Raw genomic sequence first — 57,215 nt, 5'->3', positions numbered from 1 at the left:
CTGGGAACAAACTCTTCCACCGGCTGGCCTTTATGCTGCAGGGGATGATCGTCAATCTCCAGGCCGTTCTGTGGCTGGAAAAAGGCAGCGATGCCGCCCTGATCCTGTCCACCTGTGCCCAGCTATGGGTGATGATCTATGCATTGATGTCATTTTTCTCACTGCTTGACGTGATCGCTGGCCTGTCACACAGGTTTGCGTTTGCGGCCCAGTTCCCGCTAAAGGGGATTTTCCAGGGCGTGAAGCTGGTGAGCGCAATCGTCATTGGCATCATGATGATCTCGCTGCTGATCGGCAAATCGCCTGCGATCCTGATCAGTGGGTTAGGCGCAATGGCCGCCGTACTGATGTTAGTGTTTAAAGATCCGATCTTAGGCCTGGTGGCGGGCATCCAGCTTTCTGCCAACACCATGCTGAAACTGGGCGACTGGCTGGAGATGCCGAAATACGGCGCGGACGGCGCGGTAATCGACATCGGGCTGACCACGGTGAAAGTGCAGAACTGGGATAACACCATTACCACTATCCCGACCTATGCCCTGGTATCCGATGCCTTTAAAAACTGGAGCGGCATGTCAGCCTCCGGTGGGCGACGGATTAAACGCTGTATCAATATCGATACCACCAGTATCCGTTTCCTCTCAGACGCGGAGCATGAAAAACTGATGCAGGCCCGCCTGCTTAAGCCGTATATGGCGGCGCGCCAGGAGGAGATTAACAGCTGGAACGGGCAGGGCGACGTTGCCGCCTCTTCCGTACTGAATCAACGCAGGATGACTAACGTGGGGACGTTCCGTGCCTATCTGACCGAATATCTGCGCCAGCATCCGTCGATTCGTAAAGACATGACGCAGATGGTGCGCCAGCTGGCACCGGGCGCCGAGGGTTTACCCATTGAGATCTATGCGTTTACCAATACCGTTGCCTGGCTGGAGTATGAAAGCATCCAGGCCGATATTTTCGATCATGTCTTTGCGGTAGTGGGCGAGTTCGGCCTGCGGGTGCATCAGGCACCGACCGGCAGTGATGTGCGGGCGATTGCGGGGGTTATTTCTTCTTAAACACGGTGCTGGTGGGTTTTGGGGCTAAATAGGTTAGCCCCTTACTTCAATGATAAAGCTACCCAGCAGTCAGGTATCTTTGAGCTTCCTGCACCGATGCTGCTGGTAAAACCCGCCTGCCAGCGCGCCGAACACCGTTAAAAGCGCAGCAGTAATCAGAAACAATCCAACGTTTTGATTCATCTCATCATCACTGAGCACCGGGCCGATGATCAGATCGGATAGTAGTGGAAATACAGCAAAGGTTACGCCAAATCCCACCACCGCGCCTAAAAACGAAAACAGAAACCGTTTCATCGTACCTTGCAAAACCCCACCTTCAGCGTTCAGTCACAAAGCCCATTTATTAACACATTTCCGTTTAGCAAAAAGTCCAATGTGGATGGGGTGTGATAATGAATAGGGATATTTATATTGATGATGGCATCTTAATGCCTGCTTTTGTTTGCCTGTCGACCAGCGACATGAACTGGCTGGTTCATGGTTTTTACGATGCGTATAAATAGCCCCGTAAGCCAATGGACGTGAGTGCTTATCCTCTCGCAAATGGCTCAATCGACAGGATGTCATACGCACATTTATCTCAAAATAACATCATGCAAACAGGGGCTTTTATGACATATCCAACAAGTAAACTGAATGGTCTGGTCGGTTTTGCCAAAGCAGCCAATGTTACGGGCGGCTGGAATGGATCGGTGGTGGAAATTAATACACTGGCACAGCTTAATCAGTATGTGGGCGACAGTACGGCGCGGGTACTGGTGATTAACAGTAATATCACCGCCTCAAGTCTGACGAAAGTGAATCTTGGGTCGAATAAAACCATTGTGGGTTCATTCCAGAACCGTACCTTAAACAATATCCATTTCCGTGCGACGACCACCTCACAGAACATTATTTTCCAGAACCTGATTTTCCAGCATTCGGTGAATATTAAAGCCAATGATGATATCCAGCTTTACCTGAACTACGGCAGTAAATACTGGATCGATCACTGCTCATTCGTCGGCCACACCTGGTCAGATGGTGACGGCAGCCTGGATAAATTGCTGTATATCGGTGAGAAAGCTGACTACGCGACCATCAGTAACTGCTATTTCGGCAACCATAAATACGGGCTGATTCTGGGGCACCCGGCAGATGATAATGATGCAACGTATAACGGTTACCCGCATCTGACCATTTGCCACAGCTACTTCGATAATATGGAGGTCCGGGCACCGGGACTGATGCGTTATGGCTACTTCCATGTTTACAGTAACTATATCAACAAGTTCCAGCTTGGCTTTACGCTGGCTCAGAACGCAAAAATTATTTCTGAAAATAACTACTTCGGTGAGGGCAGTGCGAATAAAGGCATGCTGGATGATAAAGGCAACGGCACCTTTACTGATACGGGCAGCGTGCCTGCCATTACCAACCAGAAGTCGCCGAAGAGTCAGTGGACAGCGGCATCAAACTACGCTTACAGCGCAAAATCAGCGGCGGACGCGAAAATGTTTGCGGCTGCTAATGCCGGGGCGAAGTCTACGACGCTGGTATTTGGTGGTTAACGGGAGGTAACGGAAGCCCGCACACGCGGGCTTTATCCTGTGTGAGATGCACTGCCCCAGGCAAAGGATTTGTTCGAATAGCCACGTATCAGTGAGGGCGACAGGACAGGAAAATGGTGTCCCCTGCAGGAATCGAACCTGCAACTAGCCCTTAGGAGGGGCTCGTTATATCCATTTAACTAAGGGGACAGCGGCGCGCAGTATAGCCTGTTTCGCGCCACAGATTAACCACTTACCCGCCTGACTGCGCGTTTTAGCATCAATCCGGCTGATTTTCTGCCTCTTTCTTCTCTTTGCGCTTCGCCTCCGCTGCGGCTTTCGCTTTGGCTTTGTTGCTCATGTCGTTACGGATCTGCGCATGGCTGATCAGGGCAAAGATAAAGGTGCCGCCAATGATGTTGCCGGCAAGGGTTGGCAGCGCAAACGGCCAGATAAACTGCTGCCACGGCAGGTCGCCGCTGAACACCAGATAGAAGATCTCCACCGATCCCACCACGATATGCGCCAGGTCACCCAATGCCACCAGCCACGTCATCAGGATGATCACCCAAATCTTAGCGGCGCCCGCAGACGGGAACATCCATACCATGGTGGCAATGATCCAGCCGGAAACCACCGCGTTGGCAAACATCTCCATCGGGCTGTTCTCCATCACTTTCTGGCTGATGCTGACAAACGCCTCGCGTACAGCGTCGTCGAAAATGGGCAGGTGGTTAAAGGCCAGCGCGGCCAGTGCAGTACCAATCAGGTTACCGCCCAGCACCAACCCCCACAGACGCATCAGCAACAGAAAATTCCCGCCGTTCGGTTTATGCATTACGGGCAGCACTGCAGTGACGGTGTTCTCGGTAAACAGCTGCTGCCGCGCCATAATCACGATAATAAAGCCGAAGGTGTAGCCGAGGTTCTCCAGCAGAAACCCGCCGGGAACATCCTGCAGATTGACGTGGAAGATGCCTTTTGCCATCAGTGAGGCACCCATCGACAGCCCGGCCGCTATAGCAGAAAACAGCAGGGCGAGGGCATCACGTTCCAGCTCTTTCTCCCCCTCCTGGCGGATCTGCTCGTGTACGGCGGCAGCCTGCGAGGGCAGGGCTTCTTCATCCACCTCAATCTCTTTGCCCTGTTCACTTTCTTCACTCTCAACCTGATTATCATTATCGTTTTGTGTGTTTTTCATCTTTCCCCCAGTGAATTGCGTTCCCTCTTAAGCGTAGCGGGTATTATCCGACGCGAAGAAATGTAACCTGCATTAATAAGAAGAGTAACAAAGCTTTAACCCAGGCGTGAAACCGTGCAAAAAAGCGCCATAGTCCGGTTTTTCAGGGGGGGAAGACGTGCCTTATGGCGCCTGGTCAGCGTAGGCAGACACACAGTTTGTGGTACTATCCTGCATCAAATTTAACAATGTGCGATTCTCCTCCCATGCTGGCAGCCCAAAATCTGACATGTGTTCGCGATGAGCGGACGCTGTTTAGCGATCTCAGTTTTACCGTGAAGGCCGGCGATATTGTGCAGGTGGAAGGGGAAAATGGTGCAGGAAAAACCTCGTTGCTGCGTATTCTGGCCGGGCTCAGCCGGGCAGAGCAGGGCGACGTGCTCTGGCAGCAGCGCAGCATTCAGCAGGCGCGTGAAAACTATCACGCCAGCCTGCTTTACCTCGGCCATCTGCCGGGGATCAAAGCGGTCTTAACCCCATTTGAAAATCTCAGCTTCTGGCACGCGGAGCGTTCGCCGGAGGAACTCTGGCAGGCGCTGGAGCAGGTCGACCTTACCGGCTATGAAGATGTTGCGGTGGCCCAGCTCTCCGCCGGGCAGCAGCGGCGCGTGGCGCTGGCACGTCTGTGGCTGTCAGCGGCACCGCTGTGGATACTGGATGAACCCCTGACCGCCATTGATAAATCGGGTGTGGACCAGCTGATAGCCAGGCTGGTGCTTCATGCCGATCGGGGCGGGGCGGTGATCCTCACCACGCACCAGGAGCTGCCTGCGACCGTGCGTCATCTCAGCCGCATTCGGCTGACGGATGGGATGGTCTGATGTTCTGGCGCGTATTGCAGCGTGAACTGCGCATCGCTTTTCGTAGCGGGTCAGAAATTATCAACCCGCTGTGGTTCTTTCTGATTGTTGTCACGCTGTTTCCCTTAGGCATCGGGCCGGAGCCGCAGCTGCTGGCGCGCATTGCATCTGGCATTGTCTGGGTCGCGGCGCTGCTCTCCTCGCTGCTGGCACTGGAGCGGCTGTTCCGTGATGATTTTCTTGATGGTTCGCTGGAGCAGCTTCTGCTATTGCCCACGCCGCTGCCGTTGACGGTGCTGGGCAAAGTGGCCGCACACTGGATCGTTACCGGGCTGCCGCTGTTGCTGCTGTCACCGCTGGTCGCCTTGTTGCTGTCGCTGGATTTTGCCAGCTGGCGGGCGGTGGCTCTGACTCTGCTGCTGGGCACGCCGACGCTCAGTTTCCTCGGTGCGATTGGCGTCGGGCTGACGGTGGGGCTGCGTCGTGGGGGCGTATTACTGAGTTTACTGGTGTTGCCGCTGGCGGTGCCGGTACTGATTTTTGCCAGTGCGGCCATCGATGCTGCGGGCCAGGGGCTGCCGATTGACGGCTATCTGGCCATTCTGGGTGCCCTGCTGGCAGGGAGTGCCACGCTGGCACCTTTTGCCACGGCGGCTGCATTACGGGTGAGCGTTCACTAACCGGCGAAAAGACCGGGAATACGCCGTTTTAGCGCGAACTTACGCCAGACGAATGATCTTTAATTGTGAGCAAAAACATCATGTGGAAATGGATACATCAACTGGGCAAGCCCGATCGGTTGTACCGATTATGCGGACGCCTGGTGCCGTGGTTTGCGATCCCGGGCGTGGCTGCGCTGCTGCTGGGCTGGGCATGGGGGTTCGGTTATGCTCCGCCCGCGTCTGAGCAGGGTGACGGTTTCCGCATCATCTATATCCACGTACCGATGGCCATGTGGTCGATGGGCATCTATGCCGCGATGGCGTGCGCCGCCTTTATCGGGCTGGTGTGGCAGTGGAAAACGGCTGACCTTGCCATGATGGCCATGGCCCCAATCGGTGCGGTGTTTACCTTTATTACGCTGGTTACCGGCTCCGCCTGGGGCCGGCCGATGTGGGGCACCTGGTGGATGTGGGATGCCCGTCTGACGTCCGAACTGGTGCTTTTGTTCCTTTATATGGGCGCTATTGCGCTGTATCACGCCTATGATGACCGCCGCATGGCCGGGCGCGCCGCGGGGATTGTGATCCTCGTTGGTGTGATCAACCTGCCGATTATTCATTACTCCGTAAAGTGGTGGAATACCCTGCATCAGGGCTCGTCCGGGGTGCTGTTACAGGCCGTTGACCCGACTATGCGGGCACCGCTGTACTGGTCAATCCTGGGCGTGTGGCTGGTGTTTATTACCCTGACGCTGATGCGCCTGCGTAACCTGCTGCTGCATACCGAGCGCCACCGCCCGTGGGTCGCGGAGCTGGCCGTCAAGGGAGGGCATCACCGATGACACCTGCTTTCTCTTCCTGGCATGATTTCTTTGCCATGGGCCGTTACGGCTTCTATGTCTGGCTGGCCGTGAGCTGCACCCTGATCCCGCTGGTTACGCTGTTGATACACACGCTGTGGCAACGCCGCCGTCTGCTGGCTGACATCCGTCAGCGCCATGCCCGTGAGCAGCGCATTCGCGCAGCAAAAATGAAAAAAGCCGCCACCGCGGCAGGAGAACGATCGTGAATCCCCGTCGTAAAAGTCGCCTGATTCTGGTGATGTTGATATTAATCGGGCTGGGGCTGGCAACGGCGCTGGTGATGTACGCGCTGCGTTCCAATATTGACCTGTTTTACACGCCTGGCGAAGTGATCAACGGCAAAGGCGCTCAGCAGATTAAGCCGGAGCCGGGCCAGCGTCTGCGCGTGGGCGGCATGGTGATGCCGGGCAGCGTTAAACGCGATCCGAACACCTTGCAGGTCTCGTTTAAACTCTACGATGCGGTGGGCGTGATTAGCGTCAGCTATGAGGGCATTCTGCCGGATCTGTTCCGCGAAGGGCAGGGCGTGGTGGCGCAGGGCGTGTTGCAGGATGGCACCCACGTGCAGGCCAAAGAAGTGCTGGCCAAACATGATGAAAAATATACGCCACCCGAAATTGAAGATGCGATGAAGAAAAATCACCGCTCCCCGGCGGCAGTCAGCGCGAGCGGAGGCCAGTCATGATGCCTGAAATCGGCAGTTTCCTGCTGTGCCTGGCGCTGGCGTTTTCGCTGCTGCTGAGTGTTTATCCGTTATGGGGGGCCGCGCGTCAGGATGCTCGTCTGATGGGGCTGGCGCGTCCGCTGACTTACGGGCTGTTTACCTGTATTGCCGGGGCCTTCTTGATCCTCGTTCATGCCTTTGTGGTGAACGATTTCAGCGTGGCCTACGTGGCGACCAACTCCAATACCTTATTGCCGGTTTACTACCGCATTGCCGCCACCTGGGGGGCGCACGAAGGCTCGCTGCTGCTGTGGGTGCTGTTGCTCAGCGGCTGGACGCTGGCGGTGGCGCTGCTCAGTCGCGCCATGCCGGCGGATGCCATTGCCCGGGTGCTGGCGGTGATGGGGATGATCAACCTTGGGTTCCTGCTGTTTATCACCCTGACGTCGAACCCGTTCACCCGCACATTGCCGGACTTCCCGATAGAGGGCAGCGATCTCAACCCGATGTTGCAGGATATCGGGCTGATCTTCCATCCGCCGCTGCTGTATATGGGCTATGTCGGTTTCTCCGTTGCCTTCGCGTTTGCCATTGCTTCGCTGATGGCCGGGCGGCTGGATACCGCCTGGGCGCGCTGGTCGCGCCCCTGGACTACGGCGGCCTGGGTGTTTCTCACCATCGGGATTGTGCTTGGCTCGGCCTGGGCTTATTACGAACTGGGCTGGGGCGGCTGGTGGTTCTGGGACCCGGTCGAGAATGCCTCTTTTATGCCGTGGCTGGCCGGGACCGCGCTGATCCACTCACTGGCCGTGACGGAAAAACGTGGCACCTTTAAAGCCTGGACGGTACTGCTGGCGATCACCGCCTTCTCCCTCAGTCTGCTGGGCACCTTCCTGGTGCGCTCCGGGGTGCTGGTATCGGTCCACTCGTTTGCCTCCGATCCGGCGCGCGGCATGTTTATCCTCGCGTTCCTGATTATCGTCATTGGCGGTTCGCTGCTGCTGTATGCCATCAAAGGCGGTAAGGTGCGCAGTCGGGTGCAGAATGAGGCCTGGTCGCGCGAGTCCTTCCTGCTGGGGAACAATGTGCTGCTGATCGCCGCGATGCTGGTGGTGCTGCTGGGTACGCTGCTGCCCTTGGTACATAAACAGCTCGGGCTGGGCACCATTTCCATCGGTGAACCCTTCTTTAATACGCTGTTTACCTGGCTGATGGCCCCACTGGCGTTGCTGATGGGCATCGGCCCGCTGGTGCGCTGGCGTCGTGATGAGCCACAAAAACTGTGGAAACGTCTGGGGCTGGCGCTGGTCGTCACGCTGCTGCTGTCGATCGTTCTGCCGTGGCTGATGCAGGATCGCATTGAGGCGATGACGGTGGTCGGCCTGCTGATGGCGGTGTGGGTGATTATCCTGACGTTGATGGAACTGCACGAGCGCGCCACGCATCGCCATGATTTCTTCGCTGGCCTGCGTCATCTGTCGCGCAGTCACTGGGGCATGGTGCTCGGCCATCTGGGTGTTGCCGTGACGGTGATCGGCATCGCCTTCAGCCAGAACTACAGCGTGGAGCGTGATGTGCGGATGAAAGAGGGCGATAGCGTGAGCGTTGCCGGGTATCAGTTCACGCTGCGTGGTGTGGTGCGTCTGGTCGGGCCGAACTATTCCGGTAGCACAGGTGTGATTGACGTCACCCGCAACGGGAAACATGAAGCGACCTTGCAGGCGGAAAAACGTTTCTACAGTGCGGCACGGACCATGATGACCGAAGCGGCCATCGACGGCGGCTTCACGCGCGATCTCTATGCGGCGCTGGGCGAAGAGCTGGAGGGCAAATCCTGGGCTGTGCGCCTCTATTACAAACCTTTTGTCCGCTGGATCTGGTTTGGTGGTGTCTTTATGGCGCTCGGTGGGGTGCTGTGCCTGCTGGATCCGCGCTACCGTTCGCGCCGTAAAGCGCAAAAGGAGCTGGCATGAACAAGAAAATTCTTTATCTCCCGCTGGTGCTGTTTTTGCTGCTGGCGGCGGCGCTGTTGTGGCAGCTAAGTCGTAATGCCAACGGCGATGATCCGACGCGGCTGGAGTCGGCGCTGGTCGGTAAGCCGGTCCCCGTCTTTAAACTGGAGTCGCTGGACCAGCCGGGTAAAACCTTCGACCAGTCGGTGCTGAATGACGGCAAGCCGATCCTGCTGAATGTCTGGGCCACCTGGTGCCCGACCTGCCGGGCGGAACATCAGTATCTGAATACGCTGGCTGCGAAAGGCGTTCGCGTCGTGGGGATGAACTATAAAGACGATCGTCAGAAAGCGATCACCTGGCTCAATACGCTCGGCAACCCTTATGCCCTGAGCCTGTACGACGGTGACGGAATGCTCGGGCTGGATCTGGGTGTGTACGGTGCGCCGGAAACGTTTCTGATCGACGGCCACGGCATTATCCGCTATCGCCACGCCGGTGATATGAACGACCGCGTATGGAACGAGGAAGTGAAACCCCTGTGGCAGAAATACAGCCAGGAGGCCGGATCGTGAAAGCTTATCTGATGCTGCTGTCGCTGGTGCTGTTCAGCGCGGGTGTGCAGGCTGACAATATCGACACCTACTCTTTTGCCACCGTGGATCAGGAGCAGCAGTATCGCCAGCTTACGGGCTCGCTGCGCTGCCCGAAGTGCCAGAATAATAGTATTGCTGACTCCAATGCCATGATTGCTGGTGATATGCGGCTGAAGGTTTACCAGCTGTTGCAGGCAGGGCAAACGCCGGAGCAGGTGAAAGCGTATATGGTGGCGCGCTATGGCAATTTTGTTTCCTACCAGCCGCCGGTGACGCCGTCGACGCTGATCCTCTGGGCCGGCCCGGCGCTGTTTGTGATTATCGGCACGCTGGTGATTATTCTGCGCAGCCGCAGGCGTGCTGAGCACGTAGAGTTGGATGCGGAACAGCAGCGGCGGCTTGATACCCTGTTAAACCATGACGAGAAACAACCATGAGCGCACTGTTCTTAACGATCCTGCTGCTGCTGGTCGCCGCTTGCGCGCTATTTTTACTGGCGGGTTTACGCAACACGGGCGATAGCACCGCCGATCGCGACCAGCTTAATCAGGCTTTCTATCATCAGCGCCTGCGTGAGCTGGAAGAGGATGAAGGGCAGGGTGTGGTGGCCGAACGTCCCGAGATGGTGCGCGAGTTGCAGGAAACACTGCTACTGGATATCCCCCAGGCCCCCTCTCAATCATCCCGTCAGGTCAGCCGTTGGGTACTGCTGCCTGGCGTGGCGATCCTGCTGCTGGTGAGTCTCGGCTTCTACGTTAAAACCGGAGGGCTGCAACAGGTCCTGGCCTGGCAGCAGGTGAAGAATGAACTGCCTGCACTGCGTGCACAGGTGATGGACCCGCAGGCGCGGCCGCTGAGTATGGAACAGCTGGCACGTCTGGCGCTGGGTGTTCGCAGCGAGTTGCAACGCACGCCGGGTGATGTTGAAAACTGGAAGATGCTCGGCCGGCTTGGCATGGTGCTTAACAACGCCAGTATGGCCAGCCAGGCCTTTCGTCATGCCTTGCAGCTGGCACCGACCGACATTGATGTTCGCCTGAGCTATGCTGAAGTACAGACCCGCTCGAACGATCCGCAGGATAATCGTGAGGCGCTCATGATGCTGGAAGCCATGGCCGTGCAGTATCCCACCAATATGCGCGTGTTGGGGCTGCTAGCCTTTAATGCGTATAACCAGCAAAACTATGTGCAGGCAGCGGCGACCTGGCAGAAAATGCTGTCACTGTTACCCGAAAATGACCCGCGTCGGGTGATGATCCAGCGTAGCATCCAGCAGGCAGACAGCGCTTCCGGCAAAGAAAAAAGCCACCTGGCGTTAACCATCAGTCTGTCGCCTGAGGCAGAAAAAATGTTACCGGCGAACGGAGTGTTGTATATTTCTGTGTCTGACGGTGTTTCTCAGGTTCCCGTAGCCGTGAAAAAGAGCCCGTTGAGCCATTTTCCTTTATCGCTCACGCTGGATGACAGCAATGCCATGATGCCGGATCGATTATTATCCTCGCAGCATCAGGTGCAGGTTCGCGTGCGAATATCGCGCGATGGCAGCGCTTATCGTTCACCCGGTGACTGGTTCGGGCTGACTGACGTACTGCCCTTTGCCGGTCAGCAGCAGATCGCCGTGGAAATTAACCGGCAGTAGCGGGCGATATTTTATAAACAGTACAGGGAGAAAACGATGAACTATCGCCTGACGGGCTTAGTGCTGGCTAGCGTACTGATGGTGGGATGCGCCACTTCTGAGACGGCGAATGAGCCGCAGGGCCATGCCGATCCTCTGGAAAGCTTCAACCGTTCTATGTTCGACTTTAACTACAATGTGCTGGATCCGTATGTTCTGCGTCCGGTTGCGGTGGTCTGGCGTGATTATCTGCCGCAGCCTGCACGTAACGGGCTGGGTAACTTTTTCAGTAACCTGAACGAACCCTCTTCAATGGTGAACTATTTCATTGAGGGCAACCCGTATAAGGCGATGGTGCACTTCAACCGTTTCTTCCTGAATACGCTGTTGGGTATGGGCGGTCTGATTGATGTGGCCTCAATGGCTAACCCGAAACTGGCGAAAGAAGAGACCCGCGCTTTCGGTAGCACGCTGGGGCATTACGGCGTGGGATATGGCACTTATGTGGAAGTCCCAGGCTACGGTGGTTTTACGCCGCGTGAAGATATTGGCGGGCTGGTCGATGATGTTTATCCGCCGCTGCTCTGGCTGACCTGGTGGATGTCTGCGGGTAAATGGGCACTGGAAGGGATTGAAACCCGTGCACAGCTGCTCGACTCCGATGCTATTTTGAGAAATTCTAACGATCCTTACGCATTTATGCGTGCGGCTTATTTCCAGCATCATGATTTCCTCGCCAGCGATGGAAAATTAATACCGCAGGAAAATCCAAACGCCGCAGCAATTAACGGCGATTTGGGGGATATTGATTCCCAGTAAATATTAAAAAACCCCACGGAAGTGGGGTTTTTTATTATTCGCGTTGATAAAACGCAGTGATCAGAACTTATAGTTAAAGCTCGCACCGTACAGCCAGGCTTTACCGCTGGAGGTAAAGGTATAAGGGGTCGCCTGGCCACCATTTTGGGCGGTTGCGATAGGATCATTCCCTTCTTTGACCGTGACTTTCTGTCCGTGCATATAAGAAATACCGACATCCACTGACGCATCTTTATTAAAGGCGTAAGAGGTACCCGCGCTCAGCCATAAACGGTCCTGGTCAGGAATAGAGATGGAACGTTTATCCGAAGGAACCGGGCTGTCATCGAAGGCAATACCGGTGCGGAAGGTCCAGTTATCATCGTAGAAGTAACTGGTACCCAGCGCGATGCGGTAGGCATCGTGGAAGCTTTCGTCTTTAACGAACAGGTCCTGACCATTGCTGCCGGTCGCTCTCAGCTCCTGGAACTGGCTCCAGCTGGTATACGCCAGGCTGTAGTGAACGGCCCACTGTGGTGCAACTTTGTGGTATCCGGACAATTCCCACATTTCAGGCAGATGCAATGACAGTGAGCCTGAAACAGTGTTACCGCCCGTACCGGATGGCAGACCAAACTGACCACCGATCGGGTTGTAGGCTACCGGGATATCACTGCTGTAGTCACCGTCAAAGTCGATTTTCACTTCTGAACGGTAGCTGAGGCCAAAGCGGTTTTTATCATCCACTTCGTAAAGAACACCGGCGTTCCAGCCGTAGCCCCATTCATCACCTTTCAGGTGAGCAATCTGGGTGTCAGCCGGTGCAGCGGGTAAACCCGCGGCGGGCAGGAAAGCGCCCAGCTCACCGATGTTACGTTCAATCTTCGCCCGGGCGTATACGGCATTCACACCGACACCGAAGCTGAAATTCTGGTTGAGACGATAAGCGGTGCTGAGGTTCAGGTTCATGGTCATCAGATCGGTTTTTCCGGCAAAAGGACCGCCGGCATACCCATCGTTAAACTCGGTGGCCAGACCATAGTTGCTGGTTGCCGAGGCGCCAATCCACCACTGATCGTTCAGCGGCTGCACGTAGTGAATATTCGGTACCCACTGCGTCGGTGCAATATTATCGGCATTCAGGCTATTGCCTGCGCCGGACTGTCCCTGAATATTCACATCGGGATCGATAAATACCGCGCCGATAGAAAACTCAGGGCGATCCATTAATGCCATGGTAGCCGGGTTACGACTGGCCGATGCAGCGGTATCACCCATTGCGCCTTCGCCGGAATAAGCACGGCCAAGACCAATGGTTGAAAATTCGTTCAGTTGAAAGCCAGCCGATAAAGCATTTGAAGAAACAAGCGCCACTGCTGCTGCGAGTGCAGACTTAGCAAACAGGTTTTTATGGTTCATAACCACAACCTCATTATCTGATTTTTATTTAAGCTCTGTTACGTAATGTAACAAGGGATCGCGGATTCTAGGGACTGACAGACAACCAACAAATCAGACCAGTGGGCCAAGTATAGGTCCGACCTGTGTCTATGTTGCAATATTGTTTTTCAAATATTTCTAAAATGATGCTGAAAAAGCGATCTGGCTTGCAAAAAACTTACAATCAATTTTTTGATGATTTAGTGTGACTTGTTTCGGATCAAATAATAGTGTGATTTTCATCACTTAACGCGCTCTTTTCCCCGGATGGCTGGAGCGATAACAGGCGCAGGCGTAGACTTATACTTATCTAAATTAACCTGCCGCCAGATACCGGGTGGTATGCCGGAGGATGTATGACTGAAGCTATTAACCGCTGTAACGCCAGTGAAACCGCTGCGTGTTGCTGTGTCGATGTCGGGACAGTAATGGATAACACGGACTGTACCGCCAGCTACAGCCAGGAGTTTGAACGCCGTGAACAGGCTGAAGCGATGCTGCGTACGCTGACGGATAAAGCGCGTGCCGTTGAGTCAGAACCTTGCCTGATCGAAAGCCGCTTCAGCGAAACCCCGGCTGGTGTCACGCTGGACTGTGAGTTTACTTTTAGCTGCCAGGCGGAAACGATGATTTTCCAGCTGGGTCTGCGCTAATCTCGCGGTGGAGGGTGCCCACCCTCCACCAGAATCGTGTGTGTTCTCGCATTTTTTCCCTTCTGCCGTAGCGCCCGTCATTAATCTGGTTAACACTGATCAGGTCAGACCTCTTGGCAATGATGCCGTCTATCTAAGATATGCTCCCGATCCCGCGTCTTGCCGCCCATGCACCGGCAACACGACGCAACAGGGAGCAGAAAGGTGAGAATAATGAGTAAAGCTATACCTTTGCTGACACGTCAGGGTGACCGCATCGCGATCACCCACGGATTGCGTACGCCATTTGTTCGTCAGGCCACCGCGTTTCACGGCATTCCGGCGCTGGAACTGGGGCGTATGGTGATCAGTGAACTGCTGGCGCGCAGCGAGATCCCCGCTGACGCCATTGAACAGCTGGTGTTCGGCCAGGTGGTGCAGATGCCGGAAGCCCCCAATATTGCCCGTGAAATTGTGCTGGCCAGCGGCCTGAGTGTGCATACCGATGCCTACAGCGTCAGCCGCGCCTGCGCCACCAGCTTTCAGGCGGTGGCGAATGTGACCGAGAGCCTGTTGGCAGGGACGATTCAGGCCGGTATTGCCGGTGGTGCGGACTCCTCCTCAGTGCTGCCAATCGGCGTCAGTAAAACGCTGGCGCGGGTGCTGGTCGACCTCAGCAAAGCGCGTACGTTACCGCAAAAACTCACACTCCTCAGCCAGCTGCGTCCACGTGATTTGCTGCCGGTGCCTCCGGCGGTGGCGGAATATTCCACCGGGCTACGCATGGGCGACACGGCCGAGCAGATGGCGAAAGATCATGGCATTACCCGCGAGCAGCAGGATGCACTGGCGCACCGCTCTCATCTTCATGCGGCGCGTGCCTGGCAACAGGGGCTGTTAAATGACGAGGTGATGACGGCTTATGCCCCCCCGTGGAAGCAGCCCGTTCAGCAGGATAACAATGTTCGCAGCGAATCCCGCCCGGAAGACTATGCCCGCCTGCGTCCGGCGTTTGACCGAAAACACGGTACGGTCACGGCAGCAAACAGCACGCCACTCACTGACGGGGCTGCTGCGGTGGTCCTGATGACCGAGTCCCGTGCACGCGAGCTGGGCATGGTGCCACTCGGCTACCTGCGCAGCTATGCGTTTACCGCCATTGATGTGCGTCGGGATATGCTGCTGGGGCCTTCCTATGCTTCGCCGCTGGCGCTGGACCGTGCGGGGATCACGCTGGCCGACCTTTCTCTGATTGATATGCATGAAGCGTTTGCGGCGCAGACGCTGGCGAACCTGAAGATGTTTGCGGATGAACGCTTTGCCCGCGAGGTGCTGAACCGTCCCCATGCATTGGGCGAGGTGAATCAGGAGCAGTTCAACGTGCTGGGGGGATCTATCGCTTATGGTCATCCGTTCGCCGCAACCGGGGCGCGGATGATCACGCAAACGCTAAATGAGCTGCGTCGGCGCGGTGGCGGGCTGGGACTGGTCACCGCCTGCGCCGCCGGGGGTTTGGGTGCCGCAATGGTTCTGGAGGCGGAATAATGGAACAGAAAACGGCTTTTACGCTCAGCATGCGCCTGGATAACGTCGGCGTGATCACTATCGATGTGCCTGATGAGAAGATGAACACGCTGAAGGAGGCCTTTGCCGGGGAAATTCGCGCTGTCCTCAAACAGGCACGGTCTAATCCGCACCTTGCCGGGCTGGTGCTGATTTCTGGCAAACCGGACTCTTTTATCGCCGGGGCCGATATCAGCATGATCGCGGCCTGCGACACGGCAGAGCAGGCCAGCGCGCTGGCACACGCCGGGCAGACCGTGATGGCGGAGATCGCCGCGCTGCCGGTGCCGGTCGTGGCCGCCATACACGGTGCCTGCCTCGGGGGCGGCCTGGAGCTGGCACTGGCCTGCCATCATCGCGTTTGTACGCTGGATGACAAAACCCGGCTCGGGCTGCCGGAAGTCCAGCTGGGGCTGTTGCCGGGATCCGGGGGAACGCAGCGGCTGCCGCGTCTGATTGGCGCATCGACCGCGCTGGATATGATCCTGACAGGTAAAACCCTGCGTGCGCGTGCGGCCCTGAAATGCGGGCTGGTGGATGACGCGGTGGCTCCGAGTATTTTACTGGAAACGGCGGTGAAACTGGCACTGAAAGCGCGCAGTGCCAGAAAGCCGTTACCGCTGCGCGAACGGCTGTTAACCGGCCCGGCGGGCAGGGCGATACTGTTCGCACTGGCAAAACGCCAGACCCAGGCGAAAACGCACGGGAATTACCCGGCGACAGACAAAATACTCAGCGTGGTGCGCCGTGGGCTTGAGCAGGGCAGCGGTAGCGGTTATGCCGCTGAGGCGCAGGCATTTGGTGAACTGGCGATGACCCCGCAGTCCGCCGCTTTACGCAGCCTGTTTTTCGCCACCACCGCCCTGAAAAAAGATCCGGGTGCCCAGGCTGCACCGCGTGAGTTGAAGCGTATTGGTGTGCTGGGCGGTGGCCTGATGGGCGGCGGTATTGCCTGCATCACCGCTACCCGCGCCGGGCTACCCGTGCGCATTAAAGATGTGAACCCGGACGGCATCAACCGTGCGCTGAAAACCAGCTGGCAGGTGCTGAGTCAGCAGGTCAAACGCCGCCGCCTGAGTGTGGCAGAGCGTCAGCAACAGATGGCATTGATCAGCGGTGGCACTGACTATCAGGGCTTCCGCCAGCGCGATATGGTCATTGAGGCTGTCTTTGAAGATCTGGCGCTGAAGCAAAAAATGGTGGCTGAGGTTGAGGCATCCTGTTCGCCGGACACGCTGTTTGCTTCTAATACGTCATCGCTGCCGATTGCGGATATTGCCTCAGGTGCGCAGCGGCCAGAGAATGTCATCGGTCTTCATTACTTCAGCCCGCCGGAAAAAATGCCGCTGGTAGAGGTGACCCCTCACGCCGGTACGGCGGCGGCCACCGTGGCCACGGCGGTGGCGCTGGCGAAGAAACAGGGTAAAACACCGATTGTGGTGGCCGATCGCGCCGGGTTCTACGTTAACCGTATTCTTGCCCCCTATATGATTGAAGCGATGCACTGTCTGCTGGAAGGGGAGCCGATTGAGTCTATTGACCACGCGCTGGTGCAATTCGGTTTCCCGGTGGGGCCGGTGCAGTTACTGGACGAAGTAGGGATTGATGTCGGCACGCATATTATGCCGATCCTGCAACAGGCATGGGGCGAGCGTTTTGCATTGCCGGCCGCGCTGGACGCGGTGCTGAAGGACGATCGTAAGGGACGGAAAAACGGTCGTGGTTTCTACCTTTATCCGCAGAAAGGGCGGAAAAAGCAGCCGGACAGCGCGATTTATCGCTTACTGAATATCAGTGCAAAACACCATCTCAGCGCACAGAATATCGCTCAGCGCTGTGTGATGATGCTGCTGAATGAGGCGGCACGTACGCTGGATGAAGAGGTGGTTTCCTGTGCGCGTGACGGCGATATCGGTGCTGTTTTTGGCATCGGCTTCCCGCCGTTTCTCGGGGGTCCCTTCCACTATATGGACCAGTTAGGCATCGGTGAAGTGGTGAACAGTTTAGAGCAGCTTATGCAGCGTCACGGGCCGCGTTTTGCCCCTTGTGAACGTTTGAAAAAAATGGCTGACGCCGAGGAAACCTTCTATAAACCGGAAGTTAAGCTGAATAGTTGCACTGATTCAGTGGGATAGTCTGGTGGGGTTAGCGAATGATGTTTGCGGGTTAATCTGCACGTCGCTCACTAAGTAAACAATCGGTTGACTATACTCAAGGCATTGGGGTACAACACAGCGTTCATTCTCTGGATGAAGAGTCGGACGGCGTTGTCCCCCGGCGTTTTTGTTTAACAACAGCGGTGCTATATGCAAGTTTTCATTATGCGTCACGGCGATGCAGCATTAGATGCAGCAAGTGATTCAGTCAGACCTTTGACCCATTGCGGCTGTGATGAGACTCGCCAGATGGCGACCTGGCTTAACGGCCAGTCAGTGGATATTGAGCGCGTACTGGTCAGTCCTTATCTGCGTGCGCAGCAAACACTGAATCAGGTACGTGAAGTGTTGCCCTTGCCGGAAGGCGAAGATGTGCTGCCGGAGCTGACTCCGGGCGGCGATCCTGGCTTAGTGGCCTGCTACCTGCAGGTTCTGGCAAACGAAGGCGTCAAATCAGCGTTGGTGATCTCTCACCTGCCGCTGGTGGGCTATCTGGTGGCTGAGTTGTGCCCGCAGGAAGCGCCACCGATGTTTGCTACCTCGGCGATTGCCTGCGTTGACTTCGATGCGGAGAATGCGGCTGGCAAGCTGGAATGGCAGGTCTCCCCTGCCAAGTTAGCGAAAGCGATGTGATGCAAGGCCCTGGGGTCGACCTTGTTCCGGTCGGCCCGAATCCTGATATGCATCGTGGCACCTCCGGAGCGAAACACAGGCTCCGTTCTACGGCAACATCAGTTCCGGCGGCATCCACTCTTCAATCTCAATCAATACCAGCAGGGCGGCATCTCCGCCAAACAACTTCGGCGCCTGATGAAAGGCCATCACCAGCGGGTGTTGGGCCAGCCACAGCGGTGTCTGCTGTTTAAGCACATGTTTGCCGTGGCCATGCATCACGCTGGCACAGAAGATATGTTCGCGGCGACAGGCGGCAATCAGCGCACCCAGTTCCCCCTTCGCCTGCTTCTGGGTTAATCCGTGCAGGTCGAGAAAAATCTCCGGGCTGTAATCCCCGCGTCGTAGCTTTTTCAACTCATAGTGGTCTACGTCGCTACGAACATATCGTACCGCGCCTTCCGTCGCCAGCAGCGGCTGGAACTCATCGGAAAAATAGTGGCTGTTATCCATCTGCTCGGAGAGCAGGCGTTTCTGCGGGACTTCGCTTATCTTTTTGCGCGGTGGCTTGTGGACAATCGTGTCCTGGGCCAGCTTGCGTGTGCCGGTCATCAGCCCGCGAAACAGCGCCAGATCGTCCGCATTCAGATTCTCTTTTTTACTCATCTCAGGGGATCGCTATGCTGTCAGTTAGGGTTGATTGCCCCTTTAAAGGGTCATTTCATCCACAATTTGGGGTCAGTCTACCTTTTCCTCGCCCGTGGCTGAAACAAATCTCAGCTTTTTCACCCCCTCGCGCTGAATTATCTCAAGCTTCGTGGCAAACTAGCGCCCGGGTTTAACAGAACGGCCTGCGGAGGGCACTTTGGACAAAATTTTCGTCGATGAAGCAGTCAATGAACTGCACACTATTCAGGATATGTTGCGCTGGTCGGTCAGCCGCTTTTCTGCTGCTGATATCTGGTATGGCCACGGCACCGACAATCCCTGGGACGAAGCTGTTCAGCTGGTGCTCCCGACGCTCTATTTGCCGCTGGATATCCCCGAAGATATGCGCACTGCGCGTCTGACCTCGAGTGAGCGTCACCGCATTGTTGAGCGTGTGATCCGCCGCATTAACGAACGCATTCCGGTGGCTTACCTCACCAATAAAGCCTGGTTCTGCGGCCATGAATTTTATGTTGATGAGCGTGTGCTGGTCCCGCGTTCACCGATCGGTGAGCTGATTAACAGCCACTTTGACGGCATCATCAGCCATGAACCCCAGCATATTCTGGATATGTGCACCGGCAGCGGCTGTATCGCCATCGCCTGTGCTTATGCCTTCCCGGATGCCGAAGTGGATGCCGTGGATATTTCCACCGATGCGCTGGCGGTCACCGAGCAGAACATTGGCGCACACGGTCTGGATCACCACGTGACGCCAATCCGTGCCGATTTGTTCCGCGAACTGCCTAAGACGCAGTACGACCTGATTGTCACCAATCCGCCGTATGTTGATGCCGATGATATGGACGACCTGCCAAACGAATACCGCCATGAGCCGGAACTCGGTCTGGCGGCAGGCAGCGATGGACTGAAACTGGTCCGCCGCATTCTCGCCTGCGCACCGGACTACCTCAGTGAGCAGGGCGTGCTGATTTGTGAAGTGGGCAACAGCATGGTGCATATGATTGACCAGTACCCGGATGTGCCTTTCACCTGGCTGGAATTCGATAACGGTGGCGACGGCGTGTTTATGCTGACGAAACAACAGATTATTGATGCACAACATCATTTTAAAATCTATAAAGACTGATTCACCATTTTAGCGAGGAGCCAGCATGGCGGGTAATACCATTGGACAAGTATTTCGGGTCACGACGTTTGGCGAATCACACGGCATCGCCCTCGGTTGTATCGTGGATGGCGTGCCTCCGGGCATCCCACTGACCGAAGCCGATTTGCAGCACGATCTCGATCGCCGCCGCCCTGGCACTTCGCGCTATACCACCCAACGCCGTGAACCGGACCAGGTGAAAATTCTGTCCGGCGTGTTTGAAGGCAAAACCACCGGAACCAGTATTGGTCTGCTGATTGAAAACACCGATCAGCGCTCGCAGGACTACGGCGCGATCAAAGATCTCTACCGTCCCGGTCATGCGGATTACACCTACGACCAGAAATACGGTTTTCGCGACTATCGCGGCGGTGGCCGCTCATCGGCGCGTGAAACGGCGATGCGCGTTGCGGCCGGAGCCATTGCGAAAAAATACCTTGAGATGAAACACGGTATTATCGTACGCGGTTATCTGGCGCAGATTGGTGACGTGGCCTGCGAGCTGAAAGACTGGGACCAGGTGGAACAGAATCCCTTCTTCTGCCCGGACCCTGATAAAATTGACGCGCTGGACGAACTGATGCGTGCTCTGAAGAAAGAGGGCGATTCCATTGGTGCCAAAGTGACCGTGATGGCGGAAAACGTCCCGGCAGGTTTGGGTGAGCCGGTCTTTGACCGTCTGGATGCTGACCTGGCACATGCGCTGATGAGCATCAATGCGGTAAAAGGCATTGAGATTGGCGACGGCTTTGCCGTGGTCAGCCAGCGCGGTAGCGAACACCGTGATGAGATCCGTGCTAACGGCTTCCAGAGCAACCATGCTGGCGGCATTCTGGGCGGCATCAGCAGCGGTCAAAGCCTTATCGCTCATCTGGCGATGAAGCCGACCTCAAGCATTACCGTACCCGGCAAAACGCTGACCCGCAGCGGTGAAGAAGTCGAGATGATCACCAAAGGTCGCCACGACCCGTGTGTGGGGATCCGTGCAGTGCCGATTGCTGAAGCGATGATGGCGATTGTGCTGATGGACCATCTGCTGCGTCACCGGGCGCAGAATGCTGACGTTGAAACCACTTACCCACGCTGGTAACCCATGAAAAAGACGCTGATGGCGCTGTGTGCGCTGTTGATATCGACGGCGACCGCACAGGCCGCCACGCCGTGGCAGACAATCCACCAGCCGATTAGCGGTGCACCGCAGTCAATTGGTGCCTTCTCTAACGGCTGTATTGTTGGCGCACAGCCGCTGCCGCTGGAGGCATCCGGCTATCAGGTGATGCGTACCGATCAGCGTCGCTATTTTGGTCACCCGGACCTGATTGCTTTTATTCAGCGTCTCAGCACCCAGACAAATCAACTGGGGCTGGGGGAAGTGCTGGTCGGTGATATGGGCATGGCGGCAGGCGGTCGTTTCAGCAGCGGCCACGCCAGTCATCAGTCCGGGCTGGATGTGGATATCTGGTTACAGCTCCCCAAACAGCGCTGGACACAGCAAATGCTGCTGAAACCTCAGCCGCTTGATCTGGTCGCCGCCGATGGCAAAAATGTGGTGGCACGCCACTGGCAACCAGAAATCGACAGCCTGATTAAGCTGGCGGCGAAAGATCACGAGGTGACGCGTATTTTCGTTAATCCGGCGATTAAAAAGCAGCTTTGTGCGGATGCCGGTAGCGATCGTGAATGGTTACGCAAGGTGCGTCCGTGGTTCCAGCATCGTGCCCATATGCATGTGCGCCTGCGCTGTCCGGCGGGAAGCCTTGAGTGTCAGGATCAGCCGATCCCACCGCCGGGTGACGGCTGTGGTGCCGAACTGCAAAGCTGGTTTGCGCCAGCCAAACCGGGGAGTACACCGCCGGTGAAGCGCGAGCCCCCTCCGTTACCGCCATCCTGCCAGGCTCTGCTGGATAAACATTTACTGTAAGGCACAACGATAAATGGAATGGGTCAGTGTTGCTCCGTGGCTGTTGGGCGTGCTGTTTTTGGTGGCCTTACTGGCGGGGTTTATCGATGCGATTGCGGGCGGCGGCGGCTTACTGACGGTGCCTGCGCTGCTGGCGGCCGGGTTGTCGCCAGCCCAGGCGCTGGCGACTAATAAGCTGCAGTCGGTAGGCGGATCGTTTTCTGCCAGTCTCTATTTTATCCGCCGCAAAGCCGTGGATTTACGCGAGCAAAAGCTGAATATTGCGCTGACCTTTTTAGGGTCCATCAGCGGCGCGCTGCTGGTACAGCATGTACAGGGCGATATTCTGCGCCAGCTGCTGCCGCTGCTGGTGATTACCATTGGTCTCTATTTCCTCCTGATGCCGAAGATCGGAGAGGAAGATCGTCAGCGTCGTCTCCACGGTCTGCCGTTTGCACTGGTGGCTGGAGGATGCGTTGGGTTTTATGACGGGTTCTTCGGCCCTGGCGCGGGTTCGTTTTATGCGCTGGCGTTCGTGACGCTGTGCGGTTACAACCTGGCGAAATCGACCGCTCATGCCAAAGTGCTGAACTTTACCTCCAACCTCGGCGGCCTGCTGCTGTTTATGATTGGCGGAAAAGTGGTGTGGCTGGTGGGACTGGTGATGCTCGCGGGCCAGGTGTGCGGCGCACGTCTGGGTGCCAGAATGGTGCTGACCAAAGGGCAGAAGCTGATCCGCCCGATGATTGTGATTGTGTCGGCGGTGATGAGTGCGAAATTGCTGTATGACAGCCACGGCGCGGAAATCATGGTGTGGTTCCATTCGTTATAATGTGCTTTCGGGCGCGGCATGCCACGCCCCTACGAATGCCGCGCCTCTCCGTATGCCACGCCAGTAGGGGTCAGGCATGCCTGACCCGCTGCACAACACCTAACCTCTTCTCACCGTGATCCAGCGGCGCTGATCCATCGAATCCTCAATCGCCTGTAAGATGCGCTGATTCTCCCAGCCGAACGTAAAGTTCGGGTAGCAGTCGTCATCGCGACAAATTCCCTGCACCAGATCATGCACTTCCAGCACTTTGACATCGAAGTAACCCAGCCCGCCGCCGCCGAAATCGAAGCCAAAAAAGGCTGAATAAGCGGGGATCTGGCTGCCGGCATACAGGGTTTTGAACCCACGATCGCGCTTATCATCGTTAAAACGGAATACCTGGAGTTCGTTAAAGCGCTCACCGTCCATATACAGCGTGCCTTCGGTGCCGGACACTTCCCAGTAGACGCCGAAAATGCGCCCGGCGGCAATACGTGAAGACTCAATCACGCCGGCAGCGCCGCTGTCAAAACTCACCAGGCACTGCATCTGGTCATCATTTTCCACTTCGCGACGTTGCGCATTGGCCTCGACCTTACTGGCGTAACCGCTGTCGACGCCGGGCACCGGACGGGTTTTAAGATGCGTCTGCCCGCTGGCGCACACTTCCTTTACGCCGCCCATCAGATACTGCGCGACTGACAGAGTATGTGCGCCCAGGTCGCCCAGAGAACCTGAACCGGCCAGTTCTTTCGAGCAACGCCAGGACCAGGGCAGTTCAGGGTCGTTATAAAAACCCTGGTCGAAAGTGCCGCGGAAACGCACCGGGGTGCCGATCTCGCCGCGCTCAATCAGCTGCTTCGCCAGCTGCGCCGCCGGGGTCTTGATGTTATTAAATGCCACCATGGTTTTCACCCCGGCCCGGCGTGCGGCGTCTGCCATCTCTCGTGCCTCGGGTTCTGTGACAGCCAGCGGTTTCTCACAGTAAACATGCTTCCCGGCGTTGATCGCGGCCAGTGCCATCTGATGATGCAGATGGTTGGGCGAGGTGATATCAATGACATCGATATTCGGGTCCTGCACCATCTCCCGCCAGTCGCCAAAGGCGTACAGCGCGCCGAAGCGCTGTGCCGCCTGCTGCGCCATCGCCTGATTCTGGTCGGCAATGGCGTACAGCACCGGGGTTTTCGGCAAATCAGGGTAGAGCAGGGCGGCACGGCGGATGGCATCAGCGTGCGCCTGCCCCATAAAACCGGAGCCGATCAGGCCAATATTCAGAGTGTCAGGCATCGTATTTCCTTAGCGCGAAAAGAGGGCGTTAACGTGATGGAAGGCACGCGTCACGGTGGGCACCGGAGGCGCTGTGGTTGGGTCTTGTTCTGCTTCAACGATCAGCCAGCCGCGATAGCCGCTGTGATTGACGAAATCCACTACCGGCTGATAATCGATAGCGCCATCACCGGGCACGGTGAACATACCGCCGCGTACGCCCTGGTTAAAACTTTCATCCTGCTGATACACCTGATCCAGGCGTGCGCGACGAATATCTTTCAGGTGAATATGGCAGATACGGCTGCCGAACTGGCGGATCAGTGCGTTGAGATCGGCGCCTGCCGCTACGGCATGCCCGGTATCCAGCAGCATTCCGACATCCTCATGGGTGGCAGAGAAAAAACGCTCGATCTCATCCTGACGCTCTACCAGCATCATCAGATGGTGGTGGTAAGCCAGCTTCAGGCCATATTCCTGATACAGCGCCGAGGAGAACTGGCTCAACCGCCGTACGTAAGCATCGAAGTCAATGGCGCTGAGTTTGGGTGAGTGGGAAATACCGATATCCAGCGGTGTCTCGCCGGGCATTCCCCCGCATTCGCCATACACCATGACGGAACAGCCCAGTGCGCTCAGCAGGCGAGCATGATCGGCCACATTGTGCAGCTCCTGCTGCACGCTAATGTCGGCCAGGGTGCCGGAGAACCAGCCGGAAGCCAGTGACAGACCGGTTTCCTGCAACAGTGGCTGCAAGGCCGCCAGCTCGCGGGGAAATTTACGCCCCAGTTCAATCCCCTGATAGCCGATGGCGGCAGCCTGCTGCATACATTGCAGGGCAGTGACGTCATCCCCCAGATCTTCCAGCACATCGTTGGTCCAGGCCAGCGGACTGACGCCAAGACGCACGTTGGCATTCGCCATAATTTTCTCCTGTCTGAAATCAAAGTTTGATCTGCGTCGCACAATCAGGCCCTGCGCACAGTTTCGGGTTGTGTTCGCCGCTATACGGCTGAAGAGTGGAGAAAAGATAGCCTGCCTGGGGGCGAAGGGTACATGACCAAAGTGGTGAAAAAAATGTCTGAAATCACACTGACGGTTCCCGTCATGGAGGGATATTTCGGTCTGTCGCGGTACGGGGCTGGGGATGTGTACGGGCCGCGTATTCAGCGCGGCATTCAGTTTATTGCGCTGCTGAGTGGCAGCGTGACGATTGAGACGGCGCAGCGTTCACTGCTGTTATTGCCCGGTACGCTGGCGTTGCTGCTGCCGGGAGAGCGTGAGTTGTTCCGGTTTGACTCGCTGCTGCCCAGCGAGCATATCTGGTGCCAGCTGGATTTCGCGGCCCTCCCGGCGAACTTTAATCTCGAGCTGGCACATTTGCCTGCCACCATTGCTTTTGACCATCAGGTAGAGCAACTGATGGAGCTGGGGATCAGCTTAACCTCTCAGCCAGAACCCGCACCGCGTGCCCTGATCTCGCTGGCAGAAACCCTGCTCTATTACTATGCCTCACGTGCTATCCAGCCGCGTGGAGAGGAGCGGCAAACCATGCCGAAGGGGGTACGTGAAGCCTGCCGCTTTATTGCTATGCGCTACCAGCATCCGCTGGCGCTGGAGGATATCGCAGCCCGCGCCCACTGTTCGGTAAATCATCTGATTGCGCTGTTTCGCCGTCATCTGCGCCAGACTCCGGCACGCTACCTGCGCGATGTGCGCCTGCGCCATGCGGAACGCCTGCTGATGCGCAGCCACCTGCCCGTGGCATTGATCGCCGAGCAGTGTGGTTTTGTTTCACCTTTTCACTTTTCACGCATCTTCAAAGAACATTACGGCCTGGCTCCGCTGGCTTTTCGCCAGCAGGCGCAGGCATTAAGTGCGGGTGCGGCAGGTCGGTAGTGCTATCAGATGTTCAAGAGCCATCGGTTTACCGATGTAATACCCCTGCAGGCTGTCACACTGCAACAGCGTTAACTGCTCCATCTGAGATTGTGTTTCAACGCCTTCGGCGGTGACATAGAGAGAATAGGCCTTGCCGAGGCCAATCATATTTTCGACGACTTGCCTTGCGCGTACCGAATCATCCATAGGGAAAATAAAGGATTTATCCAGCTTTATACCGTCAAACGGGAAGTTGCGCAGATAGCTTAACGAGGCAAAACCCGTGCCGAAATCATCGATAAGAAACTTCACGCCCAGTTCCTTAATCTGCAACATGGTTTTCTGTGTCTTGACCGGATCATGCAATGTGACATTTTCGGTGACTTCGATCTCCAGCAATGAACTCTCCAGTCCTGTTTTTTCTAACACCCCTTTTATTCTGTCGTACAGGCTGCTGTCCTGGAATTCACTTGCCGAGATATTCACCGACACCGTTAACCCCGGCATAGCGTTAAGCGCATCACTGCAGGCGGTGAACAATACCCAGTCGCTGAGTGCGTTAATCAAGCCGGTTTCTTCCGCCAGCGGGATAAACTGGTCAGGCATCAGCAGTCCGTGGTGTGGGTGTTGCCATCTGACCAGCGCTTCAACCGCCGTGATACACGAACAGTGGGTATCGTAACGCGGCTGATAAGCCAGACGCAGCTGGCCTGCGCGAATTCCCTCACGCAGTTCCTGTTCCATTTCACGACGCTGGACAATCTTTTCCCCCATATCGCGCTGGAAGAACGCCCACTGGTTACGCCCCTCATTTTTGGCTTTGTAGAGTGCGATGTCGGCATAACGCAGCAGGTCACTGGCGGTACTGGCGTCCTGAGGGGCGAGGGCAATGCCCAGGCTGACCCCGATAAAAATTTCGCCGTTGGCAATCAGGAATGGCCGGTTAATCTCATCAATAATCTGCTGGCACAGGGTAGCGATATCGCCCTGATCCTGAACCTCCGGCAGAATAATAATAAATTCATCACCGCCATGGCGGGTCACCATACCGGATGTTTTCAGGCAGGCGCGTAGCCTGGCAGAGACTTCATGCAGCACGCTGTCACCGGCCGCATGCCCGTAGACATCGTTAACCGGTTTAAACTTATCCAGGTCAACCATCACAATAGCCAGCTGTTGTTCAGTGCTGGGGGCTGAATTCAATTTTCCTTCGAGGAACTCTTTCATCTGCACACGATTAGGCAGGCCGGTTAACTCATCGAAGTGTGATAAATAACGCACGCGCTCCTGTGCTTTTACTTCCTGGGTGACATCGGTTGCTGTGCCACGAAACCCGGTTTTTCCGCCAGACAGGTACACGCGTTTAACGATCATATTGCAGTAACGCTGATGTTGTTGGGCTGAGAGGTAGTGGCAATGAGGAAGCGTGATACGGCCACCGGAATGGCACAGGTAAGTCAGTTGCGCCAGGGCATTACTGTCGTTCAGTAAAAACTCCGTTGCCGGACGGCCAATCCAGTCAGAGATGTGGTAGCCAGTGATCACCGGGAAACGTTCGGATATCCAGGTAAACCTTAAGTTCTCATCCGCTTCCCAAATCCAGTCCGTGGTGGTTTCAGCAACATCCCTGAATCGGCACTCGCTGTTGTAGAGGGCTTTTTTGCTTTGTTCCAGCTGGAAATGACTTTCATCACTGAGGTGCGCTTTGCGCAGGGCATTTTTTATCAGCATCAGTGCGGTAAACAGGGTGGTAAACATCAGTAACACCAGCGCAGGCAGAATCCCCGCGACCAGTGCATTACCGGGATCATCACTCTGCCAGGCAAACGTAATCCTTCCGCCAAGCGCGGGCAGTGTCAGCATATTACGGTCCTCGTGCTGACGGGCAGTTTGCGTGCTGAGGATTTGCGCGCCCTGGATACCATATTCCTGCGCCATAATGCTCAGTTTCTCCGGGGTGAGCCTGTCGGCGAAGATCAGAATTGAGTGCGGGCCATTATCCTTGTCTTCACTGGCAGCCCCGTCGGGGGTGATCCAGGCGGCGCTGACGATAGTGACGCGCCCCTGTGAGGCCACCAGTATCGAGACGGCATTACCTCCTGACGCATTTAACCGTTGATTAAGCTGGGGAAGGGGATCTTTGCCGAGCCATGATTCAATCATCTGCAGCTTCAGCTGCCCTCCGATCACGCTGTAGCGCGTTTTTCCCTGCGGAGAAACAACGAAAATGCCCTCATAATGAAATCGTTGATACAGTGATTCTCCCAGATTCTGATCGTCCCAGGCCCATTTGGTATTGACCGTCAGATGCAGGTTTTTCCAGGCTTCGCCCCAGTCGGCATTGTCCATGGTATGGGCATGCATAATCTCCTGCCGGTTTTCTATCGCTTTACCCATTAGTAATTGAAGGTGTTTATCTTCATGGGTATTTTGTTGATCGGCGATGTAAAACAGCGCAACGATGGCGCAAAGAAAGAGTCCACCCAGTAATACCAGCATGCCGACCATGGGCTGCCTGACCAGTCCGCGGGTGTCTCCGGTAATCATCATTTTTGTTTTATTTGGTTTTTGCTTCATTCACGCTCGCCTGAAAAGGGTATGAGGTTATCAACTGGGTTTCAGGACGTCCGTGTCACGGGCTAAGGTTATTTCACTGATTTCAGCGGGATAAGCGTGGCAGCCAGAGAATCTTTCATGGTGGATAGCGGTATCTCATCAGCATGTTCAATGAGATGTTGTGAGATTGTGCACAGCTAAAGTAAAGCGTTTATCTCTCCATAAAATAAGACGGCGCAATAAAGCGAACGCGCCTGTGCCAACGGTTATCGGAGCGTTAAGCAGAAACTTTATGCTGCATGCGGGTGGGGGGGAAGACATTGATAACCTGATCACTTTTTTCGCGTGAGACAATATATGCAATAGTGCTCGAAACCTGCCTGACAAAATGTCAAAATTGCGCGTTTTTTACTGACACGACAAACAGCTATGAGCCAGCAACACCACTATCAGGATCTGATCGACATCTTCGATCGCTGCTTTATGAATGATTTTCAGACCCGCCTGATTAAAGGCGATGACGAACCGATCTATCTTCCTGCTGACGACACGTCACCCTGGAACCGGGTGGTGTTTGCCCACGGTTTCTACGCCAGCGGAATGCATGAAATTTCCCACTGGTGTATTGCCGGTGCCGAGCGCCGCAAGCAGGTGGATTTTGGCTACTGGTACTGCCCTGATGGGCGTGATGCTGAGACCCAGGGTCAGTTTGAATCCGTCGAGATCAAACCCCAGGCGCTGGAGTGGTTGTTAAGTGTTGCGGCAGGCTTTCCGTTCAATGTAAGTTGTGACAATCTTGAAGGTGATTGTGAACCGGATCGCATTGCGTTCCAGCGTAAAGTTCATGCTCAGGTGATGGACTATCTGGAGAAGGGCATTCCTGCGCGCCCGGCCCGACTGATCGCTGAACTTCGCTCGTTTTACTCAACTCCACCGCTGACGGCGGCACTGTTTCCCTGGCCGGAAGATTTGTGCTGAACGGGGAGCGACTAGCTTACAGAGGATTATATGATCGATGAATTTGAGGCGCGTATTCTGGGCCTGATTGATGACATGGTAGAACATGCCAGTGATGACGAGCTGTTTGCCGGTGGTTACCTGCGTGGTCATCTGACGCTGGCTGTCGCCGAAATTGAACAGGCCGGCGAACACACGCCGGAAGCGTTGCAGGCTCAGGTGCAAATCAGCCTGGATAAAGCGATCAAGGCGGGTGAGCTTTCCCCGCGTGACCAGGTCCTGGTGATGAGCATGTGGGAAAGATTGTTCCTGCAGGCCCAGTAAACGCCGTACGACCCGCAGGGCAGAAGCCCTTCTGCCCTGGAGTCACACACCATTCTTCACCCGAACAATATCCGCCATAATCGCCAGCGCAATTTCTGGCGGCGTTTTGCTGCCCAGTGCCATACCCACCGGTGCGCTGATTCGCGCCAGCTGTTCAGCACTCAGCTCTCCCATTTCCGCCAGCCGCACCCGCCTGCGATCACTGTTGCTCTGTGAACCCAGCGCACCGATGTAAAATGCGGACGTGTGGCAGGCTTCTACCAATGTCAGATCGTCAATGCGCGCATCGTGCGTAAGACTGAGCACCGCTGTATGCGCAGAGCATCCGTACTGCTCCAGATGGCGGGCAGGGAAACAACGAATGATTTCCACCCCGGCATTCAACACCGGGCGGGCATCAAACTCAGCCAGCCAGGCATCGCGGTGTTCGCAGACCTGGATATGAAACCCCAGCATACGCGCGAAGTGAATGCAGTAATCCGCCACCGGAGAGAGTCCGGCGATCAGCAACACGCTGGCAGCATTGAGCGTCAGGACCACGGTATTCGCATGCTGCGTCACGCACGGTCGCCCTGTCATGATGTCTGTGGGGATCAGACGAGCTGCCCGCCCGGGCACAATCTGTTTTTCCAGACTGACCTCGCCACGCAGCGCCCGAAGCATTTGCGTCAGGTAATGTTCGGCTTCTGCTGAGGCGGGGAGGCATTCAATCAATACATTGAGGCTGCCGCCGCAGGGCAGCGCGACATCCGGCGACAGCCCTCCTGCGCCGTATCGTATCTGCTGGCTGGGCTGGCGGTAGTCACCCGCTGCCAGCCGCTGTAGAAAATCCTGTTCGATACAGCCGCCGGAAAGCGAACCGCAGACGGCACCCTCTTGAGAAACAGCCAGCAACGAACCCGGCGCACGTGGGGCCGACCCCCAGGTTTGCAGGACGGTGCACAGCCAGATGCAACGCTTCTTGCCAATCCAGTTGAGGGCATTTTCCAGCACCTGAATATCCAGAGAGCTCACCATCAGCATTCCGCCCAGTCGTCAGGGCGATCCACATCGCGTACGCAACCCGGGTCGTCCACCTGCAACAGCAGCGGTGGGGCACCGCTCAAAATAGAACGTGCACCCTCCTGGCCGTGCAGGTCGAGTAAGGCTTCGCGTACGTTGGCACTGAAACCGACAGGGTGACCGACCTGCAGCTTCCACTGCGGGCGGACAATATCGGCAAAGGCCAGTGCCTGACGTACTCGCTTTACAGTACTTAACTGTAACCAGGGCATATCGGCCAGCATCACCAGCCAGCCGGACCCGCCAGGTTGTGCAGCGACACCCGCGGCGATCGAGTCACCCAGAGAATCACTCTCCAGCAGCGTGATACCACAGTGATAACTCCGTGCTGTCTCGATCAACGCGTGATCTTCCGGGCGCAGTACCACATTCACCTGCTTGCCGCAGGCGGCAGTGGCCAGTCGCAGGGTATGTGCCAGTAGCGACAGATTGCCACAGACCTGATGCCTGACCAGCAGCTTATGCCGCCCATCCTGTTCGCGGTAGCGGCGGCTGTTGCCTGCCGCCATCACTAATATCCCCACATCCTTCATTTATTCTGCTCCATGATCCTGCTGACGAATGTCTGCCACCTTGTTCTCCAGATCGATCCAGGGCGTTTGACCGGCGAAATCGGTGCGCAGCCAGTTCAGCAACGTGGCGATCTGGTGATCGCTAAGCTGATGGCGGAAGCCGGGCATGGTGCCCAGATCACGGGTTGCCGGATGGCTGATACCGTCCAGTACAATGCGGATAAGGTTATCGGGCGTAGCGGTATACAGATTGCTGTTCAGCGCCAGCGACGGACGCACACCCAACAGTTGCGGCCCTTTCTGCTGCGAGTGACAGACCATACAGGAGCCGGAATACAGCCGGGCACCTGCGGAGTCCAGGCGTTGTGAACGCTGCTCTGCGCGTGCAGTCAGTTCATCGGCCTGTGACACGGTGGGTGGCTGGAAGCTGACCAGCCAGTGGGCTAATGCCTGCAGATCCTTCTCCGACTGCTGCGACAGCCCGCCCGCGATCACCGGTCCCATCGGGCCTGCTGCTACGCCGTGTTCCGGGGAATATCCGGTACGCAGATAGCGCTGCAACTGCACTTCATCCCAGGCGACAGGTGCCGGAGATCGGTCATTAAGCGCGGGGGCGATCCATCCTTCAGCAACACCGCCACTCAGCGCATCACTACCGTGTTTTTCGGCAGCGGCCAGATTACGCGGTGAATGACAGGCGCTACAGTGGCCCAGCCCTGCGGCCAGATAAGCCCCCCGATTCCACATGGCACTCTGCTGCGGGTCCGGTGTGTTTTCTCCCGGGCGCAGGAACAACCAGTTCCATGCTGCCATCCCCTGGTGAATACTGAACGGAAAGGATAACTGTGTTTCCGGCGGCCGATAGCTGACGGCGGGCTGGGTCATCAGAAAGGCGTAAAGGTCCTGCAAATCATCGTTGCTGACTTGCGTGAAGGAGGTGTAGGGAAAAGCCGGGTAAAGATAATGCCCGCGGCGGTCAATACCGTAACGCATCGCGCGCCGGAATGCCGGGTAAGACCAACTGCCAATACCGCTGGTGAGATCCGGGGTGATATTACTGGTGTAGATTGTGCCAAAGGGCGTGTCCATGGCCAGGCCACCGCTGTTGGTCACGCCCCCCGGGCGCGTGTGACAGGCGCTACAGTCGCCCAGCGCCGCCAGTGTTTTTCCTCTACTGATGCTGCCGACAGAAAATTGTGCAGCATCCGGAGGGGAAATCGGGGCAATCTCGGGTTGCAGACTGAATATCGCCCCGGCGACAACCAGTGCCAGTATCGTCCCGGCTGACATGCGCAGCCATTTATTCTTGCGAATCATACGTGACCTCCCTGTAGCGCGCGCAGAACACGCTCCGGGGTAAATGGCGGCGCGCGGAAACGGATGCCGGTCGCATCAAACAGTGCGTTAGCGATAGCTGCCGCACCCGGAACGGACGCGGATTCACCAGCACCCATAGCGGGTTCATCCGGGTAGTCCATCAGCCCGATCTGGATATCAGGCAGTTCGTCAAAACGCAGCAGCGGATAGCTGCCCCATTCAAGTGATGTCGTCCCGCTTGCATCAAACGTGACAAACTCCTTCAACACCCGGCTGGCACATTGAATAATATTGCCGTGCACCTGATGGCGCACCCCGTCCGGGTTGACCATTTGCCCGCAGTCGTGGTTGACGAAGATTTTGTTCAGCGTGATCTCCCCGGTTTGGCGATTAACGCTTAAATCACAGACCCAGGCAGCCCAGGCAGCACCAAACCCGGGGAACTGGCTGTGGATATAGCGTGCTGAGGCGAAACCACGACCCCGTAATACGTTGCCCTCTTGTTGGGGGCGATGATGAGGTGGGCCATTTTTCCATTTAGCCATTTTTTTCAGTTGGTTAATCATGACAATCGCACGTGAGTCTTCAAGGTGTTCCAGGCGCAGATCGATCGGATCGCGGCCAGAATGCCAGGCGATTTCATCGATCCAACTCTCATGAGCAAACACGTTCGGCAGGGCAGAGACGCCGCGCATCCATGAGGCACGTACCAGCGGGGCGGCATCTTCACAGATCATCCGCATATGGGGAAATTGGTACTGCGGGATGGCGGTACGGTCCCCCATTGACTGGACGACAGGCTGGTTGGGTACTTTTCCCGTCAGGAGCAGCGGCAGTGTGGTGGCATTATTGGAGGGATAACAGGTGCGCAGTGTGTAACATGAGATATTCATCATGCGGTCCAGACCGCCGCTGACGCGGATTAACTGCGCGGCGCCTTTGGGCTCCCATGCGGCTTCCTGTTCGCGCATAAGCTGCACACGCACCGGTTTGCCCGTTGCCTGTGACAGTAACGCCGCATCGGCCGCCACATCATCCGCGCAGTTACGCCCGTAACAGCCGGAGGCTTCCATACGCTTCACCTCGACCATCGTAGGATCCAGTTCCAGCAGCAGTGCGATGTCCTTACGCAGATCGTGTGGGTTCTGCGTGCCTGACCATAGTGTCGCCTGCCCGTTGCGCACCTCGGCTACCGCACAGGAAGGACCGATAGAGGCATGAAGTTGATAAGGCCAGACGTAGTCGGCATCAACGGCGACATGTCGGTTCTTCAGCGCGCTGTCAGTGCCTGCGTCGTCACGCAGTACGCGCGGGGTTTTCTCACAATTGGCCAGCGTGTCATGCAGCTGGTCCAGTCCCAGTGCAGGCAGTCCGGCCCAGGGCTTCCAGTTCACCTTTAGCGCGTACATCGCGGCAATCGCCTGCTCTTCACGCAAGGCGACAATGCCGACAAAATCCTTAATCACCACAATCTTCACGATACCCGGAAGATGGGCAACAGAATGCTCATCGATCGAAATCAGACTGTGTCCCAGCGGGGCACTGCTGTCAGCACCGCCATAAGGCGGGCGAACCACGCGGCCATGCAGCATTCCGGGTATGCGAAAATCGTGAACCCAGGTCAGTTTGCCACTCACTTTTGCCGGAATATCCACGCGCGCCACCGATTTACCGGTATAGCGGTTCGCGCTATTCAGCGGGATAGTGGTGTCCAGGGGTAAATGGGTGTCTTTATCCTGAGCCAGTTGACCATAGCTCAGGCGTCGATCCGGGTGCTGGCGGTCAATCACCCAGCCCGCATCGGTATACACCTGGCTCGCGGAAAGATTCATGGCTTTTGCCGCCAACAGCATAAGCTGCTGACGCAACTGGCTGGCTGCCTGGCGAATTGGGATCGCCGTGACCTGTAATGTGGCGCTGGCAATCGTCGGACCCTGGTCCGGCGTTGAAGCCGTATCCCCCAGTATCATCGTAATGGCGCTGAAAGGGACATCCAGTGCATCGGCAACATATTGCGACAGTGCCGTACGGACACCGGTGCCGAGGTCGACATGGCCGTTAAAGGCGGTCACTTTGCCGTCTGCGGCCAGCGCAATAAAACTGCCCAGTGGGACCGTGGGAGGATCGCTTATCACCGTGGATTGTGCCAGAGAGAGAGGGGGCAGAAGGGTGCTTACGCTAATAAAGCCCCCCACCTGCAACAGGCGGCGTCGTGTCAGAGTGAACAGGTTCATAATGGCTGACTTCCGGTGATCATGTCGCGCGCCTTCTGCGCCGCGCGTAAAATTTCCAGATGGGTGCCGCAGCGGCACAGATTGAACGCCAGCTCATTTTTAATCTGCTGCTCGGATGCCTGCGGGTTGCGCCGGAAAAGTGCCACCAGCGTCATGATCATACCGTTGGTGCAGTAGCCACACTGCGCGGCTTGTTCATCGATAAAGCCTTGTTGTACCGGGTGCAACCCATCATCCTCTGCCAACCCTTCCAGGGTCGTGACTTGCCTGCCGGCAACAGTATGGACAGGTACGCTACAGGAGCGGGCGGCCACACCATCAATATTGATGGTACAGGCGCCACATTCGCCAATGCCGCAGCCAAACTTTGGGCCATTTAACTGGAAGTCATTACGCAATATATAAAGAAGGGGGGTATCTGAGTGCGCATCGTCAATTGAGAAGCGCTGGCCGTTAAGCGTGAAGTCCATAGCAAATCATCCCTTGATGGCCCGTTCTTTCCGTTTGTTCGTTTACGGGCCAGATACAAAAATGCCCCTGAAGAATTCAGGGGCACAATGGGAATGTTATGCTATTTATCAGACACGGGTAATGAAATTTCCTGCCGTAAGCACTTTAAATCAAGGACTATTCTTACTTCGGAGTTTTTCCTTTTAGCAGTTTGCGAACCCAGTAGCGGTTCGGGCTGGTGGCGGCCAGGGCGGTGCTGTCGAGCGGGATCGGTTCGCCACACAGCTGCGCCGCCAGCACTTCTGCTGCCAGCGGGCCGCTGCACAGTCCACGCGAACCCAGCGCACCCAGCACAAACACGCCCGGATAAACCGGCGCGGGTTCAGCCTGCTGCTGCTGTGCCAGCGTTTCGTACTGGTGCAGCGTAGCGGCATAGTCCGGCAGTGCACCCATCATCGGGAGATGATCGCGCGTGGCGGCGCGAACGCCGCAGCGTGCTTTAGCGTCACTGACATCAATTTCCTGCGGCCATCCGGCATCCGGCAGACAGCGAAGCAGGCGATCACGGTTCTCCAATTGGTCGTCGGCGCGGTATTCGGTAGCGGTATCGCCGCGATGATAGCTGGCACCAATGCAGTGCTGCTGAAACTGCGGGCTGACCGGCGTCAGATAGCCGTCGTAGCACAGCACCTGTTTCAGCGCAGACAGCGCGTCCGTGGTGGGCACGTGGCTGACCTGGCCACTTACCGCATAGAGGGGCAACTTTTCACTCTGAGTGAAATCCGTCAGACGGTGACCGGTTGCCAGCACCAGGTTACGGTGTGTGCAGTCAGGCTGCGTGCGGAAGCTCAGCTGCCAGCCTGCCGGATGTGGCGTTAACTGCGTGATCTCCTGCTGCCAGAGCAGGGTCGCTCCCTGCTCTGCGGCCAGCTGCCACAGCCCGGTGGTCAGTTCTGCTGGAGAGAGCCAGCCACCCAGCGGGTAGGTGATGCCGCCGCAGCCGGTGGTGACGCCGCACAGTGTTTCCACTTCTTCGGTATTCACGGCGGCAGCCAGTGCAGGCGGCAGCCCCATTTGCAGCATCTTCCCGATTTTGTCTGCGCTTTTCTCATCCCATGCCAGCTGAGTGACGCCGCACCAGTCATGCTCAAACGGTACAGTTAGCTGATTGTAGACGCGGCGGGCGAAGGTAAAGGCGGCAGGGAAAAACTGTGCCAGCGCCGGATCGTGGTGGTTGAGCAGCGGATAAACCGCGCCCTGACGATTGCCGGAAGCGCCCTCGGCCGGGTGGGCGTCGGCACAATAAAGCGTGACCTTTTTGCCGCGCCGCAGTAATGCCAGAGCCAGCAGTGCGCTGGCAATGCCCCCCCCCGCCAGAGCAAAATCATCGCCTTCCGCGGCCGGGCGTGCATACCACGGCGCCTGCGCAGGCCGGACTACGGCGGCGGGCAGATGGCCAATCAGCATCTCGCGCTTTTCACCAAACCCCTTACGCTTTGTCACTTCAAACCCGGCCTGTTGCAGGCCACGACGCACAAATCCGGCCGCCGTAAAAGTGGCGAGCGTGCCGCCTGGCCTCGCCAGGCGGGCCATGCAGTCAAACAGTTCAGGCGTCCACATATCCGGGTTCTTTGCCGGGGCGAAACCATCCAGAAACCAGGCGTCAACCTGCTGATTCAGGGTGTCATCAAAAGTATGGATAAGTTGATTAATATCACCAAACCACAGATCGAGCGTAATACGCCCGCCATCCAGCAGCAGACGGTGGCAGCCGGGTAACGCGAGCGGCCACTGTTCACGCAGCTGGCTGGCATAATTGGCCAACTGTGGCCAGCTTTGCAGGGCGGCGTCGAGATCGCTGGCCGTTAAAGGGAATTTTTCGCAGCTGATAAAGTGTAATCGCTGGAGTCTGGCGTCTGGCTCACGCGTGGTGAAGGCATCAAAAGCCTGCCATAGCGTCAGAAAATTCAGGCCCGTGCCGAATCCAGTCTCGGCCACAATAAAGAGATCGCGCGGGTGCGTGGTGAAACGTTCGGGGAGGTGATTACCCTCCAGAAAAACGTAGCCGGTTTCTTTCAGACCATTCTGGTTAGAGAAATAGACGTCATCAAATACTCGGGATACAGGTGTACCCTGATCGTTCCAGCGTAGCTGTGCGTGCTCTATTGGTGCGGTTTTCACGGCAAAGGCTCATTGCTCAGGCAGTGGCGCGATTTTAACGATATGCTTGACCCTACGCAAATTTACACAAGGATTTCGCTGATCGGACTTGTTCGGCGTACAACTGTAAGCTAGAGTGCCAGTCGAATCCTAATTAGAAGTGAAAGAGGTATTGAATGAAACGTGCTGTGATTACTGGCCTAGGGATCGTTTCCAGTATTGGTAATAACCAAGAGGAAGTTCTGGCATCATTACGTGAAGGCCGTTCTGGCATCACCTTCTCGCAAGAACTGAAAGATTCCGGCATGCGTAGTCACGTCTGGGGTAACGTTAAGTTAACGAAGGACGACATTTCAGCCCGTATCGACCGCAAAATGCTGCGTTTTATGAGCGATGCGTCAATCTATGCTTTCCTCTCCATGCAGGATGCGGTGAAAGATTCCGGCCTGACCGATGAGCAGTACCAGAACAACCCACGTGTGGGCCTGGTTGCCGGCTCCGGCGGTGGTTCACCGTTCTATCAGGCAGCCAGCGTTGACGGTATGCGTGCCAAAGGCCTGCGTGGCGTTGGCCCGTATATGGTGACCAAAGCGATGGCCTCTGGCGTGTCTGCCTGCCTGGCGACCCCGTTCAAAATTCACGGCGTTAACTACTCTATCAGCTCTGCCTGCGCCACGTCTGCACACTGCATCGGTAACGCCGTAGAGCAGATCCAGCTGGGTAAACAGGATATCGTGTTTGCTGGCGGCGGCGAAGAGCTGTGCTGGGAAATGTCCTGTGAGTTCGACGCGATGGGCGCATTGTCCACCAAGTACAATGACACCCCGGAAAAAGCCTCCCGTACTTACGATCAGCAGCGTGACGGTTTCGTTATTGCAGGCGGCGGCGGTATGGTTGTGGTTGAAGAGCTGGAACACGCACTGGCACGTGGCGCACATATCTACGCTGAGATTGTGGGCTACGGCGCGACCTCTGACGGTGCTGACATGGTGGCACCATCTGGCGAAGGCGCAATGCGTTGCATGCGTTTGGCAATGGAAGGTGTGGATACCCCAATCGACTACCTGAACACCCACGGAACCTCAACGCCAGTGGGCGATGTGAAAGAACTGGGCGCTATCCGTGCCGTATTCCCGGACAAAACCCCGGCGATGTCGGCGACCAAAGCGATGACAGGTCACTCACTGGGCGCCGCTGGCGTGCAGGAAGCGATTTACTCGCTGCTGATGCTGGAACACGGCTTTGTTGCACCAAGCATCAACATTGATGAACTGGACCCGGCAGCAGAAGGCCTGGACATCGTGACTCAGCCTACCGAGCGTAAGCTGACCACCGTGATGTCTAACAGCTTCGGCTTCGGTGGCACCAACGCCACCCTGGTGATGCGCAAACTGGCATAATTTACCGCTGCGCTGTGCTGACAAAGGGGCGATTTATCGCCCCTTTGTGTTATCTGAAACGGGCGTTATTCGCGACTGTCCCTCAGCGCCGCTGGCCTTAAGCGTTTCGGCAAACCTGCCACCACCCGATCGTAAGACTCTTCCACCAGCTGTTTCACTAATCCCTCAGTAATTTGTTCTCCTGGATAAATCGAAATCCAGTGGCGTTTATTCATATGCCAGCCCGCATGAATACTGTCGTAGATCACCCGATGCAGTTCGCCATCTTCCGGTCGACACTTCAGGTTCACGATGCGTTCGCCGCGCACCTGCGACATCAGCGCAAACATCTTACCGCGCACTTTAAATACCTCAATTTCCGGGCCGAAAGGGTAGTCAAGCTCTGCTTCGGGCAGCGCCAGAGCTATCTGCATGGTGAGTGTCTGAATCTGCTGTCCGTCCATTGCCCTATTCCTGTGCTGTTTTCGTTTTCCGCAGGCTAGCATAAACAGGACGTTTATTTCACGTTCTCTGCCGGCTTCGGTGGCTGTGTGATGCTTTCCGGCGTGTGGTAGTAATGCCAGGTATCAAACGGCAACATCAGCGTATCAGCCACGACGGAGAACGGCAGATCGAGCCAGCACCCGAGACAGTCATGCAGTGTGTTGAAGTCGAGTTGCGTCCCCGCATAAAACGAGTTTTTGGGGTTTTCACCGATGGTATGACTGGTGATGGTCGCGCAGCCGCAGAGCAGCACGGTGAGAGTAAGGCCGATTTTCTTGAGCATGATGACATCCCTGTGATGATAGCCGCCAACAGGGTAGGGGAAAGCGTGGGGGAAGAGGGGGATGATAAGTGCGGGAGATCATTGAGCCGTAAGAGAAATGCTCTTACCGCGGAGTCAACGCCTGGTGAGGTACGTACTGGAATAAGCCCATGAATAAGCAGTTTGCAGTATGACGGGTACAAGGCCTTTTTAGTCCCGTCCCTTTCTTAGGATTTATCTCTCGCTCAAGAAAAATCCCAGTTAAACATCACCAATTCGCAATGGCGGCAGACAAACTTATAAACCCCCTGATCGCCACCCGGTGCGTAGTCGGCCATAAACTGTGACCAGCTCTCTTCATCCATGTCGTAATCGCTGATCCACTTCTGGCGGGTTTCTGCACTGGCTTCGGCAACATCTTTTGCACTGGCATCACCGTGATAAACGCAGGCATCGTTACAGTGAGTCAACCAGCTCTGATCCTGCCAGGAACTGTAACCCGGCGTGCGTTCGCAAACTTCCGCCGCGATTTCATCATCAAGCGCTTCGTCATAAAGATCGTTAAAGCTGCAGGCGTACTTAGCGGCTGCGCTGCCATCATGGATGCACCACGGGCACAGGGTGATATCGCTGTCACCGACCCTGTAGATGGTGCCGTTATAGTGGCGGTCAGTGTCTTTACCACAGCATTGGCAGGTGGCGGGTTGATGGATAAAGACATCGCGAGTGAAGTCAGCGCTGAGGTAGGTAAACTGCGGTAACGGCCTGTTCATATGAGGGCTTCCATAAAGGTATTAACGAATAATATCGCATCGTTATCCGACAGAAAACCTTATCATTAAACCTGTAGAGTAAATTCATAGGATCACATCACCGACAGTATGAACCTTGATGATCTTGAGGCAGAAGATTTGATGAATGATTTCTTTGAGACATTCTATATTGAAACGTATTGCTCCGATGTTCCTTGTTTATGAGCCTGCTGAAACCAGCCCGGGTCGACCGGAAAAAAGGTCGACCCCTACAGGAAAATGGAGTGCGGTGTGGGTTTAAAACCTACAGCGAGCACGGTCTTGCGGGGATGGGGCCAGTTTGAGGTAAGCCGGACGTCACGCGGCAGGGACGCCGCGTGCCGAGGCACGCATGGATGCGGCAGTTGCCGATCCGGCGTGCTCAAACTGGCCCCAGACCTGAAGCTGAACGATTAGCGACTAAAAATGTGTGGAGATCCCTCAGGGGTCACTCCTCCCTCAACACCTTCCCCACATTCCCCCCCGGATGCACGGTCAGCAACGTCTCCTTGCTGTAGCCACTCTGCGACATCAGCACGGCAATCATCGCGTCAAATACCGCCAGCACGCTGATAATTGACGTGGTGGCCAGCATATTCAGCGGGTCGATCTCCTGCGATTTGGGCATCAGCAGCAGCCGATCGGCGGCCTGAGCAATGGCCGAGTGCGCGTTCTCCGTGACGCTAATCAGCGTGCAGCCCTTGGTTTTTACCGTCGGCAGCAATCGAGTGAGTTCATCGGAGTTACCGCCGCGTGACAGCATAATCAGAACATCGTCGTGGCGCAGAAAACCGATGTCGCCGTGGGCGGCATCGGCGGCGCTGAGCCAGATGGCAGGATGCTCAACGCAGGCCAGCATATGAGCGATTTTACGTGCCGCAATGCCGGAGGTGCCGATGCCGGTGACCGCAATCTTGCCGCGACAGGCGGCGAGGGCATCCAGCACCGCCAGCCACTGCTGACGGTCAAGCTGCGTCTCCAGCGCGGCCAGCGCCTGGCGATAGGTGTCCCAGCCTGCGGTGGCCTGTTGCCAGCTCTGTTCCGGCGTCATTATTCCTCCTGCATCATCTGCTGGTATTTCATATGGTCGTGATACAGCTCGCGGAACACCCGATATTTACGGTCGTAATAGCGTTTGATCTCGTTGGTCTGCGGCGTGACGGTTTTACCAATGCGGCTCATGGCATTCATCGCTTCCGGCAGTGTGTCGTATACGCCCGCAGCCACGGTGCCCATCATGGCACTGCCCAGCAGCATCGATTCGCTTTCCTCTGCCAGCAGCATAGTGCAGCCAGAAGCGTTGGCGTGCTCCTGAACAAAGATCGGGTTTTTGGTGCCGCCGCCGCTGGCCATAATCGTGTCGATGCTGTAGCCCGTCTGGTTCATGGTTTCAATAATATGACGGGTGCCAAGCGCGATGGCCTGAATCGTTGCCAGATAGTGCAGCGCCATATCTTCCGGGGTGCGTGAGAGTGTCAGCCCGGTCAGTATCCCGGTCAGGTTAGGGTTGGCACGCGGCGAACGGTTGCCGTGGAAGTAGGGCAGCATATGAATATCCCGCGTCAGAAACGCGATTTTATCCGCTTCCCCCGCCATCTTACGCAGCCGATCGTTCAGCACCTCGTAAATGGTTTTTCCCTGACTTTTGCCCTGCTCATGCAGGGCGGCATAGCAGGGGTGCGACTGGATCACATGATCAATCAGGGCACCGGTGGCAGACTGGCCGCCTTCATTCAGCCAGAAGTCAGGCAGTACCGCCTTGTAATACGGTCCCCAGACGCCCTTAATAAAACGCGGCTCGCGGGAGATGGCCATATGCCCGGTTGAGGTGCCGCCGATCAGCGCGATGCGGCGGTCAAAGTCGGCCATCTCGCCGGATGGCCCGGCGGCACCCAGCGTGCCCAGGCTTCCGGCGTGAGCATCAATAATCGAAGCACTGACCGGGGTGCCGGGCAGCAGGCCCAGCTCACTGGCGGCACGCTGCGTCAGCCCGCGCCCCAGGGGTTCGCCCATGCTTTTGACCTCGCTGCCGATCTTCGCCGCGTCATGCTCCAGCAGATCTTCCAGACCCACTTGTTTAAAGTAGCTGGCATCCCAGCCGTCCTGATGGGCCAGCCAGGTCCATTTACACACCAGCGAACAGACCGAGCGGGTGACGTCACCCGTTGCGCGCCACGTCAGGAAGTCCGGCAGATCGAACAGGTGACCCACATTCTGCCAGCTGGCTGGCATATGCTGCTTCAGCCACAGCAGTTTTGGCGTCTGCATTTCCGGCGAGATCACCCCACCCACGTAGTCCAGCACCGGGTGCTTTAATGCGTTGATGCGCTCCGCCTGCACAATGGCACGGTGGTCCATCCACACAATAATATTCTGCTCGCTGCGCCCGGAAGGGCTGACCGTCAGCGGCTGGCCCTCTTTATCCAGCACCACCAGTGAACAGGTGGCATCAAAACCCAGCCCTTTTATCTGCACCGGGTTAATGTTGGTCTGATTAATCGCATCGCGTACCGCCTGGCACACCGCCTGCCAGATATTGTCGGAAGACTGTTCGACAAAATTGGCCTGCGGGCGAAACATCGCGATCTCCCGGCTCGCCTGGCCCATCATGCGCCCGGTAATATCAAAAATGCCTGCACGTGCGCTGCCGGTTCCCACATCCACACCAATGTAATAGCTCGCCATTTTTTATCCTTAGTCCTCAGGTTCTGCGATGTTGCAACGCAATAAACAGGATCAGTACACCACCCCAAAGGGCCATAGTGAGGTAGCTGCTCACTCCCAGCAGATTCAGTCCACTTTCCAGCATCTGCAGCACAATCAACGCCATCACCAGGCCGGGAATGCGCCCAAAACCGCCGTCAGGATTAATGCCGCCTAGCACCGAGGCGAGGATGGTCACCAGCAGCCAGGATTCGCCATAGCCTGCTTTGGCCGAGTTGAACATCGACATCATCAACAGCGCGGCCCCCCAGCTCATCAGCGCCGAAAGGACATACACCACAATGGTGACGCGGGTGGTGTTCACCCCGCTAAAGCGCGTGGCTTTCTCGTTACTGCCCAGCAGCAGAATGGTGCGGCCCAGCGTGGTGCGCTCCAGCAGCAGCCACATCAGCGCTGCCACGGCCAGGAACAACAGCAGTGACAGCGGTATCCCGGCGATATTGCCGTTACCCAGCATCTGGATCGCGGGCGGGAAGCCGGAGATCACCGCACCGTTGGAGAGCAGAATATTCAGCCCGGCAATCAGCGTCATGGTGCCCAGTGTGGCCAGAATCGGCGAGACGCCAATGACCGCAATCAGTACACCGTTGACCACGCCAATCACCACGGCCAGCCCCAGCCCGGCCAGCAGTGCCAGGAAAACCCACTGCGGCTGGTCAGGATGGGCGACAATCAGTGCGGCCATCAGCAATGAGCAGGCGTTGGCGCTGGCGATAATCGACAGATTAATACCACCCGTCAGCATAGTGACGCCCATACCCAGCGCCAGCAGGCCGAGTACTGGCAACTGGCTGGCTATCGACTGGAAGTTACCGAGGCTAAAAAAGCGCCCACCCAGCGTCAGAGAAAACAGCACCAGCACGGCCACCAGCATCAGCACCTGAAGCCGGATAATGCGGTCACCCGGTAGTTTATTCAGTAATGTTTGCATCTCAGTTCCCCTTTGCCCGCTGGTGTTTTTCGTTCCATGCCGTGGCGCTCACGCTGACCAGAATAATGATGCCGCTAAACACCATATGCCAGTAGGACGAGACCGCCAGCAGCGTCAGGCCGTTTTGCAGGAAGGCCAGCAGCAGTACGCCCAGCAGCGTGCCGGTTAAGGTTCCGCGTCCACCGCTCATGCTGGCACCGCCCAGGACCACGGCAGCAAGAACCGTCAGCTCAAAGCCCACCAGTGAGTTGGGGGCAACAGACTGCGTTGTCTGCGCCTGCACCACGGCGGCCACACCGGCCAGCACACCCATATAGCCGTAGACCGTCAGATGCAGGCCTCTGAGGTTGATGCCAAGGCGTGAAGCCGACTCGCGGTTGCCGCCCATGGCATAAATCTGGCGTCCAATGCGGGTGAAGTTCATCATTACCCCGGTCAGCACAAACACCGCCAGAAGACTGAGCAGCGGCAGCGTCAGACCATATTCGTAGCCGTCGGTTGCGGTGAAGGAAAACCAGTTAATGCCCTCCATAAACCAGTCCGGGAAGCCGTACAGCCAGGTGCCGTTGGTGGCCCAGACCAGCAGTCCGTAAAACACATTCAGCGTGGCAATGGTGATAATGATCGCCGGTACCCGCAGCAGATAAACCAGTAAACCGTTGAGCATCCCCAGCACCAGACCGCAGCCAATGGCAATGGCAAAGACGCTGAACAGGTTGCCGCCGTGCGTCAGCATGGTGCTGGCCATTACATACTGAGCAATGGCGGTCATCGCCGGGAATGAGATATCAATGCCGCCGGCAATCAGCACCACAAACAGGCCGCAGGCCAGAATGCCGAGGATGGCATAGCTGGTGGCCACATCGGTCAGGTTGCCGAGGGTGAGAAACTCACTGGTGCGCACGCTCAGGCCCAGCGCCAGCAGCACAATCAGCATACCCAGCCAGAATTCGTGCAGGCTGATAAGGTGACGCAGTTTGTTATTCATTGACCACTCCGGCTATCTCCTCTTCACGGCACAGATGGGGGGCGAAACTCGCCACCAGCTCGCCTTTGCGCATCACCAGCACGCGGTGGCTGTTGTAATAGGCTTCCGGGATCTCATCGCAGATCATCAGCACTGCCATACCGGACTCTGCCAGCTCGCGGGCGATACGGTAGATCCCCTCTTTGTTGGCGATATCGACGCCGACGGTGGGGGAGTCGAGGATCAACACTTTCGGCCGGGTAGCGACCCATTTACCAATGGCCACACGCTGAGCGTTGCCGCCGGACAGCGTCTGAACGGCCAGCTGGCTGTCAGAGACTTTAATATTCAGTTCGCGGATCAGTTTTGATGCGCGCTGGCGGGCTTCATGCCGGTCCAGCAGTCCCAGTCGGTTGCGTAGCTGGGAGAAAATCGGCAACAGCAGATTGTCGAAAATCGACTGCGTCATGATCAGCCCTTCGGTCTGTCGATCTTCCGAGACGTAAGCAATACCGTGGCGGATGGCATCGCGGTTACTGCGCAATGTCACCGGCTGACCGTCAATAATCATCTCGCCGCTGTCGGGCCGCGTAATACCAAACAGCGACAGGCAAAGCTCGGTACGTCCGGCGCCCAGCAGGCCGACAATCGAGGTGATCTCACCGCCTCTGAGTTGCAGATTGATCTGCCGGTACTGATTGCGGCGCGAGAGGTTACGCACTTCCAGCAACGGCGTTTCGTTGAGGTCAGCACGTTCCGGCAGATGGCTGAAGCTGAAGCGCTGCCCGGTCATCTGCCATGCCAGCTCATCGCTATCCAGTTTGCTGGCAGGCCAGGTGCCCACCAGTTTGCCGTCGCGGATCACGCTGATGCGATCGGATACTTCCATCACTTCATCCAGCTTGTGGCTGACGAACACCACGCAGATCCCGGCGGCTTTCAGTTCATTAACCACCCGCAGCAGCCCGTTCACTTCATGGCGTGTAAGCGATGCGGTTGGCTCGTCCATGATCACCAGGCTGGCATCTGCCGCCAGTGCCCGGCAGATAGCAACCAGCTGGCGGTCAGCAATCGACAGTTTTTCAACCTTGCGCGCCGGGTCGAGCTGCACGCCGATACGTGCCATGGTTTCCTGCGCCAGCTGGCGCATGGCCCGTCGGTTTACCCAGAAGTGACCGCCTGGCAGATAGCGATGCGCAGCAATGTTTTCCATCACCGACAGATTGGGGAACAGCGACAGATCCTGATAGATCACCTGGATGCCATAGTAAGCCGAAAGGGCGGGCGTCAGATGGGTGAGCCGCTTTCCGTCAATGCTGATATGTGAACCTTTATCGGGCTGATACACCCCGGAGATCACTTTGATCAGTGTGCTTTTACCGCAGCCGTTTTGTCCGGCCAGACAGTGCACTTCGCCCCGGTTCAGCGTCAGTGTCACGTCATCCAGTGCACGGACGCCCGGAAAGGATTTACTGATGTTTTCCAGTGAGATAAACGGTGTTTGCGTGGACATAATTCAGTACCCTGGAGTGGATAAAGGGCCAGTCAGGCTGGCCCAAAACAATCAGAAGCCGAGGGATTTCGCGTTATCTTTGGTCACTTCCAGAATGCGGTTAAAACGGATCACATGGTGTTCCATATCCACATCGGCTTTACCCAGGCCGTCAATGGTCAGATCCGGCGTAACCTGTTTGCCATCCAGCAGTTGATCGGCAAGGCTCACCAGAGCGAAACCGGCATCTTTTGGATCCCACAACAGGGCTTTCTTGATATCACCCGTTGCCAGGTATGGCGCAGCCTGAGCGGGCATCGCGATACCGACGACGGCGATTTTATTTTTCGCACGTTTGCTTTTCACCGCCTGTCCGGCACCGATAGGACCAAGCGATCCGAAACCGATAATGCCTTTCAGATCAGGGTACGTGCGCATCAGATCGAGCGTTGTGGCGTAAGATTTATCGATGCTCTCAGCCACCGGCAGGCGTGAAGTGACTTCATGCATCTCAGGGTATTTTTCTTTCTGATATTTGATGGCGGCATCCGCCCAGGCGTTATGCAGGGGTACGGTCAGCGAACCAACATAGATGGCATAACCGCCTTTACCGCCCATATTGCTGGCCAGTTCGTCCATATTCTTTTCGGCGTATTTAACACTGTCGATGGTTTCAATATCCCACTGGCCAATTGGCTGGTCAGGGGATTCATGCGTCAGCACCACGATGCCCTGATCGCGGGCTTTTTTCAGCACCGGCTCCAGCACTTTAGCGTCGTTCGGGACCACGATAATCGCATCCACTTTCTTGGCAATCAGGTCTTCAATCACTTTCACCTGCTGCGCCGGGTCGGCAGTCGAACCCCCCACCTGGTAAGCATTCACATCAAGTTTTTTCGCGGCTTCATCCACGCCAACGGCCATCCGGGTGAACCAGGGGATCCCGGTCACTTTTGCCACCAGGGCGATATCGTGTTTTTCTGCGGCCAGCAGCGGAGTCGCGAACAACATACAGGCAGAGACAACACATGCATTGAGTAACGAGAGGTTAAATTTAATAGCAGTACCTTGTTATCTGATTCGTTGTTTTTGTCAGGTAAGAGGTGGCATTGACCACCGGATCAAGATAGCAAGAAGATTTTGGTGAAGAGTTGAGCGAGATGAAGAAGTGTGATCGGTAACTTTATATGTTAAATTATGAAAGGCATTGTGTTAAAAATTTGTTTGTTTATCTGTGATTGTTGGATTTTTACTACGATATAATGTTGATAATTTGTTAATATTATTTTTATTTAACAAATAAATAACATTGCAGAGGGTTCATGCGAGCAAAAGCACTGGGCATGGCGGCCAGACACTGTTTTTTGCCTGGAAGGATTCACCGAATGCGAGCGATCTCGCGAATTTGCCACCTGCCCACCTTGCTTTAGCCTGACAGATGAGGAAGGCGGTGACGTAATTTCATTACACGGAGGTAAAATGAGGTCAATGAGCCACCCGCAGGCGGCCCTGAACACTATTTTGCTGTGCTCTTGCGGTAAACGCTGTCGAAGCGCACGTTCATCCCGCCGCAGTTGCTGTTATCGCGCACCACCAGATTGCCATTGATCAACAGCATTTCACCGCCGCACTCGTAGTTCTGTGAATCCGGTTTGCCGAACGTCAGACGGTTGCCGTCTACCGTGGCATCATCATCGATTTCACCGATATGCACCACTTGTTCACCGTAGCTGTTGATGCCGCCGTGCCAGTTCGCCGTACCGCTGACGTGCAGTTTTTCGCCGCTGCGTGAAAGCGTGATGGCATCGGACCCTTCCACCGGAAGCCACAGGCCCAGCCAGTCTTCAGGCTTTACCGCGCGTGTCGGGAGCGTGGTCAGGCTGGCCGTGGGGATCCAACTGGTAAAGTCGCGCTTCTTCGCGAAGTACCAGACGCAGCTCCAGCCGGGTTTGGTCTGCGCCACCAGCACCTGATTACCAGGGACCAGATAGGCTTTACGCGCGCAGCTTGCCCCTTTTTCCGGGCAGCCGTTATCATCATCATAGAAATGGACGTTACCTGCATCTGCGCTGATCTCTGCCTGGTGATACTCTCCCTGATAGCTGGGGAAATAGCCGTTACGGCAGCTATCTTCTTCCGCGGCAAAGGCATGGACGCTGGTCAGCAGCGTGGTCAGTGTTAAAGCGAATATCCCTGTTTTCAATGTCTTGTTCCCGCATCGTCAATATTGCCCTGATAATAACTGACTGCGGGCTTTCTCACGAACTTCCTGACGTGATATTGACGATTTGAAATTTTTTAGCCAATCTATGATTCTTTGAAAATAAAATTTCACACAGGCCAACTGAGCGGCACAGGCTGTGCTGTAGGTTTTCCAGGAGAAGTTCGCCATGTCCAGTTGCAGTGATGAGAGCCCGAAAGCGGGCACCCATGCTCTTGCACGTATTTCCTTCGCGGTATTTCTCACCTATCTGACGGCAGGCCTCGCGCTGCCGGTGATCCCGCTCTATGTTCACCAGGAGTTGGGGCTGAACAATGTGATGGTGGGGATTGCCGTCGGCATTCAGTTTTTTGCCACGCTGCTGACCCGCGGTTATGCCGGACGGCTGGCCGATCAGCGTGGGGCAAAACGCTCCACGATGCAGGGCATGATGGCGCTGGCCCTGGTCGGTGTGGCCTATCTGCTGGCGGCGTTGCTGCCGCTGCCGATCATGGGCAAATTTGCCCTGCTGGTGGCGGGCAGGCTGTTGCTGGGCTTTGGCGAAAGCCAGCTGCTGACCGGAAATCTGACCTGGGGAATGGGGCTGGTCGGGCCGAAACGCGGTGGGCAGGTGATGTCGTGGAACGGTATGGCGATTTATGGATCGCTGGCCGCCGGGGCGCCACTGGGCTTGTGGTTACACAACCAGTGGGGATTTATGGCGCTGGGCGTGGCAACGATCCTGCTGCCGCTGGTGGCACTGTTGTTCAATACCGGCGTACGTCCTGTACCGATCCACGGCGGCGAGCGCCCGTCGCTGTGGAAGGTGGTGGGGCAGATTACTCAGCCGGGCCTGGCACTGGCGTTACAGGGCACCGGATTTGCGGTGATCGGGACCTTTACCTCGCTCTACTTTGCCGATCAGCAATGGGGCAATGCCGGGTTTGCGCTGACCGCGTTTGGGCTGGCATTTGTGCTGGTTCGCGTGCTGTTCGGCGGGCTGCCGGACCGGCTGGGAGGCACCCGCGTGGCGCTGATTTCACTGGGGGTGGAAGCCTGCGGGCTGCTGCTGCTTGGGCTGGCGCCGAATGGCTGGGTGGCGCTGGCGGGGGCGGCGTTGACCGGCTGCGGCTGTTCGCTGGTGTTCCCGGCGCTGGGCGTTGAGGTGCTGAAGCGGGTAGCCCCGCAGGTGCGTGGCACGGCGCTTGGCGGCTTTTCGGCGTTTCAGGATATCGCCTATGGGGCCAGCGGCCCCCTCACTGGCATCCTGGCGACGTCGCTGGGCTATGGTTCAGTGTTTGTTGCCGGGTCGATCTGTGCGCTGGCGGGGATTGCCGTGACCTTCAGCTTCTCGCGCAGTGCCGTCAGTAGCTCAGACGGCTGAGTTTTAATACTGCCTGCACAATCTCGGCGGGTTGCAGTGCAGAAAATCCCAGTAGCCAGCCTTCCTGCGCAGGTTGCTGCTGATACAACGGTGACAGACGCGGCAACAACAGCCCGTTCTGCGCCGCCTGCTGCGTCAGTCGTTGTTCACCGCCGGATGTCAGGTGGACCGTCAACTGTAAGCCGCCCTGATGGGGCAACAGCGTGAGTCGATCCGCCAGCTTCTGGTTTAATTCCTCGATCAGCCGTTGACGACGGCTGGCATAGAGCTGGCGCATCAGGCGCAGGTGGGCAGCGAAATGACCGTGCTGGATAAAATCCGCCGTCACCGCCTGCATCAACTGGGCGCTGTGACCATCCATCACGCTGCGCAGCCGCCGCAGCGGTTCAATCAGCGCATCGGGCACCACCAGATACGCCAGTCGCAGCGAGGGGAACAGCACTTTGGAAAAGGTGCCGAGATACAGCACCCTTGCGCGATCCTCCAGCCCCTGCAATGCCGGTAGCGGGCGTCCGTCATAATGAAATTCACTGTCATAGTCATCTTCAATCAGCCAGCTTTGGTGGCGTCGGGCCCACGCCAGCCACGTCAGCCGCCGCTGACCGCTCATCGTCACGCCGGTCGGATACTGATGGGCAGGCGTCAGGTAGACCAGGCGCGGGGCGGGCCCCTCGGGCGGGACAGCCCCCTGTTCGTCGGTGGCGATGCTGGTGAGCTGCGCCCCGGCATAGCGGAAAGCGTGCCAGGCACCCGGGTAACCCGGATCTTCCATCCCGACCGGATCGCCGGCATCGCACAGCAGCAGAGCGATCATTTGCAGCGCCTGCTGAGAGCTGGTGAGGATCATCACCTGGTCGGCCGAACAGCGCACGCCGCGCGATTGCGCCAGGTAGTGCGCCACCGCCTGGCGCAGATCGGGCAGACCCAGCGGATCGCCATACTGCATCAGGGAAGTGCTATCGGAGCGCAGGCGCTGCTGGGTGAGACGCCGCCACAGCGGTTGGGGAAACGCACGCAGATCCGGGGAACCGGCGGCAAAGGCATGGGGAAACAGCGGATCGTTACAGCCGCCTCCCGCCACCATCTGCCCCCCGCGTGCTGACAGCTGCGGCGCCGCAGAAGCGGGGCGATGGCGGTTTTGCGATACGGAGGGGCTGATGGCAACAAACGTGCCGCGCCCGCTTTTACGTGAGAGATATCCCTCGCTTTCCAGCTGGCTGTAAGCGGCCTCAACGGTAACGCGAGACAGTGAGAGATCGCTGGCGAGCAGGCGGGAAGAGGGCAGTCGAGTCCCGGCAGGTAACGTTGCGCTGGCCATCGCCTCGCGCAGCATGGCACAGACTTTTTCCCGCAGGGTGGATCCATTCTGGCGCGTAAACAGAGCGGAAAAGGGGACGGGAGTGGGATTCATCGTGGTCTTGTCACTGTCTCAGAATGGGTCTTATGATTAAGACCCATTCCTTCTATGATGGCAACACCAATAATGATCGGGAGTGCATCATGAGTTCGTTTTCAGCGGTTTTACAATTTCCTCCGGCGGCACCTGAGCAGAGTGAGGCGTGGTTGCGCCAGAAACTGGCACTGTATGCTGATGCCTGGGATGTGGCGCAGGATCTGGCACACGGCGTGCCGGAGATCGTGGTGATTGATACGCGCTCAGAGCAGCAGTATCACGCCGGGCATATCTGCGGTGCCGTCAGCTTTCCTCATCGTTTAATGAATGCCGATACGCTGGCGGGATGGGACCGGGAGAAAGTGTATATCACATACTGTGACGGCATTGGCTGTAACGGGTCAACAAAAGGCGCATGGAAGCTGGCGGCGGCGGGATTCAGAGTAAAGGAGTTGATTGGCGGGCTGGATTTCTGGCGGCGCGATAACCATCCGGTAACGGAAGGCGATCAGCCGGGCAGTTGGTCTGAAATGACAACGCTACCCGACTGCGGTTGCTAAATTAAAGCAGTATCCAGAGCACCAGCACCAGTACAAACAGGACGGCAAAGGCGGCAAACACCGGGCGATTGGCCAGGGGTTGCAGCACCGGTGGCAGTGCGCCCCACAGTGGCACAGTGATCGGGCGCGGGTTGAGTTCGTTGTCGGCCAACTGCTGTTCTTGCAGGCGCTCTGCACGGCGGCTGAACAGCTGGTTCAGCAGATCCTGCGTCTGGGTTGGCGTGAGCAGAGTTTGCGGTGTGGCGTTAAAGCGCTGCTGGCTGTAATCCTCCAGCATCCGCTGTTCTCCCGCATCCGGCGGCTGTTTTAGCGTTGCAGTCAGCTGCGTCAGCGTCGGTGCAGCATGTTGGCTCAGGGTCTGGCTGGCCTGCAAATACTGGTTCATCAGCGGGAAGAAACGCGATGGGATTGGGTCGCCGCTGTGCAGATTCACCACTTTCAGCAGTGAGGCCCACAGTTTGGCCGGTTGTTCCCCGGTCACGGCGGCAAGACGTGAGATCTGCTGATTCAGCGTTTGATGTTCGGCCGGCAGCAGAGAGCGGTCGGTAACACGGTTCTGCTGTGGCTGTGGAATGGCCATCTGACCATTTTGCAACATCGTCAGCACCTGATGTAGCTGATCAGGATTCAGCGAGCTGAGCACGGTATGACCAAACTGCTGACGAATGAAATCGCTGACCGCCTGGCGATTATTGCCGGTCGGTAGCAGGTCCGTTAGCTGTTGCAGAAGCTGACGTGTGGCGTGGGTATTTTGTACCTGCGACAGACGGGTATTAAGAAACTGTTCTGCAGGCGGAAAATGACGTGCCTGAAGCCCGGCATCGTTTTTAACCCCCACTTCATGACGTAACCCGGCCCACAGCTCGGCAGATTTCAACGAACTGAGCGACATGATTTTGACGATCAGGCGCTCCAGCGTGGTGCGCTGCGCGGGTGTCAGAGGCTGTTCGCCCGTCCCCGTAAGGGTGCCCGGACGTGTAGCGCCGGTTCGGGCATCGATCGTCGGGCGATCGCCGGGTAACGGCGCACCGGGGCCGCTTATAGGTTGCATGGCGAAGTCCTTCAGTCAGAGTCAACGTCCGGGGGGCGCCGGAACAGAATGGTCATCCACTATGATAACAATCCCGCCCGGTGATAGGTAGAGGAAGGGGGAACAATCCCGATGCTTTCCCCCTTTTTTTTCATGACAGGGGATTAAAGGTAGTTGAGGGTCCAGGTCAGTGAGCTATTGGCCTTACCGGGGGTGATGCGTTCCGCTGTCTGATAATAGCGCGCCAGGAATGAAACGGTGAGAGTGCGATCGGCCAGCGGATAACGGGCGATTTGCCAGCGTTGGCCGAGATTCACCGGCGTGCTGCTGTCAGCATGTAAGATTTGCAGTGCCACCCCAGTGGCGCTGTTCGCCTCGTCACTGAGGGCAATCAAACTGGGATTGACCGAACCGGCGGGGGCCGTGCCATCAAGTTGCATTAGCACAGTGAAGTCCCCGGACACATCCGTATCGCAGAGAAAATTCAGTGAGAAACTTTTACCTGCATTTGTCGAGCCGATGCCGGATCCCAGCCCCTGTTCGCGCCGTGTTCGTACCGGACCAAGCGGGACATTAAACGAGGCAAGCCCCTGAATCTGGCAGCTTTGGGCGATAAACGTCAGTCCGGTAGTGGCATCCAGCATCATAAACTTTGCATTTTTTATCCCGGTTTCTGACCCAACCTGGAAAAGGGCAATACGTGAATTGATCGGTGTGACCTGCTCCGGGCGTTCAGGCGTCTTTGCTGTTTTGACGATTTCAACGGTGACATTGAGCGAAAAGTGCTGCCAGGTGCGGGGCGGCAGGCTGGCGGCGGCATTATGGTTATCAATCATGACCCCGGAACTGACAACGCTGTATTCGCTGCCACGGTTGCCGTTAAACGTGGTGTACAGGGTTAAGCCATTGCCCAGTGTTTGCATGCTGGTGCGGCGAATGAAAAAAGCCATTTCGGCTTCCTGCTGGAGAGGATCGCTGATGCTGCACCAGACATCAATGGTGTAACTTTGGTTGAAAACCGTCTTGCCAATCGGCAGGGAGGAGGAGAGTTTGATGCCGTTGCTGCCGTTGAATACCACCAGTGAGAAAGCCTTATTGGTGGCGGCGGCACATTTAAGTGAACCCGCCTGAGCGTTTAGGCTGAGAAATGACAGCGCGAGTAGAGTGATTGATATCAATAAAATCAGACGGTTATTCATTTTATACGCTCATCATCAATGGGCAGAAATGGGTAGGCAGGGTTGACTAAAACGTTCAAAACCGTTTTGCAGAGTGGCATGAGGGCTAAGCTGCAGCGATAGCGAACACACGGAGGTATCGCCAGATTTAATTTGCAGGTGTGAACGGCCTGGGGGCAGGCGGACGTAAATCAGGTCGCCCTGCGCGACCAGCCCAAGGTGATTACCCTGTTCATCCTGGACGGCAGCGCCAAACGGCAGGCTCTTTCCATCGGGCAGGGTTGAATGAATCAACACAGCACGCCCGCGTGAGGTGGCAAAATTGACTTTAACCAGCGCACCGGTATGAGGTGCGGTCTGCTGGCGGGTACTTTTCAGTTCAATATCGGTGGGCAGCCCTTGCGGATCGAGCGTGATTTCATTCAGGCGGTAGGGGCGCAGATAAGGCACCAGCGCGCGTCCCTGTGGGTTCAGCGTCAGCCCGGAATGGCCTTCGACCCTGGCACCGTAGGCGTGAGGTGCATCAACCAGTGCCATGGTTTCACTGTACCAGGGGCTGGTAACAATGCCGTCCGGCAATGCGACCAACGCGCCATTCAGCCCACCTGACCATGACTGACTGTGCCTGCTTTGTTCCACACTTCCCTGAACGGAGGTGTAAGACGTGTGCCAGTTCGCTGCCAGATTTGCGCTGGTGCGTTGCTGGTTGTCATGACGCAGACCCAGTGCGTAATCAAACTGCTGTTCGGCCCCCAATGTACTGTTGATACTGGCCTGGCTGGACATCCCTTCGGCATCGTGGCTCATGTTCATATTCAAATAGGTATGGCGTGTACTACCGCCCAGTGGGACAGACAGGCCCAGCGTATATTGCGTCTCTGCGCCATTGCGTCCATTGACCCGGTTAACGGAAAGAGACCAGCTCAGGGAACCAAAAGCATTGCTGTAACCGGCCTGTAGTTGCGTGTTTTTACTTTGGTCACCCCAGTAACTCTGCCGGATAGCGGTCAGATAAAGTTGTCCCCATTTGCCGGTAAATCCTTGCGCAAGACTGGCAGAGAAGCGACTGTGGGGCGACGGTAATGCAGAGTCATTTGAACCGGGATACGGGTGACGGGCATGATCAATCGCATTCATGGCGTCATTCAGACCAAGATAGTCTGGAGAGGAAACTCGCTGGGCACTCAGTGACATCGTGCTGCTGCTGGCATTGAACCCTTTACTGTAGGTGAGGCGGAAGCTCTGCCCGGAAAGATGACGATCCTGAGTGTCAGTCTGTGCCTGTGTTGCATCCAGTGCCAGCGCACCCCATGAGCTGCCAATGGCCCCGCCCAGCAGGAAAGCATGATAATCGCGTGTTGTTAATACGCCGCCATAGGCGGTCAGCAGATTATTGATACCCCGTTGTAACGTGAGCTGTGCGACGGCATCCTGTTTTGACAGGTTCATATTACGTAAGGTGCCTGCACTCAGGCTGTACTTTGTTAGCCCGGGGCGAACCAGTTGTGGAACCGCAGCATAAGGCACCATAAATTGGTTCTCACGGCCATCGGACTCGCGAATGGTCACGGTCAGATCGCCGCCGTACCCGGTGGGATAAAGGTCATCAATGCTGAAGGGGCCGGGAGAGACGGTGGTTTCGTACAGCAGCACGTTATTTTGCCGCACGCTGATACGCGCATTGGTTTCGGCTACACCCCGGATCATTGGGGCGTAGCCACGCCTGGAATCTGGCAGCATATTATCGTCGCTGTAGAGCAAGACGCCGCGTAGCGAAAAACTGTCAAACAGATTGCCACTGGTATCTGTATCGCCGACGATAATGCGTGATCTCAGCGCACTAATGCCATGTTCGATGTAATTGCGCATGCTCTGATAGTGAGTTCCGCTGTTATTCTGCCAGTTCATTGAGCCACGGTGGCGAAACATAAAACCCCATAAATTCAGGCCAACATTGTCCCCATTGTAAAACGAACGGTATGCGTTACCTTCTTGTTTTGATTGATAATAATTCGCGTTATACCCGAGGATTAGCGCGTTTACGCCCCCATCCCACTGCGCAGGGTCAACTTCATTTTGGGCGCGATGCATCAGCAGATCCTGAGGGACAGAAACGATCATCTGCAATGTGGAAACATCAATGTAACCGTGGGCACTGGTGACCCAGTAATCCAGACTGCGGCAGTGGTCGGCATCATCAAGTTCTGCCATTTTTTTGCTATTAACCTCTCCAGGTTTGAGGGGGAGCAAATTGATCAGTGAGCGGGTCGTGCAAACAACCGACTCTTCATGGTTTTTTTTGACCTGCAGCCGTGTGTAGCCAACGTATTTATCATTCAACACAATCCCGACATCATAAGAACCGGGAGGGAGAGCATGGCGGTGGCTGAACTGAGTGACATCGATTTTCTCATCCGATGGGTGGTGTAGCAGGTTGATATCAAAGCTGGCGTATCCGTCAGCTGGGTTGGCGAAGGCATTCCGCTGAATATCCAATCCCATCAGTCCTGCCAGCAACAATCCAGGCACCGAATAACGGAAAAAATGAATGCGCCTTGTCCTGGGCATCTTAGCTCTCCCTGTGAGATATCATCTCATTCGTGACTCTTTTATCTGGCTTACTGTGTATTTTTGATCGTGGTGATACTGCCGAAGTCATTAATAACTTCATAACGTAATGCGGCATTCTCAATTTTTTCAGGAAGTGCAGTAAACCTGAACTCAGCGGAGCTTTTTGGCGCAATCATCTCGCCCTTCAGGCTTTTGATCTCCTTATGACGCGTTTTAATTTTTATATTGGAGACATTAATAAAGTAGGCAGAGGGGTTATTCACCAGAAGCACCGTACCTGGCGCGGAAGGGGAACGTTGCCACTGTAAATCGTGGAATGCCTCATTAGCTCCCCTGGCATTAAGGGATGGCGGGCGGAAGAAAATTTTCAGGCGGCTGCGGATTGCCATTTGCAATATATCGGCG

General features: G+C 56.5%; 54 protein-coding genes and 1 tRNA gene (2 of these 55 cut by a window edge). 26 read left to right on the top strand and 29 right to left on the bottom strand.

The annotated features are described in order from the left end of the window. A protein-coding gene (locus WH279_RS20590) for a mechanosensitive ion channel family protein (protein WP_339458304.1) crosses the window boundary here: on the top strand, positions 1–1,061 show its 3' portion. The gene continues 187 nt to the left of window position 1, outside the view; only the last 1,061 of its 1,248 coding nucleotides appear in the window; its start codon lies off the left edge, out of view; it ends in the stop codon at positions 1,059–1,061. A 69-nt stretch (positions 1,062–1,130) separates the two neighbouring features. Here the strand turns inward: WH279_RS20590 and WH279_RS20585 are convergent, their stop codons facing one another. Continuing rightward, positions 1,131–1,370, bottom strand: a complete 240-nt coding sequence (locus WH279_RS20585; protein ID WP_339458302.1) for a hypothetical protein — start codon at positions 1,368–1,370, stop codon at positions 1,131–1,133. Positions 1,371–1,675: 305 nt separating this feature from the next. Here WH279_RS20585 and WH279_RS20580 point away from each other — a divergent pair, with 305 nt between their 5' ends. Next, a complete protein-coding gene (locus WH279_RS20580) occupies positions 1,676–2,614 on the top strand; it encodes a pectate lyase family protein (protein ID WP_339458300.1) in 939 nt (312 codons plus the stop codon). 114 nt (positions 2,615–2,728) lie between these two features. Here WH279_RS20580 and WH279_RS20575 read toward each other — a convergent pair. Both WH279_RS20575 and WH279_RS20570 read right to left on the bottom strand, forming a co-directional pair. Next, a tRNA-Arg gene (locus WH279_RS20575) sits at positions 2,729–2,803 on the bottom strand. A gap of 70 nt (positions 2,804–2,873) precedes the next feature. Continuing rightward, positions 2,874–3,794 (bottom strand): formate/nitrite transporter family protein, encoded by a 921-nt coding sequence (locus WH279_RS20570; protein WP_339458298.1) that lies wholly within the window; start codon positions 3,792–3,794, stop codon positions 2,874–2,876. Between the two features lie 245 nt (positions 3,795–4,039). Here WH279_RS20570 and ccmA point away from each other — a divergent pair, with 245 nt between their 5' ends. From ccmA to mlaA, 10 genes are all read left to right on the top strand, one after another. Further along, positions 4,040–4,654, top strand: coding sequence for a cytochrome c biogenesis heme-transporting ATPase CcmA (gene ccmA, locus WH279_RS20565; protein ID WP_339458296.1), 615 nt, complete (start codon positions 4,040–4,042; stop codon positions 4,652–4,654). Then, a complete protein-coding gene (ccmB, locus tag WH279_RS20560; RefSeq protein ID WP_200642881.1) occupies positions 4,654–5,313 on the top strand; it encodes a heme exporter protein CcmB in 660 nt (219 codons plus the stop codon). Before ccmA ends, ccmB begins: the two co-directional genes overlap by 1 nt. Positions 5,314–5,393: 80 nt before the next feature. After that, positions 5,394–6,137 (top strand): heme ABC transporter permease, encoded by a 744-nt coding sequence (locus WH279_RS20555; RefSeq protein ID WP_133842107.1) that lies wholly within the window; start codon positions 5,394–5,396, stop codon positions 6,135–6,137. After that, positions 6,134–6,364, top strand: coding sequence for a heme exporter protein CcmD (gene ccmD, locus WH279_RS20550; RefSeq protein ID WP_159336247.1), 231 nt, complete (start codon positions 6,134–6,136; stop codon positions 6,362–6,364). Before WH279_RS20555 ends, ccmD begins: the two co-directional genes overlap by 4 nt. After that, positions 6,361–6,843: a cytochrome c maturation protein CcmE gene (gene ccmE / locus WH279_RS20545; RefSeq protein ID WP_339458292.1), complete on the top strand. Its 483-nt coding sequence runs from the start codon at positions 6,361–6,363 to the stop codon at positions 6,841–6,843. The genes ccmD and ccmE overlap by 4 nt, the downstream gene beginning before the upstream one ends. Further along, positions 6,840–8,795 carry a heme lyase CcmF/NrfE family subunit gene (locus WH279_RS20540; RefSeq protein WP_339458290.1) on the top strand — a complete coding sequence of 652 codons (1,956 nt, stop codon included), beginning with the start codon at positions 6,840–6,842 and terminating at the stop codon, positions 8,793–8,795. Before ccmE ends, WH279_RS20540 begins: the two co-directional genes overlap by 4 nt. Then, on the top strand, positions 8,792–9,349 hold the full coding sequence (locus WH279_RS20535; protein WP_200642883.1) for a DsbE family thiol:disulfide interchange protein: 558 nt from the start codon (positions 8,792–8,794) through the stop codon (positions 9,347–9,349). Before WH279_RS20540 ends, WH279_RS20535 begins: the two co-directional genes overlap by 4 nt. After that, complete coding sequence (locus WH279_RS20530; protein WP_339458288.1) at positions 9,346–9,807, top strand: cytochrome c-type biogenesis protein; 462 nt, start codon at positions 9,346–9,348, stop codon at positions 9,805–9,807. Before WH279_RS20535 ends, WH279_RS20530 begins: the two co-directional genes overlap by 4 nt. Next, positions 9,804–11,009 carry a c-type cytochrome biogenesis protein CcmI gene (gene ccmI / locus WH279_RS20525; RefSeq protein WP_339458286.1) on the top strand — a complete coding sequence of 402 codons (1,206 nt, stop codon included), beginning with the start codon at positions 9,804–9,806 and terminating at the stop codon, positions 11,007–11,009. The genes WH279_RS20530 and ccmI overlap by 4 nt, the downstream gene beginning before the upstream one ends. A 36-nt stretch (positions 11,010–11,045) precedes the next feature. Continuing rightward, positions 11,046–11,807: a phospholipid-binding lipoprotein MlaA gene (mlaA, locus tag WH279_RS20520; protein WP_200642885.1), complete on the top strand. Its 762-nt coding sequence runs from the start codon at positions 11,046–11,048 to the stop codon at positions 11,805–11,807. A gap of 60 nt (positions 11,808–11,867) precedes the next feature. Here mlaA and fadL read toward each other — a convergent pair whose 3' ends face one another. Beyond that, complete coding sequence (gene fadL, locus WH279_RS20515) at positions 11,868–13,205, bottom strand: long-chain fatty acid transporter FadL (protein WP_339458284.1); 1,338 nt, start codon at positions 13,203–13,205, stop codon at positions 11,868–11,870. Positions 13,206–13,582: 377 nt separating this feature from the next. On the opposite strand from fadL, the gene WH279_RS20510 reads away from it, so the two are divergent. The 4 genes from WH279_RS20510 to sixA all read left to right on the top strand — a co-directional run bounded on the left by WH279_RS20510 (position 13,583) and on the right by sixA (position 18,210). Beyond that, a complete protein-coding gene (locus WH279_RS20510; protein ID WP_133841310.1) occupies positions 13,583–13,879 on the top strand; it encodes a YfcZ/YiiS family protein in 297 nt (98 codons plus the stop codon). Between the two features lie 213 nt (positions 13,880–14,092). Further along, positions 14,093–15,403 (top strand): acetyl-CoA C-acyltransferase FadI, encoded by a 1,311-nt coding sequence (fadI, locus tag WH279_RS20505; protein ID WP_339458281.1) that lies wholly within the window; start codon positions 14,093–14,095, stop codon positions 15,401–15,403. Then, positions 15,403–17,556 carry a fatty acid oxidation complex subunit alpha FadJ gene (fadJ, locus tag WH279_RS20500; RefSeq protein ID WP_339458280.1) on the top strand — a complete coding sequence of 718 codons (2,154 nt, stop codon included), beginning with the start codon at positions 15,403–15,405 and terminating at the stop codon, positions 17,554–17,556. The genes fadI and fadJ overlap by 1 nt, the downstream gene beginning before the upstream one ends. 171 nt (positions 17,557–17,727) lie before the next feature. After that, positions 17,728–18,210 carry a phosphohistidine phosphatase SixA gene (sixA, locus tag WH279_RS20495; RefSeq protein ID WP_133841313.1) on the top strand — a complete coding sequence of 161 codons (483 nt, stop codon included), beginning with the start codon at positions 17,728–17,730 and terminating at the stop codon, positions 18,208–18,210. 87 nt (positions 18,211–18,297) lie between these two features. Here the strand turns inward: sixA and smrB are convergent, their stop codons facing one another. After that, a complete protein-coding gene (gene smrB / locus WH279_RS20490) occupies positions 18,298–18,855 on the bottom strand; it encodes an endonuclease SmrB (protein ID WP_339458279.1) in 558 nt (185 codons plus the stop codon). Between the two features lie 199 nt (positions 18,856–19,054). On the opposite strand from smrB, the gene prmB reads away from it, so the two are divergent. Genes prmB through WH279_RS20470 form a run of 4 tightly spaced genes read left to right on the top strand, consistent with a single transcriptional unit; the run spans position 19,055 to position 22,740 of the window. Beyond that, positions 19,055–19,987, top strand: a complete 933-nt coding sequence (gene prmB / locus WH279_RS20485; protein ID WP_133841315.1) for a 50S ribosomal protein L3 N(5)-glutamine methyltransferase — start codon at positions 19,055–19,057, stop codon at positions 19,985–19,987. A gap of 25 nt (positions 19,988–20,012) precedes the next feature. Next, positions 20,013–21,098 (top strand): chorismate synthase, encoded by a 1,086-nt coding sequence (gene aroC, locus WH279_RS20480; RefSeq protein ID WP_200642891.1) that lies wholly within the window; start codon positions 20,013–20,015, stop codon positions 21,096–21,098. Positions 21,099–21,101: 3 nt separating this feature from the next. After that, positions 21,102–21,929, top strand: coding sequence for a penicillin-insensitive murein endopeptidase (mepA, locus tag WH279_RS20475; protein ID WP_339458276.1), 828 nt, complete (start codon positions 21,102–21,104; stop codon positions 21,927–21,929). 13 nt (positions 21,930–21,942) lie between these two features. Continuing rightward, a complete protein-coding gene (locus WH279_RS20470) occupies positions 21,943–22,740 on the top strand; it encodes a sulfite exporter TauE/SafE family protein (protein ID WP_133841318.1) in 798 nt (265 codons plus the stop codon). Between the two features lie 99 nt (positions 22,741–22,839). Here the strand turns inward: WH279_RS20470 and WH279_RS20465 are convergent, their stop codons facing one another. Beyond that, a complete protein-coding gene (locus tag WH279_RS20465) occupies positions 22,840–24,012 on the bottom strand; it encodes a Gfo/Idh/MocA family protein (protein WP_339458273.1) in 1,173 nt (390 codons plus the stop codon). Between the two features lie 9 nt (positions 24,013–24,021). Continuing rightward, positions 24,022–24,915: a myo-inosose-2 dehydratase gene (gene iolE / locus WH279_RS20460; RefSeq protein ID WP_339458271.1), complete on the bottom strand. Its 894-nt coding sequence runs from the start codon at positions 24,913–24,915 to the stop codon at positions 24,022–24,024. Positions 24,916–25,068: 153 nt separating this feature from the next. Between iolE and WH279_RS20455 the strand changes: the two genes are divergently transcribed. Beyond that, positions 25,069–25,890 carry an AraC family transcriptional regulator gene (locus WH279_RS20455; RefSeq protein WP_200642896.1) on the top strand — a complete coding sequence of 274 codons (822 nt, stop codon included), beginning with the start codon at positions 25,069–25,071 and terminating at the stop codon, positions 25,888–25,890. On the opposite strand, the gene WH279_RS20450 is transcribed toward WH279_RS20455, so the two are convergent. Beyond that, positions 25,864–28,449 (bottom strand): bifunctional diguanylate cyclase/phosphodiesterase, encoded by a 2,586-nt coding sequence (locus WH279_RS20450; RefSeq protein ID WP_325169050.1) that lies wholly within the window; start codon positions 28,447–28,449, stop codon positions 25,864–25,866. The genes WH279_RS20455 and WH279_RS20450 overlap by 27 nt on opposite strands. A gap of 408 nt (positions 28,450–28,857) precedes the next feature. On the opposite strand from WH279_RS20450, the gene WH279_RS20445 reads away from it, so the two are divergent. Both WH279_RS20445 and WH279_RS20440 read left to right on the top strand, forming a co-directional pair. Further along, positions 28,858–29,406, top strand: coding sequence for an elongation factor P hydroxylase (locus tag WH279_RS20445; protein WP_200642897.1), 549 nt, complete (start codon positions 28,858–28,860; stop codon positions 29,404–29,406). 30 nt (positions 29,407–29,436) lie between these two features. Next, positions 29,437–29,709, top strand: a complete 273-nt coding sequence (locus WH279_RS20440; protein WP_339458268.1) for a YfcL family protein — start codon at positions 29,437–29,439, stop codon at positions 29,707–29,709. A 42-nt stretch (positions 29,710–29,751) separates the two neighbouring features. Here WH279_RS20440 and WH279_RS20435 read toward each other — a convergent pair whose 3' ends face one another. The 6 genes from WH279_RS20435 to mnmC all read right to left on the bottom strand — a co-directional run bounded on the left by WH279_RS20435 (position 29,752) and on the right by mnmC (position 37,465). Beyond that, entirely contained in the window at positions 29,752–30,726 is a 975-nt protein-coding gene (locus tag WH279_RS20435) for an XdhC family protein (protein ID WP_339458266.1), read from the bottom strand. Beyond that, entirely contained in the window at positions 30,726–31,304 is a 579-nt protein-coding gene (locus WH279_RS20430) for a nucleotidyltransferase family protein (protein WP_339458264.1), read from the bottom strand. The genes WH279_RS20435 and WH279_RS20430 overlap by 1 nt, the downstream gene beginning before the upstream one ends. Continuing rightward, entirely contained in the window at positions 31,305–32,600 is a 1,296-nt protein-coding gene (locus WH279_RS20425; protein ID WP_339458262.1) for a cytochrome c, read from the bottom strand. Further along, entirely contained in the window at positions 32,597–34,834 is a 2,238-nt protein-coding gene (locus tag WH279_RS20420; protein ID WP_339458260.1) for a xanthine dehydrogenase family protein molybdopterin-binding subunit, read from the bottom strand. The genes WH279_RS20425 and WH279_RS20420 overlap by 4 nt, the downstream gene beginning before the upstream one ends. Further along, positions 34,831–35,304: a (2Fe-2S)-binding protein gene (locus tag WH279_RS20415; RefSeq protein ID WP_339458258.1), complete on the bottom strand. Its 474-nt coding sequence runs from the start codon at positions 35,302–35,304 to the stop codon at positions 34,831–34,833. The genes WH279_RS20420 and WH279_RS20415 overlap by 4 nt, the downstream gene beginning before the upstream one ends. A 163-nt stretch (positions 35,305–35,467) precedes the next feature. Continuing rightward, positions 35,468–37,465, bottom strand: coding sequence for a bifunctional tRNA (5-methylaminomethyl-2-thiouridine)(34)-methyltransferase MnmD/FAD-dependent 5-carboxymethylaminomethyl-2-thiouridine(34) oxidoreductase MnmC (gene mnmC / locus WH279_RS20410; protein WP_339458256.1), 1,998 nt, complete (start codon positions 37,463–37,465; stop codon positions 35,468–35,470). 155 nt (positions 37,466–37,620) lie between these two features. Between mnmC and fabB the strand changes: the two genes are divergently transcribed. After that, positions 37,621–38,844, top strand: a complete 1,224-nt coding sequence (gene fabB / locus WH279_RS20405) for a beta-ketoacyl-ACP synthase I (RefSeq protein ID WP_200642904.1) — start codon at positions 37,621–37,623, stop codon at positions 38,842–38,844. A gap of 65 nt (positions 38,845–38,909) precedes the next feature. On the opposite strand, the gene WH279_RS20400 is transcribed toward fabB, so the two are convergent. The 10 genes from WH279_RS20400 to WH279_RS20355 all read right to left on the bottom strand — a co-directional run bounded on the left by WH279_RS20400 (position 38,910) and on the right by WH279_RS20355 (position 48,697). After that, complete coding sequence (locus WH279_RS20400; RefSeq protein WP_339458253.1) at positions 38,910–39,287, bottom strand: MmcQ/YjbR family DNA-binding protein; 378 nt, start codon at positions 39,285–39,287, stop codon at positions 38,910–38,912. A 53-nt stretch (positions 39,288–39,340) separates the two neighbouring features. Next, the gene (locus WH279_RS20395) at positions 39,341–39,610 is read right to left on the bottom strand and encodes a YceK/YidQ family lipoprotein (protein WP_339458251.1); all 270 of its coding nucleotides are present in this window, start codon (positions 39,608–39,610) and stop codon (positions 39,341–39,343) included. A gap of 224 nt (positions 39,611–39,834) precedes the next feature. After that, positions 39,835–40,362 (bottom strand): CbrC family protein, encoded by a 528-nt coding sequence (locus tag WH279_RS20390; RefSeq protein ID WP_339458249.1) that lies wholly within the window; start codon positions 40,360–40,362, stop codon positions 39,835–39,837. Positions 40,363–40,828: 466 nt separating this feature from the next. Beyond that, positions 40,829–41,431 (bottom strand): KpsF/GutQ family sugar-phosphate isomerase, encoded by a 603-nt coding sequence (locus WH279_RS20385; protein ID WP_200642908.1) that lies wholly within the window; start codon positions 41,429–41,431, stop codon positions 40,829–40,831. Beyond that, positions 41,431–43,065, bottom strand: coding sequence for an FGGY-family carbohydrate kinase (locus tag WH279_RS20380; protein ID WP_339458246.1), 1,635 nt, complete (start codon positions 43,063–43,065; stop codon positions 41,431–41,433). The genes WH279_RS20385 and WH279_RS20380 overlap by 1 nt, the downstream gene beginning before the upstream one ends. Positions 43,066–43,081: 16 nt before the next feature. After that, the gene (locus WH279_RS20375) at positions 43,082–44,035 is read right to left on the bottom strand and encodes an ABC transporter permease (protein ID WP_339458244.1); all 954 of its coding nucleotides are present in this window, start codon (positions 44,033–44,035) and stop codon (positions 43,082–43,084) included. Between the two features lies 1 nt (position 44,036). Then, positions 44,037–45,023, bottom strand: a complete 987-nt coding sequence (locus tag WH279_RS20370) for an ABC transporter permease (protein WP_339458242.1) — start codon at positions 45,021–45,023, stop codon at positions 44,037–44,039. Then, positions 45,016–46,515, bottom strand: a complete 1,500-nt coding sequence (locus tag WH279_RS20365; protein WP_339458240.1) for a sugar ABC transporter ATP-binding protein — start codon at positions 46,513–46,515, stop codon at positions 45,016–45,018. The genes WH279_RS20370 and WH279_RS20365 overlap by 8 nt, the downstream gene beginning before the upstream one ends. Positions 46,516–46,566: 51 nt before the next feature. Beyond that, positions 46,567–47,553, bottom strand: a complete 987-nt coding sequence (locus WH279_RS20360) for an autoinducer 2 ABC transporter substrate-binding protein (protein WP_133841349.1) — start codon at positions 47,551–47,553, stop codon at positions 46,567–46,569. Between the two features lie 457 nt (positions 47,554–48,010). Next, a complete protein-coding gene (locus tag WH279_RS20355) occupies positions 48,011–48,697 on the bottom strand; it encodes a hypothetical protein (protein WP_339458238.1) in 687 nt (228 codons plus the stop codon). Between the two features lie 187 nt (positions 48,698–48,884). Between WH279_RS20355 and WH279_RS20350 the strand changes: the two genes are divergently transcribed. Next, complete coding sequence (locus WH279_RS20350) at positions 48,885–50,078, top strand: MFS transporter (protein WP_339458236.1); 1,194 nt, start codon at positions 48,885–48,887, stop codon at positions 50,076–50,078. Here the strand turns inward: WH279_RS20350 and pdxR are convergent. Further along, positions 50,059–51,489, bottom strand: a complete 1,431-nt coding sequence (gene pdxR, locus WH279_RS20345; RefSeq protein WP_339458234.1) for a MocR-like pyridoxine biosynthesis transcription factor PdxR — start codon at positions 51,487–51,489, stop codon at positions 50,059–50,061. The two genes, WH279_RS20350 and pdxR, sit on opposite strands and share 20 nt — an antisense overlap. Before the next feature lie 89 nt (positions 51,490–51,578). Between pdxR and WH279_RS20340 the strand changes: the two genes are divergently transcribed. Further along, complete coding sequence (locus tag WH279_RS20340; RefSeq protein ID WP_339458232.1) at positions 51,579–52,031, top strand: rhodanese-like domain-containing protein; 453 nt, start codon at positions 51,579–51,581, stop codon at positions 52,029–52,031. Between the two features lies 1 nt (position 52,032). On the opposite strand, the gene flk is transcribed toward WH279_RS20340, so the two are convergent. From flk to WH279_RS20320, 4 genes are all read right to left on the bottom strand, one after another. Continuing rightward, positions 52,033–53,082 carry a flagella biosynthesis regulator Flk gene (gene flk, locus WH279_RS20335; RefSeq protein ID WP_200642916.1) on the bottom strand — a complete coding sequence of 350 codons (1,050 nt, stop codon included), beginning with the start codon at positions 53,080–53,082 and terminating at the stop codon, positions 52,033–52,035. A 143-nt stretch (positions 53,083–53,225) separates the two neighbouring features. Continuing rightward, entirely contained in the window at positions 53,226–54,260 is a 1,035-nt protein-coding gene (locus WH279_RS20330; RefSeq protein WP_339458230.1) for a fimbrial protein, read from the bottom strand. A 15-nt stretch (positions 54,261–54,275) separates the two neighbouring features. After that, complete coding sequence (locus WH279_RS20325; RefSeq protein ID WP_339458228.1) at positions 54,276–56,807, bottom strand: fimbria/pilus outer membrane usher protein; 2,532 nt, start codon at positions 56,805–56,807, stop codon at positions 54,276–54,278. A 50-nt stretch (positions 56,808–56,857) separates the two neighbouring features. Next, on the bottom strand, positions 56,858–57,215 hold the 3' end of the coding sequence (locus tag WH279_RS20320; protein WP_339458226.1) for a fimbrial biogenesis chaperone. 395 nt of this gene lie beyond the right edge of the window; only the last 358 of its 753 coding nucleotides appear in the window; its start codon lies beyond the right edge, outside the window; its stop codon occupies positions 56,858–56,860.

It is taken from the genome of Erwinia sp. MYb375 (genome assembly GCF_037479175.1).
Taxonomy (GTDB): Bacteria; Pseudomonadota; Gammaproteobacteria; order Enterobacterales; family Enterobacteriaceae; genus Erwinia; species Erwinia rhapontici.
The sequence above is the reverse complement of the archived record's forward strand: the minus strand, read 5'-3'. Positions and strand labels throughout refer to the sequence as shown.

Bases quoted from the DNA above. Each gene is read 5' to 3' on its own strand.
- WH279_RS20510 (WP_133841310.1), top strand. From the start codon at position 13,583: ATGACTGAAGCTATTAACCGCTGTAACGCCAGTGAAACCGCTGCGTGT.
- WH279_RS20465 (WP_339458273.1), bottom strand. From the start codon at position 24,012: ATGCCTGACACTCTGAATATTGGCCTGATCGGCTCCGGTTTTATGGGG.
- WH279_RS20455 (WP_200642896.1), top strand. From the start codon at position 25,069: ATGTCTGAAATCACACTGACGGTTCCCGTCATGGAGGGATATTTCGGT.
- WH279_RS20365 (WP_339458240.1), bottom strand. From the start codon at position 46,515: ATGTCCACGCAAACACCGTTTATCTCACTGGAAAACATCAGTAAATCC.
- WH279_RS20570 (WP_339458298.1), bottom strand. From the start codon at position 3,794: ATGAAAAACACACAAAACGATAATGATAATCAGGTTGAGAGTGAAGAA.
- WH279_RS20370 (WP_339458242.1), bottom strand. From the start codon at position 45,023: ATGAATAACAAACTGCGTCACCTTATCAGCCTGCACGAATTCTGGCTG.
- WH279_RS20400 (WP_339458253.1), bottom strand. From the start codon at position 39,287: ATGGACGGACAGCAGATTCAGACACTCACCATGCAGATAGCTCTGGCG.
- WH279_RS20340 (WP_339458232.1), top strand. From the start codon at position 51,579: ATGAGTTCGTTTTCAGCGGTTTTACAATTTCCTCCGGCGGCACCTGAG.
- ccmB (WP_200642881.1), top strand. From the start codon at position 4,654: ATGTTCTGGCGCGTATTGCAGCGTGAACTGCGCATCGCTTTTCGTAGC.
- mlaA (WP_200642885.1), top strand. From the start codon at position 11,046: ATGAACTATCGCCTGACGGGCTTAGTGCTGGCTAGCGTACTGATGGTG.
- ccmD (WP_159336247.1), top strand. From the start codon at position 6,134: ATGACACCTGCTTTCTCTTCCTGGCATGATTTCTTTGCCATGGGCCGT.
- WH279_RS20350 (WP_339458236.1), top strand. From the start codon at position 48,885: ATGTCCAGTTGCAGTGATGAGAGCCCGAAAGCGGGCACCCATGCTCTT.
- WH279_RS20395 (WP_339458251.1), bottom strand. From the start codon at position 39,610: ATGCTCAAGAAAATCGGCCTTACTCTCACCGTGCTGCTCTGCGGCTGC.
- ccmI (WP_339458286.1), top strand. From the start codon at position 9,804: ATGAGCGCACTGTTCTTAACGATCCTGCTGCTGCTGGTCGCCGCTTGC.
- WH279_RS20425 (WP_339458262.1), bottom strand. From the start codon at position 32,600: ATGATTCGCAAGAATAAATGGCTGCGCATGTCAGCCGGGACGATACTG.
- WH279_RS20580 (WP_339458300.1), top strand. From the start codon at position 1,676: ATGACATATCCAACAAGTAAACTGAATGGTCTGGTCGGTTTTGCCAAA.
- WH279_RS20325 (WP_339458228.1), bottom strand. From the start codon at position 56,807: ATGCCCAGGACAAGGCGCATTCATTTTTTCCGTTATTCGGTGCCTGGA.
- WH279_RS20390 (WP_339458249.1), bottom strand. From the start codon at position 40,362: ATGAACAGGCCGTTACCGCAGTTTACCTACCTCAGCGCTGACTTCACT.
- iolE (WP_339458271.1), bottom strand. From the start codon at position 24,915: ATGGCGAATGCCAACGTGCGTCTTGGCGTCAGTCCGCTGGCCTGGACC.
- aroC (WP_200642891.1), top strand. From the start codon at position 20,013: ATGGCGGGTAATACCATTGGACAAGTATTTCGGGTCACGACGTTTGGC.
- fadI (WP_339458281.1), top strand. From the start codon at position 14,093: ATGAGTAAAGCTATACCTTTGCTGACACGTCAGGGTGACCGCATCGCG.
- fadL (WP_339458284.1), bottom strand. From the start codon at position 13,205: ATGAACCATAAAAACCTGTTTGCTAAGTCTGCACTCGCAGCAGCAGTG.
- WH279_RS20375 (WP_339458244.1), bottom strand. From the start codon at position 44,035: ATGCAAACATTACTGAATAAACTACCGGGTGACCGCATTATCCGGCTT.
- fadJ (WP_339458280.1), top strand. From the start codon at position 15,403: ATGGAACAGAAAACGGCTTTTACGCTCAGCATGCGCCTGGATAACGTC.
- WH279_RS20535 (WP_200642883.1), top strand. From the start codon at position 8,792: ATGAACAAGAAAATTCTTTATCTCCCGCTGGTGCTGTTTTTGCTGCTG.
- WH279_RS20330 (WP_339458230.1), bottom strand. From the start codon at position 54,260: ATGAATAACCGTCTGATTTTATTGATATCAATCACTCTACTCGCGCTG.
- WH279_RS20380 (WP_339458246.1), bottom strand. From the start codon at position 43,065: ATGGCGAGCTATTACATTGGTGTGGATGTGGGAACCGGCAGCGCACGT.
- flk (WP_200642916.1), bottom strand. From the start codon at position 53,082: ATGCAACCTATAAGCGGCCCCGGTGCGCCGTTACCCGGCGATCGCCCG.
- pdxR (WP_339458234.1), bottom strand. From the start codon at position 51,489: ATGAATCCCACTCCCGTCCCCTTTTCCGCTCTGTTTACGCGCCAGAAT.
- WH279_RS20420 (WP_339458260.1), bottom strand. From the start codon at position 34,834: ATGAACCTGTTCACTCTGACACGACGCCGCCTGTTGCAGGTGGGGGGC.
- WH279_RS20470 (WP_133841318.1), top strand. From the start codon at position 21,943: ATGGAATGGGTCAGTGTTGCTCCGTGGCTGTTGGGCGTGCTGTTTTTG.
- WH279_RS20450 (WP_325169050.1), bottom strand. From the start codon at position 28,449: ATGAAGCAAAAACCAAATAAAACAAAAATGATGATTACCGGAGACACC.
- WH279_RS20445 (WP_200642897.1), top strand. From the start codon at position 28,858: ATGAGCCAGCAACACCACTATCAGGATCTGATCGACATCTTCGATCGC.
- WH279_RS20415 (WP_339458258.1), bottom strand. From the start codon at position 35,304: ATGGACTTCACGCTTAACGGCCAGCGCTTCTCAATTGACGATGCGCAC.
- WH279_RS20385 (WP_200642908.1), bottom strand. From the start codon at position 41,431: ATGACGCCGGAACAGAGCTGGCAACAGGCCACCGCAGGCTGGGACACC.
- sixA (WP_133841313.1), top strand. From the start codon at position 17,728: ATGCAAGTTTTCATTATGCGTCACGGCGATGCAGCATTAGATGCAGCA.
- mepA (WP_339458276.1), top strand. From the start codon at position 21,102: ATGAAAAAGACGCTGATGGCGCTGTGTGCGCTGTTGATATCGACGGCG.
- ccmA (WP_339458296.1), top strand. From the start codon at position 4,040: ATGCTGGCAGCCCAAAATCTGACATGTGTTCGCGATGAGCGGACGCTG.
- WH279_RS20540 (WP_339458290.1), top strand. From the start codon at position 6,840: ATGATGCCTGAAATCGGCAGTTTCCTGCTGTGCCTGGCGCTGGCGTTT.
- WH279_RS20440 (WP_339458268.1), top strand. From the start codon at position 29,437: ATGATCGATGAATTTGAGGCGCGTATTCTGGGCCTGATTGATGACATG.
- WH279_RS20430 (WP_339458264.1), bottom strand. From the start codon at position 31,304: ATGAAGGATGTGGGGATATTAGTGATGGCGGCAGGCAACAGCCGCCGC.
- fabB (WP_200642904.1), top strand. From the start codon at position 37,621: ATGAAACGTGCTGTGATTACTGGCCTAGGGATCGTTTCCAGTATTGGT.
- WH279_RS20435 (WP_339458266.1), bottom strand. From the start codon at position 30,726: ATGGTGAGCTCTCTGGATATTCAGGTGCTGGAAAATGCCCTCAACTGG.
- WH279_RS20555 (WP_133842107.1), top strand. From the start codon at position 5,394: ATGTGGAAATGGATACATCAACTGGGCAAGCCCGATCGGTTGTACCGA.
- smrB (WP_339458279.1), bottom strand. From the start codon at position 18,855: ATGAGTAAAAAAGAGAATCTGAATGCGGACGATCTGGCGCTGTTTCGC.